This is a genomic window from bacterium, from assembly GCA_040753085.1.
Taxonomy (GTDB): domain Bacteria; phylum UBA9089; class JASEGY01; order JASEGY01; family JASEGY01; genus JASEGY01.
Window position 1 is genome coordinate 1 of the sequence record JBFMHI010000009.1, and the last position, 40,909, is coordinate 40,909.

Below are 40,909 nucleotides of genomic sequence, written 5' to 3' on the forward strand. Positions count from 1 at the left end.
GCTCCGTAGGAGCGACCTGTTTTTAGTAGTAGTAGAGCTTGAATATCTATGTCTATGGGAAATTTCTTGCATTTTATTAGACCTATTTCACAGGTCGAAAAATTATTTAAAGATGGGATTAAAAGATGCCCGCTGACTGTTATAATATACAAATCCCCCGCAGAAGTCAAAGAGAAAAACTGTGGCGCCGAGCCTTTTCCTTGACAGAGAGGGGGGATATATAGTATACTATGGGTGGGTAAAAGGGAGTAGATATTATGACAGAAAAAGAATTTATGAACCGCCTCGCTAATGGACAGGTAGACATATTGCAGCAATTTCTTGATTTGTTAAATGATATGGAAATTGACTATTGTGTCATTGGTGGATTAGCGGTGAATGCGTATGCTGAACCTGTAGTCAGTTTAGATTTAGATTTAGTAGTTGTGGCCGAGGCGATAGATAAGCTGAGCCAAGCCGCCGAAAATATGTTTACTATAAAAAGGCTTCCCCACTCCTTCAATCTGAAAAGTCCGCACTCTGATTTGCGAATTCAACTACAAACTGACCGGCGTTATCAAGCTTTCATCAGCAATGCGGCCCGTAAGAAAGTAATGGGATATGAGATGAAGGTCGCCTCTTTAGAAGATGTCTTACGAGGCAAAATTTGGGCATATTCTGATGGTCAAAGACGCAAGAGCAAGCGACAAAAAGACTTGGCTGATATATTTCGTTTGGTTGAGGCATATCCGCACTTAGCTGATTTATTACCAGAGTCTATAACTCGATGTTCAAGTTTTTTCGACCTGCGCGATCAGATTTTTAGGGGTTGAAACCGCTAAAGCGGTTATGATTCTGGATGTTATCCTATCCGTAACACCCTGATAAATCAGGGTGCTAAACTCAATAAGCCTGAGAATAGCACCCCGATTTATCGGGGTGAATTGGGGGACACTAATAAACCAAAGTAACCGCTTTAGCGGTTTATAAGAAAACCTTGAACATCGAGTATAAGATTATTGTAACCATTACTTGATGCTGGATGCTGGATGCTCGAGCATCCAGCACCCAGCATCGAGCATCGAGTTGCGGCAGGAGGCCGCCCTATGAACCAAGGACCAGGATTGAGGCTATATAATACCCTGACCGGACAAAAAGAGGAATTCATCCCACTTGATCCGCGGCTGGTCAAGATCTATGTCTGTGGGATTACGCCTTACGATCATTGTCACCTGGGCCATGCCCGCTGTTATCTCACCTTTGATCTACTGAGACGATACATAGAGCATCTTGGTTACAACCTTCTTTATGTTCAGAACCTGACGGATGTAGATGACAAGATTATTGAGCGGGCTAATGAAATGGGGGTGCCTATTCAGGAACTGACCCGAAAGTATATTAAGGAATACTTCCGGGTGATGGAGGCCTTAAATATCAAGCCGGCTTCCATCTATCCCAGGGCTACCGAGCATATTCCTGAGATGAAAGAAGGTATATCCAGGCTTATTGAAAAGGGGTATGCTTATCAAGCCGGGGGCGATGTCTTTTTTGAGGTATCAAAACTCGATGGCTATGGCTGTCTGAGCGGCCGGAATCCGGAAGAGATAAACAGCCTTGGGGCAAGGTTAGAACTAAACCCGGAAAAGCGTAATCAGGCTGATTTTACCCTGTGGAAGAAAAGTAAAGAGGGTGAGCCTAAGTGGGATAGCCCCTGGGGAGCCGGACGTCCTGGCTGGCATACTGAATGTGTGGTTATGTCCACCAAATATTTAGGGGAGGAGTTTGATATCCATGGCGGAGGGGCAGACCTGATCTTTCCCCATCACGAAAATGAGATAGCCCAGGTCAGGGGATTGACCGGTAAATCCCTGGCCAGATATTGGCTGCACAACGGTTTTTTAACTTATGAAGAGGAAAAAATGTCCAAGTCCCTGGGCAATGTTGTCTTATTGAAGGATCTTTTAGAAACCTATTCCGCAGATATTCTCCGACTCTTCTTTTTTAATGCCCACTATCGAAGTCCCCTTAGTTTCACTCTGGACAAGCTGGACCAGGCAGCGAAGGCTTTGGACCGTCTGAGGGGGGCTTTGACCAATATCAGCCACTGCCTTAGTGAGACAGCGGGAGATACATCTGAGGCCGCCGTCCCGGCATTATCTTTCGATGAACTCTCTAAGGAAGAAAGCGAGTTTTATCAACAGACGGAGAAAAGCCAACAGGACTTTGAATCTGCTCTGGCTGATGACCTCCATACCCCCAAAGCTCTATCCGTCATCTTTGACTTAGTAGCGGCGGTCAATCAGTTCCTTGTCCTTCCGATGACACCTCTTCGGAAGAGATTACTGAAGAAGGCCAGGGATAAGATTGAAGAAGCCAAAGGCGTGCTGGGACTTTCTCGGGGAGAAAAGGATTATCAGAAGGAGGTGCTGGGGCAGGATTTGCTGCCACTCCTTATTCATCTGCGAGAAAAAGCCAGACAGAGGCGAGACTGGGCAGAAGCCGATTGGATAAGAGAGGAGCTGGGCAAGTTGGGTATTATTCTCGAAGATCTGCCCGGCGGGACACGATGGAAGAACCGGTAGTTCTTATTATGGCCTTTTTAATTGACCTCGGTATAGGTGATCCTCATTGGATGCCCCACCCGGTCAGGACCATCGGAAGGATTATTGAGCGAGGAGAAGGCCTGAGCCGAAGTCTTTTCCTCTCTGAAAAGAAGGCCGGTATTTGTCTTACTCTTTTCGTGGTGGGCATGGTCTATGGACTCACCCATCTTTTACTTTTTTTAAGCCTTGGATTTTCTTCTTTCCTTTATCATTTGGTAAATGTGGGGCTTATTTTCACCACTCTCTCGGTTAGATCCCTGGGCGAAGCCGGTCTTGGGGTTTATCGGGCGCTGGAAAGAGGTGGCTTGAGCCAGGCCCGAAGTCAAGTAGCTACTTTGGTCGGCAGGGATACCGGAGCGTTGAATGAAGCCGAAGTAGTTCGGGCCGGGGTAGAAAGTGTGGCTGAGAACACGGTGGATGGGGTGATTGCCCCGCTTTTTTACGCCTTCTTAGGGGGCGCGCCTCTGGCTCTGGCCTACAAGGCGATTAATACCCTTGATTCTATGGTCGGCTACAAAAACGAGAGATATGCTCAATTTGGCTGGGCCTCGGCCAAATTGGATGATTTAGCCAATTTTATCCCGGCCAGAATAGCAGGACTTATTTTACCGCTGGCGGCAGGCTTGACCGGCCAAGCTGGTATCAGAAGTGTAAAAACTATCCTGAGGGACAGAAAGAACCATCCCAGTCCTAATGCCGGCATACCTGAGGCGGCTGTAGCCGGCGCCCTGGGTGTCCAGCTTGGGGGTCTGAATTACTACCAGGGACTGCCTTCAGCCAGGCCCCTAATTGGAGATAGAATCAATCCCCTTTCTCCGATCCGGATTAAAGAGACCGTCTATATAATGTATGCGGCCTCTCTTCTTTTTGTGGCAATGATTATCATTTCGGCCATTATGAACCAGGTTTCCTGAAGAAACCTGGTTTCTTCAGGGCTCAAGTGGCCGAAACGATAACCACCGCCTTACAATCTTTTTAAGTAATCGTAAACAATCTGTGACCACGATTCCATCTTATCATAAAAAGGTTCAATTTCAGAGAGGGATAAGAGTTGGCCGATCATCTCGTGGTCCTCCAGGACAGTTATAAGGGAAGAATAGCCCTCAAACAAATAGAAAAGACCCAGGTGAACCCGGCTAACTTCGCGAGAATCATCGTTAATAAATCCAACTAAGGAGTGAGAAAGCCCGCCTTCGTAGCTGACTTCTTCTGCCCACTCACGCCAGAGTCCGGCTTCAACAGGATTGGCTCCTTGGGTATCTTCAAGGTTAATATGCCCCCCCAGTCCCAGGGAATACTGGTGATGAAGCCGATGTTCGGCTGAGTGTTCTAATCGCTTGACTAATAAGTAGCTATGATTATACCGGAAGACTATATAGGGAATTATCTGCTGCCAGGAAGGATCGTCTTCCACCAGGTGGCGAGAAAGGAATGAGTGTCTTTCTTGAATAATCTTTAGTAAGGTATCAATCCCGTCTGTTTTAAGACCCTGCCAGCTCTCATTTTTAAATACCTCAGCCGTAGCCACCACCATTACTTTTTCTGTGGTCAAGAATCTTGTTCCGTAACTACTCAGGTTGTTTAGACTGAAGGCTGAAGGCTGAAGGCTGTCCCTAAAAGCCTTCCACCTTCAGCCTTCAGCCTTCAGCCTAAAAGCCTTCAGCCTATCTACCTGAGTAGTTACCCTCTTCCTTTCCGTATTCGGATTATTTAAACCCCAGGACATCGCCCATATCATAAAGTCCTGGGAAAGCCTGGGAGACGAACCTGGCTGCCCGGAGGGCGCCTCTGGCAAATATCTCTCGCGAACTCGCCTGATGGGTGAGTTCTAACCTCTCTCCTTCCCCAAGGAAGAGAACCGTGTGTTCTCCCACCACGTCTCCCCCTCTGATAACAGAGATGCCGATTTCCTCCCGGGGCCTTGGTCCAATCATTCCTTTGCGACCATAGGTCCCCACTTTTTCCAGGTCCCTGCCCAGTATTTCTGCCACAATCTTGGCCAGCCTGAGGGCTGTGCCTGATGGGGCATCGTGTTTATGATGATGATGGGCCTCAATAATCTCACAGTCGTAATATTCCCCTAATACAGCCGCCGCCGTCTTGACCAGCTTAAGGAGGAGGTTTACGCCTACCGCCATGTTAGGGGCAGAAACCACGGGGATGGTTTTGGAGACCTCTTTAAGTTGTTGGAGATGATAGGATCCAAATCCAGTGGTCCCAATAACCATAGCCTTTCCAGCCTGCAGGGCCAACTTTAGATGGCTGATACTGGCCTCAGGGGTGGTAAAGTCGATCAGAACATCGGCTCTATCAATAATGGCTGAAAGATCGTCTGATAAAACAACCCCCTTTTCTTCTAAACCAATTAAAGGGCCAATATCAGCGCCTAAACAGGGATGCTTTTCCCTCTCCGTTACTCCTGCCAGCTCCATATCCCTCTCCAGGCAAACCAGTCTGGTAATGGCACTCCCCATTTTCCCTGTAGCGCCAGGGACAATGACTCTAATCATTTATCTCCTCCTTTATTTCTGGTAACTGGTGAATGGTGTCTGGTAGGCGAGGCTTGCCAGACTACCAGACCTCAGACTGCCCGGACCTCAGGATTACTTACCGCTGATAAGAAGCCACTAACAGTATATCGTTTTCCCTGGCTACCTCAGACGCGGTGGGATGGATGTAGTAACCAAACATCACCTTAATTACCGGCTTCTGTAGGCTTTGTTCTACCAGAATAGCCTGTTTAGCAAAATCAGCCGCTTCTCTGCCATATATCCTTGATTTGCTCTCTCCCAGAATAATTACCTCTTCTCCATCCTCACGCTTCCCTTCACCATAAAGGTCTATCTCAACTTCTTTACTGTCCACGACAAAGAACTTCCTGGTCAATTCTTCGACAAAGATATGGAGGTGTCTTTCCAGATAACCGGGCAACACCAGGCGGGCAATATCTTCCAATCCAAAACCTATGTTGTCGGACAACCTACCTACATTGACTGATAGGGCCGCCAGCGCTTCTTCTGTTTTTTTCTGAGCCTGAGCCAGTTCTTCTATGGCTTGCTCCACCCTGGTCAACCTCTCTTCCGAGGCTTTTTGGGCCTGAGCAAGCTCTTGTATGGCTTGCTCCACCCTGGTCAACCTCTCTTCCGAGGCTTTTTGGGCCTGAGCAAGCTCTTGTATGGCTTGCTCCACCCTGGTCAACCTCTCTTCCGAGGCTTTTTGGGCCTGAGCAAGCTCTTGTATGATTTGCTCCACCCTCGTCAACCTGTCTTCCGAGGCCTTCTGAGCCTGAGCAAGCTCTTCGACTCTTTCTTCCGTTCTTTGCTGGGCCTGAGCAAGTTTTTCTATGGCTTGCTCCACCCTGGTCAACCTGTCCTCCGAGGCTTTCTGGGCCTGAGCAAGTTTTTCAATGGCTCGCTCCACCCCGGTTAACCTGCCTTCCGCGGCTTTCTGGGCCTGAGCCAGCTCAGCTACAATTCCTCTCAACTCACTGAAATCCTGGCGAATAATATCACTTTTTTCAACCCGCTCATCAACTATTTTCACCACAAGATCATACAGCTCGGCTGATATAGCCATCTTTCATCGCCTCCTTAACTCGAATTAAATCCAATACCTGACGGCTGACACTTGAAGGCTTACCATCAGGTTACAACAATCCATATTCTGTCAGCACACTTCTTAGCTTCTCTCTCGAACTATCCTTTAGCGGCACCAGGGGCAATCGCAGTTCAGATGAAGGCAAGAGTCCCATCATATACAGGGCTTCTTTAGCCGGCGCCGGGTTGGTTTCCATAAACATGGCGCCACAAAGAGGTAGGAGTTTATAATGGAGCTTCCTGGCCTCCTCCAGGTGGCCGGCCTGAAATTCCCTGATCAAAGCAGCTACATCAGTCGGAGCCACATTGGCCGTAGCCGCAATAGCCCCGGCGCCTCCTACTGAGAGAATAGGCAAAAGATTGGCATCCTCACCGCAGAGGATGGTGAAATCCTTTCCACAAAGCCGGATGATTTCGCTTACTTGCTGCATGTCTCCAGAGGCTTCTTTGATCCCAATGATATTTTTAATCTCAGCCATCCTGGCGATGGTAGCTGGTTCCATGTTTCTTCCGGTGCGTGAAGGAACATTGTAGAGAATAATGGGGAGGTTCACCCGTTGGGCGATATAGCTGAAGTGGGCGTAAATACCCTCCTGAGTAGGCTTATTGTAATAGGGGGTAATGGAAAGAACGGCATCAGCCCCGACAGATTCAGCATATCTGGCCAACTCCAGGGCCTCGGCCGTAGAATTGGAACCAGCCCCGGCCACTATCGGCACCCTGCCGGCCACACATCTTATCACAAATCTGACTACCTCCTTATGCTCTTCGTGAGAGAGAGTGGCTGACTCACCCGTGGTCCCGCAGGGCACAAAACCATTAGTTCCCTTATTAATATGAAACTTGATTAGCTTCTCCAGGGTGGCATAATCAACCTTACCCTCCTTAAATGGCGTCACTATGGGCACAATAGAGCCTGAAAATTTTATCATCTTATTATCTCCTCCTTCTTACGTCTTTATGTCTCGGCGAGAGACTACTACTTTATTTATATCCAATTCTCCCCGATAAACCACCTGGACATCCCCTTCCAGGTAGACCTCTTTGATCCAGCTCCCCTCAGCCTCAAAGTAGACCGTTAAGACCTCACCACTTCTTGTCTCAACTGCCACAGGGGGTTTAAGAAAGCCAAGCAGGTAAGCCACGATTGCCCCGGCCACAGAACCGGTTCCACAAGAGAAGGTCTCATCCTCTACTCCCCGCTCGTAGGTTCGGATCTTGATGTGATCAGATTCAATCTCGATAAAATCTACATTGGTCCCTTGAGGCTGAAAGGCCGGGTGGTATCGTATCCGGCGGCCGAGTTCAACTACTTCTGCCCGTTTCACATCTCTTGTCACCAGAACAGCGTGTGGCACCCCGGTGTTTAAATAAGCTACTCTTTCCCGATCTCTCCCCTCCAGGTTAATTTCCTTCGAGAGGACAATATCAGCGGGTTCAGTCAGCTTCACCTTAACCCGGGCATCTTCAACCTCAGCTCTAACCGGTCCGGCCAGGGTTTCAATAAGCATATCAGATTTAGCCATTCCGGTTGAATGCGCAAAATAGGCCATACAGCGAGCGCCGTTACCACACATCTCCGCCTCACTTCCATCGGCATTGATAATCCTCATCTTAAGGTCGGCCCATTCAGAAGACTCGGCCAACAATAAGCCATCGGCTCCCACCCCGAACTTTGGCCGGCAGATAGCTTGAACCCAGGCCGGATCGGTCGGGATATTACCATCGCGATTGTCCATCACGATAAAATCGTTCCCGCTGCCATTCATCTTCCAAAAATTTCGCACCCCCTTTGTGGGTAGCCGGCCTTTCGAGTCAGATGTCATTACCAATTCCTTCTTCCTGAGCAATCATATCTTCATAAGTCTGTCTTCTTCGAATGAGGTAATATTTATCTCCCTTTACCAACACCTCCGGCAAAAGGGGTCTGGCATTGTAATTAGAAGCCATAGAGTAACTATACGCCCCGGCATCTAAAACAGCCATTAAGTCTCCTACGTGAGGACGCGGGAATCTCCTCTCTTTTCCCAGATAATCGCCTGACTCACAGATAGGACCTACGATATCGACTGTCAGGACATTACTTTCCCTGATTATTCCTGGTATAATACGATGATAACTTCCATATAAGGTTGGCCGAATAAGGTCATTCATGCCGGCATCAACTACCAGGAAGTTTTTACGAAGGGTTTCTTTAACATAGAGCACCTGGGTTATTAAGGCGCCGGCATTACCCACTATGCTCCGGCCGGGTTCTAAGATAAGACGGCAGCCTGTTTCTCCTACCAGCGGACGAAAGGCCTCAGCCATCTCAGCCGGGGTAGGCGGGGTATCCACTTCTTGATAAGATATTCCCAAGCCGCCACCTAAGTTAATGTAGCTAATATCAATACCCATGCCCTTCAGTTCTAAGACCAGGTCGGTTAATTTTTTAAGGGCTTCCACAAATGGAGCGGATTCAGTAATCTGTGATCCAATATGAGTATGGATGCCAATAATCTCGATATGGTTAAGCTCAGAGGCCAGTTGATAAACCTCGCCGGCTTGAATAATATGGACGCCGAATTTGCTTTCTGCCAGGCCGGTAGCAATATAAGGATGAGTGCCCGGGTCAATGTCAGGGTTAACCCGAAGGGCAATCCTGGCTCTTACACCTTTCTCCTTAGCTAATTCATCGATAAAGACCAATTCATCCTTTGAATCCACATTAAACATCAGGATGTCAGAATCAAGGGCAAATTCAATCTCAGCCTTTGTCTTTCCGTTGCCATTAAAAACAATTTTCTCTACCGGCACCCCCGCCCTAAAGGCCTTAAATAACTCTCCCCCAGAAAGCACATCAGCTCCACAACCCATTTGAGCCAGCAATCGACAGATAGAGAGATTGGAATTGGCCTTGTAGGCATAGCAAATGAGCGGGTCAAGTTCCGCGAACCCTTCCTGATAAGCCGCATAGTTGGCTGCCAGGGTCTCATAACTATAGACATAAAAAGGCGTGCCTACCTCTTCGGCTATATCCATAAGTCTGACATCATCGCAATAAAGATCCTGATGGTAATAACTAAATCCTGCCATTGGTCATGCCCCCCTCTGATTTCGGATTGCGGATTTTATTTCTTCTCCATCTTCTCAATCTGTTTCTCCACCTTCTGTTTCGCTTTTTGAGCCCATTTACTTTCCGGAAAGCGATCCAGCACCTTAATTACTTCTTCTCTGGTCAATCTCCCCCATTCGGTATTAAAATATTTCTTGTCCTTGAGTAATTTCTGGTAAGTCTTTACGCCATCTTCCCACCTCTCGACCTTAATGTAAGTGGAGGCCATTCGGTATAAGGCCTCAGGAACAAGATCAGATTTTTTATGATTTTCAACCAGAAGGGTGTAAGCGACGATAGCTTCCTGCCATTGATCGAGTTCTTCAAAGCACCTCCCAATACTCATCTGGGCTTCATCAGCATAATAAACATCAGGATAGTAATCAAGAAAATGCCGGTACTCAGTAATGGCTAACTCAAATTTCTCCTCTTTCTGATAGGTTTGAGCCATATTAAATTGCAAGGCAGCCGATTGATTAGCGGTATATCGGTAATGAGCTATCGGGTCTTCATGGCCACCGCAGGCCATAAGTGAAAAAAGAAACAGGCTACTAAAGGCAGCATTTATTGTTTTCCTGTATTTATGCCAAAGGTCACCCATAGCGCGGCCTCCCGTCTCGATGCTCGATGCTCGATGCTCGAGCATCCAGCCTCGAGCATCCAGCATCCAGCATCCAGCCTCGAGCATCGAGCATCCAGCCTCGAGCATCCAGCATCCAGCCTCGAGCATCGAACCTGATAGGCTGCGTTTAATATACCATTAAAGCCATAAGAAGTCAATAAAAAATTCCGACCTGTTTAAATAAGAGACAAGAAACTTTCCATAGATATAGATAGCTTTACTACTAAAAACAGGTCGCTCCTACGGAGCTGCAAATATATTGCTTTTGCGAAATACTACAAACAGATTGCTCCTAACGGAGCTTTATTCAGGTTAGCTCTAGAGGAGCGACATGTTTGTAGAATATATCTCTCATAACAAATTAGAGATCCAGAGGAGCGATCTGTTTATTCTCTTTCTCACCCTAATTGGGGGATATTTGTATAAACCTATTTCACAGGTCGAAAAATTCCGACCTGTAGAGATTACAAGCAATTCTCTTCAAACCTGAAAGGTTTGAATTTTACATAACCACAGGTGAAATCTGCGGAAGGCGAAACAGCTCCGAACATCTCAACCCTGAAAGGGTTGAATTCTAGGCGATGGATAATATTCGACCCTTGCAGGGTCGAGCGTGGCGATTTGTTTCCGTAGATTGCATCTACGGCTATTTAAAATTCGACGCTTTCAGCGTCAGTAGTCTACAACCTAACTATACAGGTTGAAAAATTCGGCTCAAGGCGGATCTCCTCAAATTCGCCTTGAGCCTTTTTTTTTAGTTGCATTATTTCAGAATTATGATACAATATCTCTAAATTATTCCGAATTTGAAGGACGGCCTAGCCCGAAACTCAAGTATTGCGGAAGTGTAGCGTAGTGTATCCATAGGGACAGCGGCCTGACCTTCTCGAAAGCTCAGAACTTTCGGGAAGGTAGATGACTGTCCCACGTTTACCTTTACTACCGCTCGGCGAAAGTTTCTGGGCGGTTTCAGCCGGGTTCGAGGATTCAAGGGTTCAAGACCGTAGGGGCACGTTGCAACGGGCCCCTACAGTAAGGGCGATTTGCGAATCGTCCTTGCAAAAGGAAGAGGTAGGGGCGAATAATTATTCGCCCCTACCTTTAAAGAGACTTTACCCATAAATACTAACGTGACAAGGCACTAGTGCTCTGTGACATTTGATTTGATGGTCTCCTCCCCCACACCTCAATCCTCTCCCCCAGGGGAGAGGAAGGGATAAATTTCCCTCGCCCCAGCGGGGAGAGGGTCAGGGTGAGGGGGAAAAGAAGAGGCTCAACCCACAATTTCAAGCGTCACAGAGCACTAGGAACTTACGTCGTGTTGTTCTACGTGGCCACGGGAGAAAAGAAGTTGTCCCGATTGAAGAAAAGATTGGAGGAAGTCAAGGCTCGTATCTTTAGAGCCGCCGAAAGAAGTAGTCGCGACCCCTCCCGAATTAAGTTGGTAGCTGTAACCAAACAGGTTGAAGTAGACACAATTAGAGAGGCTATTTCGGCCGGGGTGACCATCATCGGTGAAAGTCGTGTCCAGGAGGCAAGCAGAAAGTATGATCAGATGGGGCGTGCTGGTCTGGCCTGGCATTTAGTAGGCCATTTACAGACGAACAAGGTTAAGCGTGCCCTGGAAATATTTAATTTTATCCATTCGGTGGACCGGCTCTCTTTGGCTGAGGAGATCGATCGCCGCGCCCGTCAGGAGGGCAAGGTAGTTCCGGTTCTTATTCAGGTGAATGTAGCGGCTAAGGAGAGCCAATTCGGCCTATTGGAAGATCAGCTTTTTCCTCTCCTCTCCAAGATAGATGGTCTGGAACATCTCCAGATCGAGGGCCTGATGACTATCGCCCCCCTGACCACTGATCCGGAAGAGGCACGACCTTATTTTAGACGCCTTCGAGAAATAGCTGAAGAGGTTAAGCATCGGACCTGGAAGTCAATCAAGATGAAATACCTTTCTATGGGGATGAGTAATGATTTTGAAGTGGCCATCGAGGAGGGGGCTAATATGGTCCGAATCGGTTCGGCTATCTTTGGAGGTTGGAGCTATCGAGGATAAATTGCGAATTGCGAATTGCGAATTGCGAATCGCGAATCTATTTTTTAAAATCCGCAATTCGCAATCCGCGATTCTCAATTCGCAATCCGCGATTCGCGATAAGGTAAACCCCTATGATTAATAAGACCCTGGGTTTTATTGGGACCGGCAATATGGGCCAGGCCCTGATCAAGGGCCTTTTGAAGGCCGGAAGGATTGAGTCCCAACAGATTATAGCCACTGACCTTGACAAGGCCAAGCTGGCCTTCTTAGAGGGCGAGACAAACATCAGGATAGTGGAGCAAGATAAACAGGCCGTGGAAGTATCTGAGGCGGTCCTTCTTTGTGTCAAGCCGGCAGCTATTACTCATCTCCTGAAAAACATAGCCCCGGTTCTTACGCCTGAAAAGGTCATTATCTCCATCGCCGCCGGAATTGGGACTCAACAGATTGAAGAGATCATCGGAGAGGGTATCCCTGTTATCCGGGTGATGCCCAATACGCCGGCCATGGTTGGGGCTGGAATTTCAGCTATCTCTCCAGGAAAGTATGCTGGCCCGGGTGAAGCCCAACTGGCCGTGGCCATATTTGGGGCGGTAGGTGAAGTAGTGGCTATTAACGAAAGCCTGATGGACGTTATTACCGGACTTTCCGGTAGTGGCCCGGCCTACATTTTTACCGTTATCGAAGCCTTGTCTGAGGCCGGTGTGGCCGGCGGACTTCCCAGAGAGACCGCCTTAAAAACCGCTGTCTGGACAGTTTTGGGCGCGGCTAAAATGGTTTTGGAGACCGGACAACATCCCGCCCTTCTTCGCGAAATGGTTACTTCCCCGGGAGGAACAACTGTCGCTGGGCTTAAGGCCTTAGAGGAGAGGGGCATAAGAGGGATGTTTATGGAGGCAGTAGATCAGGCGACCAGACGATCTAAGGCATTAGCTAAGAGCCAATAGGGAACAGCCCGAAGGCGGATGGCCTATTCCCTCTGGGCTGTTTGCCTAATTGGCGGAGGTGAAAGATGTTTATCTTGGGACAACTTCTGTATTCAGCAGGCGGCCTTCTGGATATACTCTGTAAAATATTTTACTTCTTACTCGTAGCCAGGATATTTCTCTCGTGGGTCAACCCTGATCCCTATCACCCGATTGTTGAATTTATCTACAAAATTACTGAGCCTATCCTGGGACCTATTAGGCGAATTATCCCGCTTCAGGTGGGGGTGATTGATCTGTCCCCTATTATTGCCTTTATTGCCCTAGATTTTTTGCGTCGATTCCTGGTTGGCTCATTATATCACCTGGCAGGACAATTGATGTGAGTTTTGAAACTACACCTTGCAAGGGAGGAATACGGTTCAAGATCAAGGTCATCCCCAGATCGTCAGTCAACCGGATTGTTGGTCCTGAGGAAGGGATGCTCAGGGTGAAAGTGACACCTCCTCCGTCAGAGGGAGAGGCTAATGAGGCGGTGATCAAGCTGTTGGCCAAAAGTTTAGGAATAAGTAAATCTTCAATTATGATCGTCTCTGGTCACCACAGCCGGATTAAGGAGATCCAGATTAAGGGAATAACCGATGAGGAATTAAAGAGGAATATAACCAGTTTAGTTTGAAGGGGGAAATACAATGCTTGATAAAATTGATAAGATACAAGAAATATTAGAGAGATTAGCTGTCAGTCAAGAGAAAACTGATGAAGAACTAAAAAAACTTACTGAAAGTCAGAAAGAGACCGATGAAGACCTAAAAAAACTTGCTGAGAGTCAGAAGAAGACCGATGAAGAATTAAGGGATTTGAGTAAGGAAGTAAGCAAGCTGACGAAAAGTGATGAAATCCTTCGCAAGCAATTAGGAGAGTTCACTAATAGTTGGGGCAAGTTTGTCGAAGGCATGGTAGCCCCTTCTGTGCCCGAGATATTTAAACACCTTGGGATAGAGGTACTTACCCTTTACCAACGCGCCCTAAAACACAAAAAAGGGGAGGAGATGGAGATAGATATCCTTTGTCGTGGGAGGAGGGATGATGGCCGGGAGATAATTATCGTCACTGAGGCCAAAAGCACTTTTGAGGTAGAGGATATCAATGAATTTGTAGAGCGGCTTATGGAATTCAAGGAATTCTTCGATGAGTATAGGGAGCAGGATGTAGTGGGGGTTACGGCTGGAACAACCTTTCGGCAGGAAGTAAGGAAATATGCTCAAAGGAAGGGGCTTTATGTCCTGGTGCCTTCTGGTGAAATAATGAAGCTCTGGAATAAACCTGATTTTAAACCGAAGATATGGAACGGACAGGCAGTAGATGAGTCTTAGGAGAATAAATAATGAACTATCAAGACACATTAAATCTACCTAAAACAGATTTTCTTATGCGGGCTAAGCTGCCCCAGCGGGAGCCGGAGATGGTTAAATCATGGGAAGAAAAGGATATCTATGCCCTTCTGAGAGAAGCCGGGCAGGGTAAGCCAAAATATATCCTCCATGATGGTCCGCCTTATGCCAACGGCGATATCCATATGGGACACGCTTTAAATAAGATATTGAAAGACATCATCGTCAAGTATAAGTCAATGTTCGGTTTTGATTCCCCTTATATTCCCGGTTGGGATTGCCACGGTCTGCCTATCGAATACAAGGTGATGCAAATCTTAAAGGATAGAAAAGACTTAACTCAAGCTGAGATTAGAACCGAATGTGAGAAGTATGCCAGACACTATGTGGATGTCCAGCGGGATCAATTCAAGCGGTTGGGTGTTTTTGGCGATTGGGACCATCCCTATCTTACCCTCACGCCTGATTACTGCGCCACGATTATTGAGGCCTTTGGAGAGCTGGTCAAACGAGGCCACATCTATCGCGGGTTGAAGCCGGTTCACTGGTGCAGTTCCTGTCAGACAGCCCTGGCCGAGGCCGAGGTAGAATATAAAGATAAATCTTCACCCTCCATTTACGTCCGATTTCCTTTGAAAGAGGCCGTAGGAGGAGCGGAAGCCGATGTCCTTATCTGGACAACCACCCCCTGGACCCTGCCGGCTAATGTGGCTATTGCTCTCCACCCGGCCTTTACGTATGCCCTGGTCGAAACGGATGGCCGCAGATTAATAATAGCTGAGGCCCGGGTCAAACCCGTAATGGAGGAGATGGGCCTCAAGGATTATCAAATCAGACAGACTATGTCCGGTAGTGAACTGGAAGGGAAAGAAGCCCTTCACCCCTTTATGAAGAGGGATTCCCGGATTATCCTGGGTGAATACGTGACGATGGATCAAGGGAGCGGGTGTGTCCATATCGCCCCGGGACACGGCCTGGATGACTATGAGGCCGGCCTGGCTTACCACCTGCCCATCATTACCCCAGTGGATGATAAGGGCTGCTTTACCTCCGAGGCAGGAGAATTTGCCGGTCAGGAGGTCTTTTCAGCCAACAGGGCCATTATTAAGCGTTTAACTGATGATGGTTATTTGCTTTACGCCACGGCTATCATCCACTCCTATCCGCACTGCTGGCGGTGCAAAAGGCCCATTGTCTTCAGGGCTACCAGGCAGTGGTTTATTGACTTAGAGAAAAATGATCTTCGAGCTAAGGCGCTGGAGGAAACCCGGCGGGTGAAATGGATCCCGGTCTGGGGGGAGAGCAGGTTCTACAATACTATCAGGAGTAGACCTGATTGGTGCATCTCCAGACAAAGGGCCTGGGGTGTGCCTATCCCGGCTTTTCACTGCTCAAGTTGTGGGAACCACCTGCTCCTGCCGGAAACTATCGAAAAGATAAAAGAAAAAGTCGCTCAAGAAGGCATTGAGGTGTGGTTTTCAGAAGACTTGACCGAGCTTATCCCCCCCGAGACTTCGTGCAGTGCCTGCGGTGGGCAGGAATTTGTCCAGGAGACCGATATCCTGGATGTCTGGTTTGAATCAGGGGTGAGCCACTTAGCTGTTTTCAGCCCTGATTCCGGCCTCCCCTGGCCGGCAGACCTATACCTGGAGGGAAGTGACCAGCATCGTGGCTGGTTTCAATCTTCAATGCTGACCTCGGTCGGCATAGGCAAGTCGGCCCCTTACCGAGTGGTGCTCACTCACGGCTTTATGTTGGATGAAAAAGGGAAGGCCATGAGCAAATCAGAAGGTAATGTCATCTCTCCAGAGGAGATTATTAGCCGCTACGGAGCCGATGTCTTACGGCTCTGGGTGGCCTCGGAGGATTATCGAGAGGATGTCCGTCTGGGAGAAGAGATCCTCAAGAGAATGATTGATGCCTACCGGAAGATTCGCAACACCTGTCGATTTATCCTGGGCAATCTTTATGATTTTGATCCTGATCGAGACATGGTTGAAATTGATTCTATGTTGGAGATAGACAGATGGATCTTGCACCGGTTGGCTAATTTTATCCAGCAGTGTCAAAAGGCTTACGAAGACTTTGAATTTCACCGGCTGTATCACGCCCTGAATAATTTCTGTGTAGTTGATCTTTCTTCGCTTTATTTAGATATTATCAAAGACAGGCTTTATACCTATCCAGCCGATTCCAAAGGGCGTCGAGCCGCCCAAACCGCTATGTATGAAGTTTTGACCGGTCTGACCTCCTTGATGGCCCCGGTACTTAGTTTCACGGCTGAAGAGGTCTGGCAGCATCTGCCTCCGCAGAAGGATAGACCCGCCAGTGTTCATTTAAGCCGGATGCCGTCAGTGAAGGAAAAATATGTCACTGAAGAATTAGCCAAAAGATGGGAAAAGATTTTCAAGATAAGGGAAGAGGTCTCCCGTGGCATGGAAGAAGCCAGAAGAGCGGGAATAATCGGCAATTCCCTGGAAGCCAGGGTGACTTTAAGTGTGCCTGAGACTGAAGCTGAGCTTTTAGCCGCCTATGAAAAACAGTTGCCGGCTATATTTATTGTCTCTCAGGTTGAACTTAAGGCGGCGGAGAAGATAGAGGTAAAGGTAACCAAGGCTGAAGGGGTAAAATGTGAGCGTTGTTGGAACTACAGTCCAACCGTAGGTGAAGATAAACAGCACCCGGGCTTATGCGCCCGGTGCCTAAAAGTTATCATAACCGTTTAGCCACAGATGCACACAGATGAAACACGGAAAATCCGTGAGCCGTGTCCGTGATTCGGGTCTGTCCTTAGGCTGTAGGGACAACCCTTGTGGTTGTCCGTCTACGGAACGGACAGGGATAAGCACGGACATGGACAAGCCCTGTCCCTACAATTCCGCCTTCTGCCCTGTGTTACTTATCGGTGTTAATCCGTGTGTGCAGCTATACCTGAACGGTTACAAGTTATAATAGCCTGACTGCTCAGCCACCAAGCCACAAAGACACGGTGTCTTGGTGTCTGAGTACTCCAAAGTGGAAGTTGAGGTGAAATTATATGGAAGTAAGGCAGCATCAAAAGAAATTGGAAGAGATGAGGGCGGATCTGGCGGATAAGATTCGTCGGCTGGAAAAGGAGGAGATGCGTTGCTCTTGTCGTGAATCAACCGGAGATTTGTCCGGGTATTCTCAACATATGGCGGAGACGGCGGCGGCCTCCTTTGAACAGGAAAGGCGAATTGGTTTAATCTCGAGAGAGACGGATATCCTTTACGAAATTGATGAGGCCCTCTATCGGATCAGAGATGGTAAATTCGGGATATGCGAAGGATGCGGAGAAGAGATAAATTCTCACCGACTGGAAGCCGTTCCCTACGCCAGGTTTTGTATTGAATGTCAAAAAAAGATGGAGTCTAATCGGCGGTAAAGTCGGGGGACGTGCCCGTTATCCGTGTCTGGAAAAGAAAAGTAACCGTTCAGCACATGATGCTGGATGCTCGATCCTCGATGCTCGATCCTCGATGCTGGTAAAGGATCCAGTATCCAGGATCGAGCATCGAGCATCGAGTTTGTGTCTTTGTGGCTGAACACTTACAAAAAAACGGACACGAGCCACGGACACGGCCAATGGAGATAGGTTGAGCCTTGATCTTACATTTAGTTACTATTGTCATTGCTGGTTCGGTCATTATTTTAGATCAGATAACGAAAGCGATTATTTCTACCCGGCTGGAGCCAGGTAAGAGTATCTTTATCCTGAAAGACTATGTGGCGCTATCTTATGTCACTAATCCAGGGGGCGCCTTTGGTATCCTTGGAAAGTGGGGAGGATTCTTTACCGTCTTTAGCATAGGGATTATTGTCCTCATTATTATCTTGTTAAAGGGTCTCCCCCGATCCAATCACTGGCTCAGGGTGGCTTTTGGATTAATTTTGGGAGGAGCCGGCGGAAATCTGATTGATCGGCTTAGAATAGGGGAGGTAATCGATTTTATTGATATGGGGGTTGGTTATTGGCGCTGGCCGGCCTTTAATCTGGCGGACACCTGTATTTGCTTGGGAGTAGGGATGGCGGCGTATCATTTATACAGGGCCCAGAGCCCAGAAGATAGCTAATACATTAGGAGGCACTCGATGGCTAACAGTATGACCGGCTTTGGTCAGGGTGGGAATGAATATCTCTTCTGCGAGATAAGATCTTTAAACCATAAGTTTTGTGAAATAGGGGTTAAATTGCCACTCCAGTTGAATATCCTTGAAGGTAAGGTTCGAGATTACATCAAGCAGAAGATTGCTCGGGGCAGAATCTCTGTCTTTATCAGAACCGAACCTTCCTTGGAAATAGGTAAGGAAGTGGCAGTCAATCTTGAGGTAGCCAGGGCTTATCTTAATGCCAGCCACCAATTATCTGCTGCGCTCCATCTGGAAAACGACGTGAAGGCCTCTTATCTATTAAGCATGAATGATGTGGTCACCACTCGAAAGGCTGAAATTGATCTTGATTCTATCTGGGAAGGGCTTAAGGACGTGATAGATACGGCCCTCGCTTTACTTCTTGAAATGAAGGCTATCGAGGGAAAAGAATTACAACGGGATATAACTGAGAGGGTGGAAGTAATGGAAAAGATGACCACCGCCATAAATGACCTGGCTCCAGAGGTGGTAGATGAATATCGGGAAAAACTTAGTCAACGACTTTCTGTGATTATGCCTGATCAAGCATTAGATGAAACCAGGTTAGCTATGGAGGTGGCCATTTTTGCCGATAAATCCGATATCACCGAAGAAGTGGTCAGACTTTCAAGCCATCTTAAACAGATGAAAGAAGTTTTAACTATAAAAGGCCCTATCGGACGCCAATTAGAATTTTTGTCTCAGGAAGTAGCCAGAGAGGTAAATACTATCTCTGCCAAGACGTCAAACTTGAAAATAACCCAACTTACCCTCAAGATGAAAAATGAACTGGAGAAAGTAAGAGAACAACTCCAGAATGTAGAATAGATTGGTAAGTGGTCATCGGTGCTCGGTGATCGGTGATAACCGGTAACCGCTTTCTACTCACCGATAACCTGATAACCGATTAAAGGAGGTCTAAGATGATGAAGCTGATCAACATTGGTTTCGGAAACGTGGTGGCTGGCTCCCGGGTGATAGCCATTGTTTCTCCTGAATCAGCCCCTATTAAGAGGATCAAGGAGGAGGCCAGAGATGAGGGGAGGCTAATCGATGCTACCTATGGTCGCCGCACCAGGGCAATTATTATTACTGATTCCAACCATGTTATCCTATCAGCCGTTCAGCCGGAGACTATGGCTCAAAGACTGGCCAGTGATTAAATATGACTAATCTCCTTCTGGTTATTTCCGCTCCCTCAGGGACAGGAAAAACCACTATTTGTGATCGACTTGTTTCTTCCTGTCCTGATTTAGCTTATTCTATTTCTTTCACTACCAGGTCACCCCGAGCTGGTGAAATAGAAGGTAAACATTACCAGTTTGTCTCGGAGGAAGGATTTAAGACCTTGATCAGGCAGGGTGAATTTGTGGAATGGGCTATGGTGCATGGGAATTATTACGGGACTCCCAGAGGTCCTTTGGAAGAATCTTTAGCCAAAGGTAAAACCCTGGTTATGGATATAGATGTTCAGGGGGGTATTCAGATAAAAGAAAAGTACAAAGAATCGGTCCTGATATTCATTATACCTCCTTCTCTGGAAGAACTTAAGCTACGGCTTAACCGTCGTAAAACCGAGGATAAAGAAACAATTACCAAACGCCTTCGTGGAGCTCAAGAAGAGTTAAAGTATGCTTCCTGTTATGATTACTGTCTTATTAACCACCAGATTGATGAAACAGTGAACCAGCTAAAAGCAATTATTGCAGCCGAAAAATGCAGGGTGAAACGGATGAGTTTTGATGTCTTCTGGCTATTAGAAAATAATGACTACTTAGGTAGATAGGCTGAAGGCTTTTAGGGACAGTCTTCAGTCTTCAGCCTTCAGTCTAAACAACCTGAGTAGTTACGAAAGGGGTTAAGATAAAAGGTATGGATATAGAGAAAATAGAGAAATTATTTTCTAAATCAAAAAATCGGTATTATTTGCTGACGTTAGTGGCCAAAAGGGCCTGTCAACTTAAAGAGGAAGGCGTTAGTAAAGCTCAATCAGAATCGGAACTAGCCAAGCCTACTATTATTTCTTTAACTGAATTGGCAGAGGACAAAATCCAATATCATGAAAAATGAAAAGGGAGGCTCGATGCTTGATGCTCGATGCTCGAGGATCGAGCATCGAGGATCGAGCATCGAGCATCGAGCATCGAGCATCAATGAGAAATGCAGCTATAATTGGAACCGGCCGACATCTTCCTGATAAGGTCTTAACCAACACTGAGTTGGAAAATATGGTGGAGACATCGGACGAGTGGATTAGGACTAGAAGCGGGATCAAGGAAAGACGGATAGCCGAGCCGGGAACATCCGCTTCTTCCCTGGGAGTTCCGGCAGCCAGGCGTGCCCTGAAGAAAGCCGGGGTAAGGCCGACTGATTTAGATCTCATTATTGTGTCGACTATGACCCCTGATATGCCTTTTCCGGCTACAGCCTGTCTTATTCAACGTGAACTGGGCGCCAAAAAGGCCATTGCCTTTGACCTCCAGGCAGCGTGTTCGGGTTTTCTCTATGGGCTGGAGGTGGGCAGACAATTTATTGCTACGGGGACATATCAATACGTTCTGGTCTGTGCCTCGGAAGTGATGTCATCTGTTATCGACTGGACAGATCGAAGCACCTGTGTGCTTTTTGGTGATGGAGCAGGGGCAGCCGTGCTGGCTCCTTGTGAGAGCGGTTATGGAATTTTAACCAGCCACCTTCACTCAGATGGCCGGGAGGCTGATCTGATCGAGATGCCCGGCGGAGGCTCCAGGAATCCGGCTACCCACGAAACCATTAATACAGGCTTGCATTATTTGAAAATGAAAGGAAATGAGGTCTTTAAGCTCGGGGTGAGACTGATGTCCATGTCTGTTCGCCATGTTTTAGCCGAAAGCGGTATTTCCGAAGACAACATCGATCTTCTGATCCCGCATCAGGCTAATATCCGCATTATCTTGGCTATGGCCGAGCGATTAAAAATCCCTTTGGAAAAGGTCTATATTAACTTATCCAGATATGGAAATACTTCGGCGGCCTCAATAGCGATAGCCTTAGATGAAGCCCTGGAAGAAAAAAGAATAGCCTCTAACGATGTGGTGGTCCTTTCTGCCGTTGGTGCTGGGCTTTCCTGGGGCGCTGCTTGTATCCGATGGCCGGCCTGAAGTTCGGATAGCGGATGGCAGAATTCGGGATTCGAATTGCAGAACGAGTAACCGTTCAGCCACAAAGCCACTGAGGCACAAAGAGAATAATGGAATAGCCCACGGATGACACGGATTTTGGCGGATTCTCACGGATTTTTTTAATAAATTTTTATCCGTGTCAATCCGTTTCATCCGTGCAATCCGTGTGCTATTATTTGTAATCTTTGTGCCTTAGTGGCTGAACGCTTACCAGAACAAAAAATCCGAAATCCGCTATCTACAATCCGCTATCAAGAGAGGCTTATTCTTACCCACAAATCGGGTAAAAGGATGGGGTAAATTCTTCGTGCCCTTCGTGTTCTTCGTGGTTTTTAAAAGATGTGGGTAAGGGTAAGATCAAGAGAGGAGGGGTTAGTAATGAGCAGATTTATTCAGTTCATCCTGGTTATGGGCGGCTTAGTCCTGATCACCTTTTTAATAGGCACAGGGTTCCAAGCCAGGGATAGTTTGGCTCAAAAGGGGCAGGACTCGATTGTGACGATGTCAGGCAATTATATCACAGCTATCAATCGAGATAAGATCATCCTTATGAAAATAACCAAGGATGAAAAATTGAAGGTCCTGGATATTAAGAATTGGTAGGTTATGAGGCATGTCTAAAATAGCTTTCATCTTCCCCGGTCAGGGCGCCCAATATGTGGGTATGGGAAAAGGCGTCTACGAGGGGTTTACTGTGGCCAAAGAAGTCTTTACCCGGGCTGGTGAGATCCTGGGTTACGACCTGGCTCAGATTTGCTTTCAGGGGCCGGCTGAAATACTGAAGCAAACTGGATATACCCAGGCGGCTGTCTTTACTACCAGCTTGGCTATTCTGCAAGCCATAACAGAATCGGTTCCCCATCTTACCTCTGTCTTTGTGGCCGGCCACAGTTTAGGTGAATATTCAGCCCTGGCCGCGGCAGGAGGACTTGATTTTGGCTCTTGTCTCCAGGTGGTTCAGATCAGGGCGAAAGCAATGGAGGCCGCCGCCAATATCAACGGCGGGGGGATGAGTGCTGTCTTGGGACTTGAGGCCACTGAGGTAGTTTCTATTTGCAGCAGAATAAGGCAATCCGTAAACCCTGTTAATGAAGGGGTCTGGCCGGTTAATTTTAACTGCCCGGGACAGATTGTTATTGCCGGGTCAAAATCCGCCCTGGAGCAGGCCGAAGGTGAAGTAAAAGAGGCCGGCGCTAAACGAGTGGTGCGACTATCTGTTAGTGGGCCTTTTCATACCCCTTTAATCAAAAGTGCCCAGGAGGAAGTGGGTTCAGCGTTAGATCAAGTGGCGATTTCGCCTCTAAAGACCCCGCTAATAACCAATGTTGAGGCGTCCCCCATCAGGGAACCAGGAGAGGTGAAAGATTCCTTGATAAGACAGGTAGTAAGTCCTGTTCGTTGGGAGCAGTCAATGCGCCTGGCCATACGGGAAGGGGTGACGACTTTTATTGAGATTGGCCCGGGAAAAGTCTTAACCGGTCTCCTGAAGAAGATCGACCAATCGGTCAAGGCCTTCGGAGTGGAGAATCTAAAGGAGATGGAGAGACTGATAACCGGACGAGAGGAGGGAAACAAGGTATCTTCTCAAGATATTGAGAAGATACAAAATAAGTGTAATGGGGTTAGTTGATGCCAGGTTGGTTCTTAAAAATCCCAGAAAGCCGGAGTTGAAGCCAGTTGAGGTTAAGGCGTTAGCGGATTCAGGCGCCGTACATCTTTGTATCCCGGTGCACATTCAGATCCAATTGGAATTGGATGAAATCGACAAAAAGGAAGTGACCTTAGCCGACGGCAGCCTAAAGCTGGTTCCCTATGTGGGCCCTATTGAGCTTCGATTCAAGAATCGCGTGGGATTCGCCGGGGCTTTGGTTATGGGGGATCAAGTATTACTTGGTGCAATCCCGATGGAAGATATGGACTTGGTCATAACTCCAAAGACCAGGATTATAGATGTGAATCCTAACAGTCCCAATATTGCGACCTCGATTGCTAAGTTAAGCGCTTAACAACAAAGAGGAAGGGGTAATTACTCAGGTAGATAGGCGGTAGGCATTTAGACCTTCGGCTTTCAGTCTAAACAATCTGAGTAGGTAACCGTTCAGGTATAGCTGCACGGATTAGCACGGATAAATAACACAGGACAGAAGGCGGAAGTGTAGGGACAGGGCTTGTCCCTGTCCGTGCTTGTCCATGTCCGTTCCGTAGACGGACAACCACAAGGGTTGTCCCTACAGCCTAAGGACAGACCCGAATCACGGACACGGCTCACGGATTTTCCGTGTTTTCATCTGTGTGCATCTGTGGCTGAACGGTTACCTGAGTAGTTACAGGGAAGGGAATAACCCTATGAAAGAATTAGAGAACAAGACCGCCATCATTACCGGTGGGGCCAGGGGGATTGGTCGGGCTATTGCTCATACCCTGGCTAAAGAGGGGATCAATTGTGTTATATCTGATTTGGATAGTCCCGGGGCCGCCGCTGCCGCCGAAGAAATAGCCTCGCTTACGGCCACTGAAACTATGGCCGTGGGTTGTAATGTGGCTGATTCAAAATCAGTGAACGAAATGTTAAAAAAGGTGCTTGACAAATTTAACTCGATTGATATACTAATAAACAATGCTGGAATTACCGCTGACCATCTTTTAGTGCGGATGAAGGAGGAAGATTGGCAAAAGGTTATTGATATTAATCTGACCGGTGCTTTTAATTGCCTGCGGGCCGTGGGTAAACCTATGATGAAACAGCGCTCGGGAAAGATAGTGAATATCTCTTCCATTATCGGCTTGCGAGGCAATGCCGGGCAGGCTAATTATGCCGCTTCCAAGGCTGGTTTGATCGGCTTAACTAAATCAGCCGCCAGGGAATGGGCGGCTCGGGGTATAAATGTTAATGCCGTATGTCCGGGCTTTATTATGACTGAAATGACGGACCGGCTCCCTGAGGCGGTCAAATCAGAGCTGCTTACTCAAATACCTTTGGCCCGATTTGGAGAGCCTGAGGATGTGGCCAGGGTTGTTTTATTTCTGGTAAGTCCAGCGGCTGCCTATATTACTGGGCAGATCATTGTGGTCGATGGAGGGATGATGATGTAACTTAAGTTTCGGGTTGCCACTTTCGAGTGGCAAGTTTTGAGGAGCAGGAAACGGGAAGCCTAATAAATCCGAAGCTCACCAATCCGAATGAACTCGAAACCCGAAACCCGAAACTCGAAACTTAAATCTATAGGGGGTAAAAAACAAATGAATGTAGAAGAGAAGGTAAAGGAAATAATTACTAACCAGCTTGGAGTAGAGAAACCCAAGGTGATCCCCTCGGCTTCCTTTGTTGAGGACTTAGGGGCGGATTCTTTGGATACGGTTGAGTTGGTAATGGCTCTGGAAGAAGAGTTTGATCTGGATATATCGGATGAGGATGCTGAATCCATTACCACCGTGGGTCAAGCCATAACTTATATTAAGGAACGCACTTCGGAATAGCGTCGACCACCAGACGGTCAGTCTGTCAAGTTTGTTTTGGCGGAATGAGACTAACAACTCAGGTAATCGGTGCTCGGTAATCAGGTTATCGGTGAGTGTGTGGAAAGCGGGTAACTACTCAAAACTAAGTTAAGCAGTTAGTTGGGAGACAAAGCAAAATTCCCTCTCCCTTGATGGGAGAGGGATAGGGTGAGGGTGAAATGGGCGGGCAATATTATTACTCTTGCTAAAAACCTTAGAAAAAGAGCTACCACCCCCCTAACCCCTCCCATCAAGGGAGGGGAAGCTTTTATGCCGACGCTGTCGGTACAAAAGGAGATGAAACTTAACCCATAGCACTATAATCTGTAATGAGCTTACTTTTTTAACTTGATTTTGAGTAGATACGAAAGCGGTAATCGGTTATTACTGATTACCGATTACAGGATTATGATGGATACAAAACGTCGGGTAGTAGTTACTGGCCTGGGGGCGATTACGCCTCTGGGAAATACCGTGGAAGAATTTTGGGGTGGTCTTGTCAAGGGGATATCCGGTATAGGCCGGATTAGTCATTTTCCGGTTGATGAGTATTCTTCTAAGATCGCCGCTGAAGTAAAAGATTTTGACGCGGCGGTTTATATTGACTCCAAAGATATTAAGCGCACGGCCAGGTTCACTCAATTTGCCGTTGCCTCGGCTTCTCAGGCCATTGAAGATGCCAAGCTCGAGCTTGGCAGAGAGAACCCAGATCAAATCGGAGTATTGGTGGGTTCCGGCATCGGGGGATTAGATGTAATTGAAGCCCAGCATAATGTTCTTCTTAACCGTGGGCCTCATCGTGTCTCACCTTTTCTTATCCCGATGCAGATTATTAATATGGCCTCGGGGATGATATCCATCTATTTTGGGCTAAAAGGGCCTAATTCGGCGGTAGTTACTGCCTGTGCTTCGGGGACAAATGCTATTGGTGATGCCTTTAGAATCATCCAGCGAGGAGAGGCCGAAGTAATGATTGCCGGCGGCACAGAGGCGGCTATTACCCCCCTGTCCTTTGCCGGCTTTTGTTCTGCCAGGGCCTTATCCACCCGAAACAATGACCCTTCAGGCGCTTCTCGTCCCTTTGAGGGGGGTAGAGATGGCTTTGTAATGGGGGAAGGGGCCGGAATAGTCGTTCTGGAATCCCTGGAACACGCTATTTCCAGGGGAGCTGAGATCTATGCCGAGGTGGTTGGTTACGGTATTTCCGGTGATGCCTATCATATGACCGCCCCTGCTCCCGAAGGAACAGGCGCAGTCAGGGCAATAAAAGCCGCCCTTAATGATGCTGGGATTGAGCCTCAGGAGGTGGATTACATTAATGCCCATGGGACATCAACCGTCCTGAATGACAAATACGAAACAATAGCCATCAAAAGTATTTTTGATCAGTGGGCTTATTCTTTGGCCATATCATCTACCAAATCTATGACCGGTCATCTCCTGGGGGCGGCTGGTGGAATAGAATTTATTGCCGCTGTTCTAACCGTTCAGCATGAACTTATTCCGCCAACTATTAATTACGAGACCCCTGACCCTGAATGTGACCTTGATTATGTGCCGAATGAAGCTCGAAGAGCCAGGGTAAACGTGGCCTTGTCAAGCAGCTTTGGCTTTGGAGGACAAAACGCTATTCTGGCAGTTAGGAAATACGTAACCGTTCAGGTATAGCTGCACGGATTAGCATGGATAAATAACACAGGACAGAAGGCGGAAGTGTAGGGACAGGGGGCTTGTCCCTGTCCGTGCTTGTCCATGTCCGTTCCGTAGACGGACAACCACAAGGGTTGTCCCTACAGCCCTAAGGACAGACCCGAATCACGGACACGGCTCACGGATTTTCCGTGTTTCATCTGTGTGCATCTGTGGCTGAACGGTTACGGAAATACACTAAAGAGGAGGCGGAAGGATAGAAGATGTCTGAAAATTTAGCCGGAGGTATGGAGCGATTAAGTGATTTAGCTTGAAAGCTAATGACTTAATGGGTCAATACCTCTAAGCGGCTCCTTAACTATGTCTAAACCACCTGAGCAGTTACTCCAAAACAAGAAAGGAAGTATTCATCATGGTATCCGATACTAGAAGAGAAGAGCTTAGAAATTTAGAGGCAGCTATTGGGATTGAGTTTAAAAACATTGATCTTTTGAATCAAGCCGTAACCCATAGATCGTATGTTTATGAGGCGGAGGAGGAGAATGTCAATCAAAATGAACGGATGGAATTCCTGGGCGATGTGGTCCTCTCCCTCATCGTCAGTAAATATCTTTATGATTCCTATCCCGACTATGTAGAAGGAGAGTTGGCCAAGATTCGGGCTATTGTAGTCAGTAAACACGTTCTCTCTCAAAGGGCGAAGGCCATTAATCTGGGACAGTATCTCCTTCTGGGTAAAGGGGAGGAAATGACCGGTGGACGAGAGCGGGATTCTATTCTGGTAGATGCTTTTGAGGCGGTTATCGGGGCGCTCTTCCTGGATCAAGGAATTGAATCGGCCCGCACCTTTGTCATGAATCAAGTCAAAGAAGAGATAGAAGTGGTTGACCGGAATGAAGGGCTGCGGGATTATAAAACCCTCCTTCAAGAATATACCCAGAACCGCTTCAAAACCTTACCTCATTATGAAGTGGTGGTAGTTAAGGGGCCGGATCACCGTCAGACCTTTGAAATGAGTGTCTCACTGGCCGGTGAACTTTGGGGTAAAGGGAAAGGAAAGAGTAAGAAAGAGGCAGAACAGAGGGCCGCTTATGAAGCCCTTCGGAAGTTAGAGGAAGAAGGTCAAGAATATAAGTAACAATAATTGGAGGTAAGAAATGAATTTTGATTTTACGGAAGATCAGCAGCTTATTCTTGGAGCAGCCAGAGATATCTGCCGGGAAGAGTTGGCGTCTAAGGCTAACGAGGTAGATAAGAAAGGCGAATTCCCCTGGGATAATGTGAAAACCCTAGCTCAATACGATTTGATGGGTATCCCCATTCCAGAGGAGTACGGTGGGTTGGAATCGGATTTCCTTAGCTGGGCCGCCGTGGGGGAAGAAATATCCAGGGCATGCACCACTACGGGAGCTATTTACGGGGCTAATATGCTCTGTATGTATCCTATCTACCAATTTGGAACTGAGGAACAGAAGCGGAAATACCTGACTCCCTTGGCTAAGGGAGAAGTAATTGGCGCCTTTGGTTTGACTGAACCCAATGCCGGTTCTGATGCGGGGAATGTCCAGACCAGGGCGGTTAAAGACGGCGATGAGTATATCTTGAATGGAACCAAAATCTTTATCACCAATGGCGGCGAGGCTGAAATCTATGTTATTCTTACTTCGACATCTCCTGGAAAAGGGGCCAGAGGAATGAGCGCTTTTATCATAGAGCGAGGCACACCCGGTTTTAGCTTTGGCAGAGATGAGGAAAAGATGGCTTATCCTGCCCTGGCTAATCGGGAGCTGATATTCACTGACTGTCGGGTCCCGGCGGCCAACCTTCTTTCTAAGGAAGGAAGAGGATTTCGGGTGGCGATGGAGACATTGGATGTAGGGCGTATTGGGATGGGTATTGGCGCGGTCGGGCTGGCTCAGGCCGCCTTTGAGGAGGCCGTGAAGTATTCCAAGCAAAGGGTTCAGTTTGGCAAGCCTATTTCGAGCTTCCAGGCTATTCAATTTATGCTGGCTGATATGGTTACTAAAATTGAGGCCGCCCGTCTCCTGATATTAAAAGCGGCTTATCTTAAGGATCATGATAAGCCCTTTTCACAGATCGCCGCCTCTGCTAAGCTCTATGCTTCTGAGGTGGTGATGGAGGTAACTAATAAGGCCGTCCAGATTCACGGCGGATATGGTTATACCCGTGAATATCCGGTGGAGCGTTATTTTAGAGAAGCTAAATTGTTTGAAATAGTCGAGGGAACATCTGAAATCCAACGGGGAGTGATTGCCAACGCCGTGCTTAAGTAATTATCAATATCGCGAATTGCGGATTGCGGATTAAAAAATAGATTGGCGATTCGCAATTCGCAATTCGCGATTATAGAAGAGGTATATTTTTGTGTTCGACTTTGAAACAGGCTACTACCAGAAAAAAGCGCATACATATTGTTGTGAAGACTGTAACTACCGGTGGGAAGTAGAGACTGAATTAGATGAGACTGAGGATGAAGAGATTTCCCTTGATTATGAAGATTCCTTTGATGGTCTTTTCTCCTGGGTTTGTCCTATGTGCGGTAGTAGTTATGTGAGCGAAATATAGGCACAATTATCCATTAATAATTGGTAGCCGTTCAGCCACTAAGGCACAAAGACACAACCTCGATCCTCGATGCTCGATCCTGGATACTGGATCCTTTACCAGCATCGAAGATCGAGCATCGAGCATCGAGCATCGAGCATCCAGCATCATGTGATGAACGGTTACAATTATTGTTAATTGATAATTGTTAACTGATAATTGAAGAGAGTCCATATCATCACCTATGGTTGTCAGATGAATAAGAGCGATTCAGAGATGATGAACGGACTTCTAAGACAGAAAGGGTATTTACCTGCGGCGGCCATAGAGGAAGCCGATCTTATTCTGGTCAATACTTGTAGTGTCAGGGCTCATGCCGAGTCCCGGGCTTTAGGCCGCCTGGGAGAATTAGCCCGCCTGAAACGTAAACGGCCTGATATTATCCTGGGGGTCTGTGGATGTATGGCCGAGCGCCAGAGAGATCATCTGCTCCAGAAAGCCCCTTACCTTGATTTTATTCTTGGTCCACGCCGTTTGGCTGAGCTTCCTGAAATAGTTGACTCAGTTAATAGTAGAAATAGCCCTCTCCTATGCACTGGCCCCGAAAGAGACCCCTCTCCCCCTTCTTTGCATCTTTCCCTTAGAGAAAACAACTTGAAGGCCTGGTTGCCCATAAGCCTTGGTTGTAATAATTTCTGTGCTTACTGCATAGTGCCGAGCTTGCGAGGTCCTTTAAAAAGCCGTGATTCCGGGGAGATTATTAAAGAAGCTGAATCCCTGGCGGAAAATGGCTACCGGGAAGTTACCCTTCTGGGACAAAATGTAAACGCTTACGGTCAGGATAGACCTGGAGAAATTGATTTTGCTGGGCTTTTAGAGCAGCTCAACGCGGTGGCGGGACTAAGCAGGATAAGATTTGCTACTTCTCATCCGAAGGATATCTCCTCCCGAGTAATAGATGCCTTAGCAGATTTGCCCAGCGTATGTGAGGCCCTTCATCTTCCCATTCAAGCCGGATCAAATAATGTTCTCGCCCGGATGAAACGGGGTTATACGGTGGAGCGTTACCTGGAGATAATCTCCCAAATAAGGGAGAAGATACCTAAGATCGCTATCAGCACGGATATCATTGTGGGGTTCCCTGGAGAGACAGAGGATGATTTTGAAGCCACCCTGGCTTTAGTGGAGGAAGCAGGCTTTGATGGGGCCTTTACCTTCAAATATTCTCCCCGACCTGGCACGCCGGCGGCAGAAATGCCCGATCAAATTCCGGAGGAGGTAAGAAAGGCGCGACTCGACAGACTGATCAAGCTCCAAAATCGAATCACCCAACAGAAGAACGAAGCCCTTATTGGCAGCGAGCAGGAGGTTTTAGTGGAGGGGAAGAACCCAAAAAGACCCGGTTTTTTGCTTGGCCGGACCAGGACTGATAAGACCACCACCTTTGCCGGCCATGAAAGCCTGATTGGGCAGATAGTTAATGTTAATATTACTAAAGCTACTACCTGGTGTATTGGTGACTGGTAGTTACAAAATGACGCCCTGTGAAAATCCCAGGTTTTACTACTAAAGCTACTACTGGTGTATTGGTGACTGGTAGTTACAAAATGACGCCCTGTGAAAATCCCAGGTTTTACTACTAAAGCTACTACCTGGTGTATTGGTGACTGGTAGTTACAAAATGACGCCCTGTGAAAATCCCAGGTTTTACTACTAAAGCTACTACCTGGTGTATTGGGGACTGGTAGTTACAAAATGATGCCCTGTGAAAATCCCAGGTTTTACTACTAAAGCTACTACCTGGTGTATTGGTGACTGGTAGTTACAAAATGATGCCCTGTGAAAATCCCAGGTTTTACTACTAAAGCTACTACCTGGTGTATTGGTGACTGGTAGGCCTTGATCATCGTTTTGCCCGTTGGGATAGAGTCCGCTGTCCACATAATAGTCCATCCCGTCCACCGAGTCCACCGTCCACAGTAGCCGAAACAACCACCATCACCGACGGGTAATTCCCCACTCAAAACCTTCGGAAAAAGAGTATATCCGCCAGACCGGACATCTCTACCGCAAAGATAGCCCTGGAGAAGCGGCCGGCCGGGGCGTCAAACTTGCTTTCCATGCCTATCCGTTCCAGGGCATAAGGATCACTTGATCTATCTACCACCCCATAAACACTGGAACAAGCACAAATAAATCCCGCCTCTTTGACCATTTCCTTTACTTCTTCATTGAAATCACCAAAAGGATAGCAAAAAACAGCCACAGGTTTCCCCAATTTTTGCTCTATTTCTTCTTTGGAAGCCGTTATCTCATATCTGGCCTGTTTCGGATCTATCCTGGTTAAAGGAGGGTGAGTTAAGGTATGGGCCCCAAATTCAATCCCGCCGGTATCCATTTCAGCCACCTGTTCCCAGGAAACAGGCAGGCTACGTTCCCAATTTCCCTGCCGCCAATCTATTCGCTGGGAGAGATTATTAACAACGGCCTTGGCCTCTTTGTCATCTAATCTCTTTAGAAGACTCATCAAGTTTTGGAGAAGCTCTATCCGTTGGCTGAAAGTCTCCAGCTTAGCCTGAGTAAGTATCTCCCTAACTTCTTTCGGATAGGCAGGATTAGCGGCTTCTTGATTTATCTCTGATAAACCGGCCCTTCTGACTATCTCCGCCAGTTCATCTCGCCAGGTAATAACTCTTGGTCCTGTATAGCTAGGATTGATGAAAACAGTGGCCTTGGCTCCATACTCTTGGAGAATAGGATAAGCCAGGGTAAAGACATCTTCATAACCATCATCAAAGGTGATAACTACAGACAGAGGCGGCAGCCCACCCTCTCCTTTAAGGCAAGTGGCAGCTTCTTTTAAGGAGATAATTTGATGCCTTTGGGAAAGATAGCGAATCTGGCGCTCAAAATCTTTAACCCTTACCCCAACCTCAAAAGGAAAAGCCTCTTCTCCTTTTTTGAAGTTACTTATCCGGTGGTACTTAAGGACAAAGACCTTTCTTTCTCGGCTTAGCCTGGAGTATATAAATTGGAGAAGGAAAAGGGCCCCACTGTAAAAAAGGCAGGCGCTCCAGGTAATCTTGAATACGTCCCTTATCCACCGGCGGATGGCGGATGGCGGCTTGCGGATTAAATACATTCTTTTTGGGCAGCGTGAACGGCTGGCTAGCTAATTAATCTAAACATCTTGCTGCCTTCTCTATCCTTCAGGTATTCATCTATATATTTCTGCATCATCCCAAATTTATCTTCGTAATACTTGTAGGCCACCTCATCCAGCCTGTCGTAACCCCACAAATTAACATAATATCCCTGGGTAGCCGTATGATAGATTGATTTTTGATGACAAGTAGGTTCTATCTCCTGGTTTTTCCCGGCGGCTTTCATATCCTTTGAATCGACTATTCCCATCTCAAACAAGATTCTATCGGTGTCCAGAGGCTCATCGAATACCGGAGAACTGTACTTGACGCCGTAGGTCGCGTAGAATTTTTTATGGAATTGCATAAACCTTAGAGTTTCAGAGGGGTATGTTCTCTCCCTGGCTCGATTAGCCCCATCACAGGCCTGGCCAAGTTTATTATCTAAACAGTGAACCAGTGTTCTGGTATGCATCGCCACCTTGCAGATAGTACACATCGCCAGATTGAAAAATCCGTGTTTAAAGATATCTCTCAGATACCTTCCGTAAAGTAACTCCCGGAACATCTTATCCAGATTAATAATCTGATGGACAAATCTTGTCCGGGGGAATTTCTCCCTGAGCCGGTCTACATTGACCTTAGTAGTATCTAACCTTATCGCTCCCAGGTGATAATATGAAAGGAGGTGTATCTCGTCACAATCTTTGGCCATTAAAGCAGCCGCATAAGTGGAATCACATCCCCCTGAATACAGGACAGCCGCTTTATTATCATTCAGTCCGGAGTTCATCTTTATCTCCTTTTCACCTTATTCCTCATTCCTCGAAGGTTTTTACCGGAAAATTCCTCTAACGTTAAAAGAGGGCATTTATGGTCTCTTTAAATCTGACCAGAATATGCGAATATTTCTTACGAGCTTTGTAAGGAAGTAATAAGGCGATGGTACAGACAGCCGAGGCAAAAAGAGCTACCACTATCTTAAGCCCCCATCTCAGTGGTTTATTTTCTATCATTTTAGGCCCTCCTGCTTGAGTTTTCTTGGTGGCCTATGGGCATTGCACCGTCGGCGTAAATTCCTGGTCGATTTGGAGTCGGGTAGGAATAAGGCTTCCAGGGTTCAAGTGAATATTAACACAAACCCACCCCTGAACCCTTGAATCCTCGAACCATGCTGAAACCGGGCAGGAACTTCCGCCAAGAGCTGTCCTATCCACTTTCCCTGCTCTGGAACCTGGGCTGAACGATAAGCCTTATAGCTGTCCGCTCCTGGTCGCCAATAGTTACATCCTGAAAAGCTGGTATGCAAATCAGGTCTATTCCACCCGGGGCCACAAAACCTCTGGCTATGGCTATGGCTTTAATAGCCTGATTAAGGGCGCCTGCCCCAATGACCTGAACTTCTACTGACCCCCTTTCCCTTACAATTCCTGCTAATGCTCCGGCAACTGAGTTTGGCTTTGAGTGCGATGACACCTTCAGGACTTGCATCATCCCCCTCCTTTTTCATATTATTGCTGTAATTATTCTGCGTTTAGGCGTTGAAGTCATTGAAACGCATAACCTAAGTTATTCTAATGAGAGTTGAATCCTCTTAATACCCGTAGCCTTGCCAGTAGATTCATCTATTTCCACGATGGCTCCACAAAACTGACCTGCCCCGTCAGCCGTCTCAAGCCTTAAGGGAAGTTGGGTAAGGAATCTCCTGATGGCGATATCCTTCTTTACCCCGATGACGGAATCAGTCGGCCCGGTCATGCCAATATCGGTAATATAGGCCGTCCCCCCAGGGAGAATCTTTTCATCCGCGGTTGGGACATGGGTATGAGTTCCGATAATCGCACTAACCTGGCCATCTAAATACCAGCCCAGGGCAATTTTTTCTGAGGTGGCTTCAGAGTGAATATCTATAACTATATTAGGGGTATGCTCCCTTAGCCGTTTTATCTCTTCTTTAGCTGTCCGAAAAGGACATTCTAACTCCTGAAGAAACACCCGGCCGGATAGATTGATCACCGCCAGTGAAAAGCCGTTCGCCAGACTAAAAAGGGCCGATCCCCGACCCGGCACACCTTTAGGATAATTAAGCGGTCTGAGCAGCCTCTCTTCTTCATCTATGATCTGATATATCTCCTTTTTGCTCCAGATATGATTTCCACCGGTTAAACAATCAACCCCATAAGAGAATATCTGACGGGCAATCTTTGGCGTAAGGCCAAAACCACCGGCTGCATTCTCTCCATTAGCCACCACGAAATCTATCTGCTCAGATTGTCTGACTTGCGGTAAAAGGTGGGAGAGCAACCTGCGACCCACCTTGCCCACCACATCTCCCACTATTAAAATCTTCAATCTTTCTCTTTATCCTCCCGTTTCCTGCTATGGCCTTGTTCATTGTTTCGGCCACTCATAACTTAATCGCGAATCGCGGATCGCGAATTGCGAATTAAAAAATAGGTAACCGTTCAGCCACAGATGCACACAGATGAAACACGGAAAATCCGTGAGCCGTGTCCGTGATTAGGGTCTGTCCTTAGGCTGTAGGGACAACCCTTGTGGTTGTCCGTCTACGGAACGGACATGGACAAGCACGGACAGGGACAAGCCCTGTCCCTACACTTCCGCCTTCTGTCCTGTGTTATTTATCCGTGCTAATTCGTGCATACCTGAACGGTTACAAAAATAGATTCGAGATTCGCGATTAACGATTCAATAAGTGGCCGAAACGATGACCTCGCCTTACTTAGCATACTTTACAAAGCGAGTTTCTCTAATGACCGTCACCTTAATTTGACCTGGGTATTCCAGCTCAACTTCAATCTTCTTGGCAATCTCCATGGCCAAAACAGCCGACTCATCATCGCTTATATCCTCACTTTGAACTATCACCCGCACCTCGCGTCCCGCCTGAATAGCATAAGCCTTCTCTACCCCCCTAAAAGAAGCCGCGATTCCCTCCAACTTTTCCAGGCGTTTGACGTATGTTTCCAGGTTCTCTCTTCGGGCGCCCGGTCGAGCCGCCGAGATGGCGTCGGCGGCCTGAATGAGCACAGCTTCAACGGTTCTGGGTGATTCTTCCATATGATGAGAGGCAATAGCATTAACGATGGTCTTTGACTCACCCAATTTTCTGGCTATATCTGCCCCGATAAGGGCATGGGGGCCTTCTACTTCAGCATCAATGGCCTTGCCTAAATCATGAAGCAAACCCGCCCGTTTAACCAGGGCCACATTAGCCCCTAACTCAGAAGCCATAAGAGTCCCCAGCCTGGCCACTTCCTTGGAATGGGCCAGGACATTCTGTCCAAAGCTGGTTCTATATCTAAGCTTACCCAAAAGACGAATAGACTCAGCCGGAAGGCCCTGAACCCCCATATCAATGGCCGCCTGTTCACCCTCTTCTTTAATGCTTCGTTCGATATCTTCCTTGGCTTTGGCCACTACCTCTTCAATCCTGGTCGGATGAATTCGGCCATCGGAGATCAATTTCTCTAAGGCCACCTTGGCTATTTCCCGCCGGATAGTATCAAAACCGGAAAGGATAACCGCCTCAGGGGTATCATCGATGATAAGATCAACACCGGTTAAGGTCTCCAAGGTGCGAATATTCCTGCCTTCTCGGCCGATAATTCGCCCCTTCATCTCGTCAGAGGGCAGAGAAACCACTGAGACAGTGCTTTCCATCGTGTGCTCAGCCGCACACCGCTGGATAGCCTGAGTAATTATTTCTCGCGCCTTTCTATCACCTGTTTCTCTGGCCTCTTCTTCAATCTGACGGATAAGTTTAGCCGCCTCATGTCGGCTCTCCACCTCAATGTTTCTTAAAAGAATCCTCTTGGCGTCCTCAGTAGATAATCCGGATATTTGCTCTAACTGTTTTCGCTGTTCTTCCCGAAGTTGCTTGACCTCTTCTTCTTGTTTGGCTAAGTCTTGCTCCTGCTTGAGCACCGCCTTCTGTTTCTTGGATAGATCTTCTATTTTTCGATCAATATTTTCTTCCTTTTGGAGAAGACGAGACTCTAATCGTTGAGTTTCACCCCGGCGCGATCTAGTCTCCCGTTCAAACTCCGTTCGCTCACGGTATATCTCCTCTTTAGCTTCAAGGAGCGCTTCCTTCTTTATGGCTTCTCCTTTCTCTTTACTTTCGGCGATGATCTGTTCGGCTATTTTCTCCGCCTGACCAATCTTGATCTTGGTGATATATTTTCGATAGAAATAACCAAAAGTAATGCCACTTATAAGAGAAAAGAGAATAACTATTACAAAAAATGGATAATTGTCTATAGCTTTCACCTCCTTACCCTATAAAATTTTCTTTAAAATCAGCTCGTTCTATCTCGACAGTTAAAAGTTCTGGCTCAACGTGGATTCGAGAGGTAAACGCCCTCAGGTATCAGGTGTCAGGCATCACTGGTTAGCTCACTGTTGACGGCTGACACCTGATACCTGAACACTTACAATATTACCCCACGAATTCACGTTGACCCAAAGTTCTACACAAGTCATTGGTATTGTGGGCTTTTGCAGGCCTGATCGCCTTTTGAGGCAAGCGCCTTATTTTGAAGGGGTTAGGCTTGGAAGCGCACGAGAACTTTTAACTCTCGAGTTCTATTTTATACCTATTAAATGGATATGTCAAGATATAAAAATAAAAAGTTTGACCTTTTCTTTTTTTTGTGGTATAATGATGGCGTTTTAATCTTGGAACCAGTTTGATTTCAAAAAGTTGCAGTAACTACTCAGCCCTCATTTGAAACACAGATGGTTCTTTGGTATTTGCCGTGGTGCGTGTGATGTTAAGCCTGCATATTGTGGACAAGCCGCCTGCTACTGCAATATGTTGTGTGGCTACAAGGTCACTGAGGGCAATACCACGGGAAATACCAAAGAGCCACACAGATTACACAGATTATCCAGAGGGCCCATCTGTGTTTCTCTTTTTGTCCGGCTGAGTAATGACGAGTGGCCAAAGGAGGATAAATGGCATGAGGACAAGAAAACTCAAGCTTTGTTTACTTATATTGATTTTCCTCCTTCATGCCGGGGGCGGGCGGGCTGAAATTACCAACCAACCAGGCTGGCCTATATCTACTAATGATTGGATTACCTCCTCTATTACCTTAGGTGATATAGATAAAGATGGAAATCCGGAGGTGGTGGTGGGCTCATGGAATGGCAAAATATACGTATTTGAACCGGATGGGTCATCGCCTCCCGGATGGCCGGTAAAACTGAAGGCTTATGTCTCATCCTCTCCTGTTTTAGGCGATGTAGACGGGGATTATTCACCGGAAGTAGTGGCTGCCTCAGCCGAAGGAGAAGTCTATGCCTGGACCGGCCAGGGGAAGCTTCTCCCTGGCTGGCCTGTTTCTTTTAATCGGCCGGGGCGTAATTTTCTGAAGCTGGATGAACTTGATGGGGAAAAGGGCTACGAAGTAATTATTGGACTGGCTGATGGAGAAGTAGCCGCGATTCGAGGGACAGGAGAAAAAATAACCTCCTTAAAAGACGATCAATGGGTCTATTCCTGTGGCGCTGATATTAATGGAGATGGAAATAAGGAGTTTATTACCGCCTTAGCCAACGGAGAGGTGAAGGTCTGTCGGGAAAATGGGGAGGCCGCGCCTGGTTGGCCGGTAAATATTGGCGCCTGGATTAATTCCACCCCGGCTCTGGCCGACCTGAATGGAGACGACCGGATAGAAATAGTAATCGGTTGTAGAGATAACCAGGTTTATGTGTTAAATAGTGAAGGGAAAATACTTCCCGGATGGCCACAGCTTACCGGAGACTGGATTGAGGCCTCTCCACTTATCGGAGATATAGATGGGGATAATAAGGTTGAAATTTTGGCCGTCTCCTTTGACCATAAGATTTATGCCTGGGAGACAGATGGAAGATTGGTTCCAGGTTTCCCCATAGAAATAGGGGCAAGTATTTATTCCACTCCCGGCTTAGGTGATATTGATGGAGATAGGGCGCTCGAACTAATTGTCGCCTCCTTAGACGGACGAATTTACTGTTTTGACCTGGGGGCAGATAGTTTTAAGGGTGAAGAATTAATTCCCTGGCCTATGTTTAGAAGAGATGCCATTCATAGCGGCCTATTTCAAAGGCCACTGTTCACCCCGGATGCCTCCCGGAATAACACTGATCTCAAATAACCGTCCTTGTCTTCCTGGCTCAGGAAGCAAATCAGACGCTTTGGTAGACTCCACCGTCCACCTAGTCCACACCGTCCACCTAGTCCACATCGTCCACCTAGTCCACATCGTCCACCTAGTCCACACCGTCCACCTAGTCCACATCGTCCATAGACAGCAGTTTGCCGTCTATGGACCGTGAACCGTGGACCGTCTTAGAGCGGCCGAAACCATAAACAAGGCCCATTTACCAATCACCGCTTACCAATCGATCCAGAGAAAAGGTATTAAGAATATTAGCCGGCTCAAGCCAGCCCCGGCGGGCTACACCGACTCCAAATCGCATCATTTCGAGTTGAGAGAGGGCGTGGCTGTCAGTCGAAATAGCCAATTTGACTCCAAGTTCTTTGGCCCGCCGGCAGTTTATATCGTCCAGGTCCAGGCGTTCGTGATAAGCGTTTATCTCGAGGACAGTGCCGGTCTTAGCCGCCCCTTTTATGACCTTCTCTATGTCCACGGCATATCCCTCCCGGGATGAGATAAGCCGACCGGTAGGATGGGCAATAATATCTACGTGGGGGTTCTCCATCGCCCGGCAGATTCGCTCCGTCACATTGTGCTTGAATCCGGAATGGACGGCCGCCACTACTATATCAAATCCGGCAAGGATATCATCAGGGTAATCCAGGGTCCCATCGGCCCTTATGTCAACCTCTGTTCCAACCAGGAGCTTAAACCCTTTTAGTTGACTATTTATCCTGGCTATCTCTTCGGCCCGCTCCTTGAGCCGCTCTTCAGAAAGACCACCCGCATATCTGGCCAGAGGGGAATGATCGCAGAGGAGAATATATTCATAACCCATTTCCCGGCCTCTTTGGGCTATATCTGTCAGGGAAGAAAAACCATCACTGTATCGGGTGTGCACATGAAAATCACCCTTGATATCCTTAAGTTCGACTAAACCAGGCAGCCTATCTTCAAGGGCGGCTTCAATTTCGCCTCTATCTTCTCTAACCTCCGGCGGTATCCAGGGCAGCCCCAAGGTCTGGTAGACCTCTGACTCCTCAGCGCCGGCTATTTTCGTCTTTCCTTCAAAGACACCGTATTCGTTGATCTTAAGGCCTTTGGCCCTGGCCCTCTCCCGAAGTTTGATGTTATGTGCCTTGGAACCAGTGAAGTACTGACTGGCTGCTCCAAATGACCCGGCTTCAACTACCCTCAGATCAACCTGAACCCCTTCGTGGGTAATAATTGACCCCTTGGTCTGGCCAGCCGCCAGGACCTCCTCTACCTGAGGCAATTGGGTAAAAAACCGGACTATCTCCTCCCCTGACTCGCCGGACACCAGGATATCAATATCGCCTACTGTTTCTTTCATTCGTCTGAGGCTTCCGGCCGGTGAGACCCTGACCACTTCCTTCAGACCCTCCAGCTCGGATATTATCTCCTCTACCAGGGGCAGGGCCACGCCTAATAAAAGTCGCTCCTGGGATGTTTGATATAACTTTATCCCCCGACGGATATTATCTACCTTTTTCTCACCCATACCAGGAAGAGCCGCCAGGCTTCCGTCATTGACTACCTTTTTCAGGTCTTCCAGGTCCCTGACCCCAAGTTTGCGAAAGGCCATGGCCAGAGTTTTAGGCCCGAGATCCTGAATCTTCAAAAGATCCACCAGACCTTCAGGGATTTCCCGCTTAGCCTCTTCGTAAGTATTTATCTCACCGGTTGTAAGATATTCTTCAATTCTTTCGGCGATGCCTTTCCCTATCCCCGGTATTTCAGTTAATCTCCCCTCCCTCCAGATCACCTCGATGTCTTCGGTCAGATCGCCAATGACACGCACCACCTTTCGGTAGGCATTCACCTTAAATTGATTCTCACCCTTGATTTCCAGGATGTCACCCAACCGCTGAAGGATAGAGGCTACTGGTTGATTCTTTGTAATCATGGCATATTTCGGCCTGATTCATCGTTTCGGCCATTGTCTCAGTTTCGAGTTTCTGGTTTAGAAAAGGGCGAAATTCCTAAACCGTTCAGGTAGTCTGGTGTCTTGGTGTCTGGTAGCCTGGTATTTATTAGACCACCAGGCACCAGACGACACCCTGTGTCTTCCCAAAACCTAAGTGCCATCAGTATACTTTATTTATGGGATAATTGCAACATAAAATTTGCCTGGCCGTAAGATTTCAGTTCAGCCGACCGCTTCGCGGTCGGCGGTACGGCGCGGCGGGCTTCGCCCGCTTGTTCGGCCTTGCTCGCTTACGCTCGCGGCGGCCGAACAAGCGGCTGGAGCCGATGCTCGCATCGGCGAGCAAGCTCGCCTCCGCTCGCACGGCTCAGCCGCC

The 40,909-nt window shown here is 47.5% G+C and carries 45 protein-coding genes; 29 read left to right on the top strand and 16 right to left on the bottom strand.

Features of this window, described 5'->3' with window-relative positions; translation table 11 throughout:
- Positions 1-257 precede the first annotated feature (257 nt).
- From AB1797_02185 to cbiB, 3 genes are all read left to right on the top strand, one after another.
- Positions 258-812, top strand: a complete 555-nt coding sequence (locus AB1797_02185) for a hypothetical protein (protein ID MEW5766424.1) — start codon at positions 258-260, stop codon at positions 810-812.
- 273 nt (positions 813-1,085) lie between these two features.
- Positions 1,086-2,561 carry a cysteine--tRNA ligase gene (gene cysS, locus AB1797_02190; protein MEW5766425.1) on the top strand — a complete coding sequence of 492 codons (1,476 nt, stop codon included), beginning with the start codon at positions 1,086-1,088 and terminating at the stop codon, positions 2,559-2,561.
- Entirely contained in the window at positions 2,546-3,496 is a 951-nt protein-coding gene (gene cbiB, locus AB1797_02195; GenBank protein ID MEW5766426.1) for an adenosylcobinamide-phosphate synthase CbiB, read from the top strand. The genes cysS and cbiB overlap by 16 nt, the downstream gene beginning before the upstream one ends.
- A 50-nt stretch (positions 3,497-3,546) precedes the next feature.
- Here cbiB and AB1797_02200 read toward each other — a convergent pair whose 3' ends face one another.
- The 8 genes from AB1797_02200 to AB1797_02235 all read right to left on the bottom strand — a co-directional run bounded on the left by AB1797_02200 (position 3,547) and on the right by AB1797_02235 (position 10,052).
- Positions 3,547-4,134: an NUDIX hydrolase gene (locus tag AB1797_02200; protein MEW5766427.1), complete on the bottom strand. Its 588-nt coding sequence runs from the start codon at positions 4,132-4,134 to the stop codon at positions 3,547-3,549.
- Positions 4,135-4,288: 154 nt separating this feature from the next.
- Entirely contained in the window at positions 4,289-5,092 is an 804-nt protein-coding gene (dapB, locus tag AB1797_02205) for a 4-hydroxy-tetrahydrodipicolinate reductase (protein MEW5766428.1), read from the bottom strand.
- Between the two features lie 97 nt (positions 5,093-5,189).
- On the bottom strand, positions 5,190-6,158 hold the full coding sequence (locus AB1797_02210) for a hypothetical protein (GenBank protein ID MEW5766429.1): 969 nt from the start codon (positions 6,156-6,158) through the stop codon (positions 5,190-5,192).
- Between the two features lie 70 nt (positions 6,159-6,228).
- Positions 6,229-7,107, bottom strand: a complete 879-nt coding sequence (gene dapA / locus AB1797_02215; GenBank protein ID MEW5766430.1) for a 4-hydroxy-tetrahydrodipicolinate synthase — start codon at positions 7,105-7,107, stop codon at positions 6,229-6,231.
- Between the two features lie 21 nt (positions 7,108-7,128).
- A complete protein-coding gene (gene dapF, locus AB1797_02220; GenBank protein ID MEW5766431.1) occupies positions 7,129-8,004 on the bottom strand; it encodes a diaminopimelate epimerase in 876 nt (291 codons plus the stop codon).
- The gene (gene lysA / locus AB1797_02225) at positions 7,994-9,253 is read right to left on the bottom strand and encodes a diaminopimelate decarboxylase (GenBank protein MEW5766432.1); all 1,260 of its coding nucleotides are present in this window, start codon (positions 9,251-9,253) and stop codon (positions 7,994-7,996) included. Before lysA ends, dapF begins: the two co-directional genes overlap by 11 nt.
- Positions 9,254-9,288: 35 nt before the next feature.
- A complete protein-coding gene (locus AB1797_02230; GenBank protein MEW5766433.1) occupies positions 9,289-9,939 on the bottom strand; it encodes a tetratricopeptide repeat protein in 651 nt (216 codons plus the stop codon).
- Positions 9,837-10,052, bottom strand: a complete 216-nt coding sequence (locus AB1797_02235) for a hypothetical protein (GenBank protein ID MEW5766434.1) — start codon at positions 10,050-10,052, stop codon at positions 9,837-9,839. Before AB1797_02235 ends, AB1797_02230 begins: the two co-directional genes overlap by 103 nt.
- Positions 10,053-11,254: 1,202 nt before the next feature.
- On the opposite strand from AB1797_02235, the gene AB1797_02240 reads away from it, so the two are divergent.
- The 24 genes from AB1797_02240 (at position 11,255) to AB1797_02355 (ending at position 29,296) form a co-directional block, all read left to right on the top strand.
- Positions 11,255-11,947 carry a YggS family pyridoxal phosphate-dependent enzyme gene (locus AB1797_02240; GenBank protein MEW5766435.1) on the top strand — a complete coding sequence of 231 codons (693 nt, stop codon included), beginning with the start codon at positions 11,255-11,257 and terminating at the stop codon, positions 11,945-11,947.
- A 113-nt stretch (positions 11,948-12,060) separates the two neighbouring features.
- On the top strand, positions 12,061-12,876 hold the full coding sequence (gene proC, locus AB1797_02245) for a pyrroline-5-carboxylate reductase (protein MEW5766436.1): 816 nt from the start codon (positions 12,061-12,063) through the stop codon (positions 12,874-12,876).
- Between the two features lie 65 nt (positions 12,877-12,941).
- Positions 12,942-13,241 (top strand): YggT family protein, encoded by a 300-nt coding sequence (locus AB1797_02250; GenBank protein MEW5766437.1) that lies wholly within the window; start codon positions 12,942-12,944, stop codon positions 13,239-13,241.
- Positions 13,238-13,534, top strand: coding sequence for a DUF167 domain-containing protein (locus AB1797_02255; protein MEW5766438.1), 297 nt, complete (start codon positions 13,238-13,240; stop codon positions 13,532-13,534). Before AB1797_02250 ends, AB1797_02255 begins: the two co-directional genes overlap by 4 nt.
- Positions 13,535-13,547: 13 nt before the next feature.
- Positions 13,548-14,231: a hypothetical protein gene (locus AB1797_02260; GenBank protein ID MEW5766439.1), complete on the top strand. Its 684-nt coding sequence runs from the start codon at positions 13,548-13,550 to the stop codon at positions 14,229-14,231.
- 11 nt (positions 14,232-14,242) lie between these two features.
- A complete protein-coding gene (gene ileS, locus AB1797_02265) occupies positions 14,243-16,975 on the top strand; it encodes an isoleucine--tRNA ligase (protein MEW5766440.1) in 2,733 nt (910 codons plus the stop codon).
- A 311-nt stretch (positions 16,976-17,286) separates the two neighbouring features.
- Positions 17,287-17,655 (top strand): TraR/DksA C4-type zinc finger protein, encoded by a 369-nt coding sequence (locus tag AB1797_02270; protein ID MEW5766441.1) that lies wholly within the window; start codon positions 17,287-17,289, stop codon positions 17,653-17,655.
- Positions 17,656-17,721: 66 nt separating this feature from the next.
- Positions 17,722-17,865, top strand: a complete 144-nt coding sequence (locus AB1797_02275) for a hypothetical protein (GenBank protein MEW5766442.1) — start codon at positions 17,722-17,724, stop codon at positions 17,863-17,865.
- 8 nt (positions 17,866-17,873) lie between these two features.
- The gene (gene lspA, locus AB1797_02280) at positions 17,874-18,344 is read left to right on the top strand and encodes a signal peptidase II (GenBank protein ID MEW5766443.1); all 471 of its coding nucleotides are present in this window, start codon (positions 17,874-17,876) and stop codon (positions 18,342-18,344) included.
- An 18-nt stretch (positions 18,345-18,362) separates the two neighbouring features.
- Positions 18,363-19,229, top strand: a complete 867-nt coding sequence (locus tag AB1797_02285; GenBank protein ID MEW5766444.1) for a YicC/YloC family endoribonuclease — start codon at positions 18,363-18,365, stop codon at positions 19,227-19,229.
- A 95-nt stretch (positions 19,230-19,324) separates the two neighbouring features.
- Complete coding sequence (remA, locus tag AB1797_02290) at positions 19,325-19,564, top strand: extracellular matrix/biofilm regulator RemA (protein ID MEW5766445.1); 240 nt, start codon at positions 19,325-19,327, stop codon at positions 19,562-19,564.
- Between the two features lie 2 nt (positions 19,565-19,566).
- A complete protein-coding gene (gmk, locus tag AB1797_02295; protein ID MEW5766446.1) occupies positions 19,567-20,187 on the top strand; it encodes a guanylate kinase in 621 nt (206 codons plus the stop codon).
- An 86-nt stretch (positions 20,188-20,273) separates the two neighbouring features.
- Positions 20,274-20,471 carry a DNA-directed RNA polymerase subunit omega gene (rpoZ, locus tag AB1797_02300; GenBank protein MEW5766447.1) on the top strand — a complete coding sequence of 66 codons (198 nt, stop codon included), beginning with the start codon at positions 20,274-20,276 and terminating at the stop codon, positions 20,469-20,471.
- On the top strand, positions 20,461-20,598 hold the full coding sequence (locus AB1797_02305; protein ID MEW5766448.1) for a hypothetical protein: 138 nt from the start codon (positions 20,461-20,463) through the stop codon (positions 20,596-20,598). Before rpoZ ends, AB1797_02305 begins: the two co-directional genes overlap by 11 nt.
- On the top strand, positions 20,555-21,541 hold the full coding sequence (locus tag AB1797_02310) for a beta-ketoacyl-ACP synthase III (protein ID MEW5766449.1): 987 nt from the start codon (positions 20,555-20,557) through the stop codon (positions 21,539-21,541). Before AB1797_02305 ends, AB1797_02310 begins: the two co-directional genes overlap by 44 nt.
- 399 nt (positions 21,542-21,940) lie before the next feature.
- Entirely contained in the window at positions 21,941-22,165 is a 225-nt protein-coding gene (locus AB1797_02315; protein MEW5766450.1) for a hypothetical protein, read from the top strand.
- A 10-nt stretch (positions 22,166-22,175) separates the two neighbouring features.
- Positions 22,176-23,192: an ACP S-malonyltransferase gene (gene fabD / locus AB1797_02320; protein MEW5766451.1), complete on the top strand. Its 1,017-nt coding sequence runs from the start codon at positions 22,176-22,178 to the stop codon at positions 23,190-23,192.
- A complete protein-coding gene (locus AB1797_02325; protein MEW5766452.1) occupies positions 23,179-23,568 on the top strand; it encodes a clan AA aspartic protease in 390 nt (129 codons plus the stop codon). Before fabD ends, AB1797_02325 begins: the two co-directional genes overlap by 14 nt.
- Positions 23,569-23,908: 340 nt before the next feature.
- Entirely contained in the window at positions 23,909-24,655 is a 747-nt protein-coding gene (fabG, locus tag AB1797_02330) for a 3-oxoacyl-[acyl-carrier-protein] reductase (GenBank protein MEW5766453.1), read from the top strand.
- A gap of 147 nt (positions 24,656-24,802) precedes the next feature.
- Complete coding sequence (gene acpP, locus AB1797_02335; protein MEW5766454.1) at positions 24,803-25,039, top strand: acyl carrier protein; 237 nt, start codon at positions 24,803-24,805, stop codon at positions 25,037-25,039.
- A 432-nt stretch (positions 25,040-25,471) separates the two neighbouring features.
- Complete coding sequence (fabF, locus tag AB1797_02340; GenBank protein MEW5766455.1) at positions 25,472-26,728, top strand: beta-ketoacyl-ACP synthase II; 1,257 nt, start codon at positions 25,472-25,474, stop codon at positions 26,726-26,728.
- Positions 26,729-27,122: 394 nt separating this feature from the next.
- Positions 27,123-27,848, top strand: a complete 726-nt coding sequence (rnc, locus tag AB1797_02345) for a ribonuclease III (GenBank protein MEW5766456.1) — start codon at positions 27,123-27,125, stop codon at positions 27,846-27,848.
- A 19-nt stretch (positions 27,849-27,867) separates the two neighbouring features.
- On the top strand, positions 27,868-29,004 hold the full coding sequence (locus AB1797_02350) for an acyl-CoA dehydrogenase family protein (protein ID MEW5766457.1): 1,137 nt from the start codon (positions 27,868-27,870) through the stop codon (positions 29,002-29,004).
- A gap of 91 nt (positions 29,005-29,095) precedes the next feature.
- A complete protein-coding gene (locus AB1797_02355; protein ID MEW5766458.1) occupies positions 29,096-29,296 on the top strand; it encodes a hypothetical protein in 201 nt (66 codons plus the stop codon).
- Positions 29,297-29,302: 6 nt separating this feature from the next.
- On the opposite strand, the gene AB1797_02360 is transcribed toward AB1797_02355, so the two are convergent.
- Complete coding sequence (locus AB1797_02360; GenBank protein MEW5766459.1) at positions 29,303-29,446, bottom strand: hypothetical protein; 144 nt, start codon at positions 29,444-29,446, stop codon at positions 29,303-29,305.
- Positions 29,447-29,494: 48 nt separating this feature from the next.
- Between AB1797_02360 and miaB the strand changes: the two genes are divergently transcribed.
- The gene (gene miaB, locus AB1797_02365; GenBank protein MEW5766460.1) at positions 29,495-30,802 is read left to right on the top strand and encodes a tRNA (N6-isopentenyl adenosine(37)-C2)-methylthiotransferase MiaB; all 1,308 of its coding nucleotides are present in this window, start codon (positions 29,495-29,497) and stop codon (positions 30,800-30,802) included.
- 493 nt (positions 30,803-31,295) lie between these two features.
- On the opposite strand, the gene AB1797_02370 is transcribed toward miaB, so the two are convergent.
- The 6 genes from AB1797_02370 to rny all read right to left on the bottom strand — a co-directional run bounded on the left by AB1797_02370 (position 31,296) and on the right by rny (position 36,711).
- Complete coding sequence (locus AB1797_02370; GenBank protein ID MEW5766461.1) at positions 31,296-32,417, bottom strand: polysaccharide deacetylase family protein; 1,122 nt, start codon at positions 32,415-32,417, stop codon at positions 31,296-31,298.
- A gap of 26 nt (positions 32,418-32,443) precedes the next feature.
- Positions 32,444-33,211: a hypothetical protein gene (locus AB1797_02375; protein ID MEW5766462.1), complete on the bottom strand. Its 768-nt coding sequence runs from the start codon at positions 33,209-33,211 to the stop codon at positions 32,444-32,446.
- Positions 33,212-33,275: 64 nt separating this feature from the next.
- Positions 33,276-33,434, bottom strand: coding sequence for a hypothetical protein (locus tag AB1797_02380; GenBank protein ID MEW5766463.1), 159 nt, complete (start codon positions 33,432-33,434; stop codon positions 33,276-33,278).
- 193 nt (positions 33,435-33,627) lie between these two features.
- On the bottom strand, positions 33,628-33,909 hold the full coding sequence (locus tag AB1797_02385) for a stage V sporulation protein S (GenBank protein ID MEW5766464.1): 282 nt from the start codon (positions 33,907-33,909) through the stop codon (positions 33,628-33,630).
- Positions 33,910-33,987: 78 nt separating this feature from the next.
- Entirely contained in the window at positions 33,988-34,770 is a 783-nt protein-coding gene (locus tag AB1797_02390; protein ID MEW5766465.1) for a TIGR00282 family metallophosphoesterase, read from the bottom strand.
- Between the two features lie 387 nt (positions 34,771-35,157).
- On the bottom strand, positions 35,158-36,711 hold the full coding sequence (gene rny, locus AB1797_02395; protein ID MEW5766466.1) for a ribonuclease Y: 1,554 nt from the start codon (positions 36,709-36,711) through the stop codon (positions 35,158-35,160).
- A gap of 692 nt (positions 36,712-37,403) precedes the next feature.
- Between rny and AB1797_02400 the strand changes: the two genes are divergently transcribed.
- The gene (locus tag AB1797_02400; GenBank protein ID MEW5766467.1) at positions 37,404-38,582 is read left to right on the top strand and encodes an FG-GAP-like repeat-containing protein; all 1,179 of its coding nucleotides are present in this window, start codon (positions 37,404-37,406) and stop codon (positions 38,580-38,582) included.
- A gap of 226 nt (positions 38,583-38,808) precedes the next feature.
- Here the strand turns inward: AB1797_02400 and polX are convergent, their stop codons facing one another.
- On the bottom strand, positions 38,809-40,512 hold the full coding sequence (gene polX, locus AB1797_02405) for a DNA polymerase/3'-5' exonuclease PolX (GenBank protein ID MEW5766468.1): 1,704 nt from the start codon (positions 40,510-40,512) through the stop codon (positions 38,809-38,811).
- Between the last annotated feature and the right edge of the window lie 397 nt (positions 40,513-40,909).

Coding starts and splice junctions, on each gene's coding strand:
- AB1797_02185 (MEW5766424.1), top strand. CDS start 258: ATGACAGAAAAAGAATTTATGAACCGCCTCGCTAATGGACAGGTAGAC.
- cysS (MEW5766425.1), top strand. CDS start 1,086: ATGAACCAAGGACCAGGATTGAGGCTATATAATACCCTGACCGGACAA.
- cbiB (MEW5766426.1), top strand. CDS start 2,546: ATGGAAGAACCGGTAGTTCTTATTATGGCCTTTTTAATTGACCTCGGT.
- dapB (MEW5766428.1), bottom strand. CDS start 5,092: ATGATTAGAGTCATTGTCCCTGGCGCTACAGGGAAAATGGGGAGTGCC.
- AB1797_02210 (MEW5766429.1), bottom strand. CDS start 6,158: ATGGCTATATCAGCCGAGCTGTATGATCTTGTGGTGAAAATAGTTGAT.
- dapF (MEW5766431.1), bottom strand. CDS start 8,004: ATGACATCTGACTCGAAAGGCCGGCTACCCACAAAGGGGGTGCGAAAT.
- lysA (MEW5766432.1), bottom strand. CDS start 9,253: ATGGCAGGATTTAGTTATTACCATCAGGATCTTTATTGCGATGATGTC.
- AB1797_02230 (MEW5766433.1), bottom strand. CDS start 9,939: ATGCTGGATGCTCGAGGCTGGATGCTCGAGCATCGAGCATCGAGCATC.
- proC (MEW5766436.1), top strand. CDS start 12,061: ATGATTAATAAGACCCTGGGTTTTATTGGGACCGGCAATATGGGCCAG.
- AB1797_02250 (MEW5766437.1), top strand. CDS start 12,942: ATGTTTATCTTGGGACAACTTCTGTATTCAGCAGGCGGCCTTCTGGAT.
- AB1797_02260 (MEW5766439.1), top strand. CDS start 13,548: ATGCTTGATAAAATTGATAAGATACAAGAAATATTAGAGAGATTAGCT.
- ileS (MEW5766440.1), top strand. CDS start 14,243: ATGAACTATCAAGACACATTAAATCTACCTAAAACAGATTTTCTTATG.
- AB1797_02270 (MEW5766441.1), top strand. CDS start 17,287: ATGGAAGTAAGGCAGCATCAAAAGAAATTGGAAGAGATGAGGGCGGAT.
- AB1797_02275 (MEW5766442.1), top strand. CDS start 17,722: ATGCTCGATCCTCGATGCTCGATCCTCGATGCTGGTAAAGGATCCAGT.
- AB1797_02285 (MEW5766444.1), top strand. CDS start 18,363: ATGGCTAACAGTATGACCGGCTTTGGTCAGGGTGGGAATGAATATCTC.
- remA (MEW5766445.1), top strand. CDS start 19,325: ATGATGAAGCTGATCAACATTGGTTTCGGAAACGTGGTGGCTGGCTCC.
- gmk (MEW5766446.1), top strand. CDS start 19,567: ATGACTAATCTCCTTCTGGTTATTTCCGCTCCCTCAGGGACAGGAAAA.
- rpoZ (MEW5766447.1), top strand. CDS start 20,274: ATGGATATAGAGAAAATAGAGAAATTATTTTCTAAATCAAAAAATCGG.
- AB1797_02305 (MEW5766448.1), top strand. CDS start 20,461: ATGAAAAATGAAAAGGGAGGCTCGATGCTTGATGCTCGATGCTCGAGG.
- AB1797_02310 (MEW5766449.1), top strand. CDS start 20,555: ATGAGAAATGCAGCTATAATTGGAACCGGCCGACATCTTCCTGATAAG.
- AB1797_02315 (MEW5766450.1), top strand. CDS start 21,941: ATGAGCAGATTTATTCAGTTCATCCTGGTTATGGGCGGCTTAGTCCTG.
- fabD (MEW5766451.1), top strand. CDS start 22,176: ATGTCTAAAATAGCTTTCATCTTCCCCGGTCAGGGCGCCCAATATGTG.
- AB1797_02325 (MEW5766452.1), top strand. CDS start 23,179: ATGGGGTTAGTTGATGCCAGGTTGGTTCTTAAAAATCCCAGAAAGCCG.
- fabG (MEW5766453.1), top strand. CDS start 23,909: ATGAAAGAATTAGAGAACAAGACCGCCATCATTACCGGTGGGGCCAGG.
- acpP (MEW5766454.1), top strand. CDS start 24,803: ATGAATGTAGAAGAGAAGGTAAAGGAAATAATTACTAACCAGCTTGGA.
- fabF (MEW5766455.1), top strand. CDS start 25,472: ATGGATACAAAACGTCGGGTAGTAGTTACTGGCCTGGGGGCGATTACG.
- rnc (MEW5766456.1), top strand. CDS start 27,123: ATGGTATCCGATACTAGAAGAGAAGAGCTTAGAAATTTAGAGGCAGCT.
- AB1797_02350 (MEW5766457.1), top strand. CDS start 27,868: ATGAATTTTGATTTTACGGAAGATCAGCAGCTTATTCTTGGAGCAGCC.
- AB1797_02360 (MEW5766459.1), bottom strand. CDS start 29,446: ATGATGCTGGATGCTCGATGCTCGATGCTCGATGCTCGATCTTCGATG.
- AB1797_02370 (MEW5766461.1), bottom strand. CDS start 32,417: ATGTATTTAATCCGCAAGCCGCCATCCGCCATCCGCCGGTGGATAAGG.
- AB1797_02375 (MEW5766462.1), bottom strand. CDS start 33,211: ATGAACTCCGGACTGAATGATAATAAAGCGGCTGTCCTGTATTCAGGG.
- AB1797_02380 (MEW5766463.1), bottom strand. CDS start 33,434: ATGATAGAAAATAAACCACTGAGATGGGGGCTTAAGATAGTGGTAGCT.
- AB1797_02385 (MEW5766464.1), bottom strand. CDS start 33,909: ATGCAAGTCCTGAAGGTGTCATCGCACTCAAAGCCAAACTCAGTTGCC.
- AB1797_02400 (MEW5766467.1), top strand. CDS start 37,404: ATGAGGACAAGAAAACTCAAGCTTTGTTTACTTATATTGATTTTCCTC.
- polX (MEW5766468.1), bottom strand. CDS start 40,512: ATGATTACAAAGAATCAACCAGTAGCCTCTATCCTTCAGCGGTTGGGT.